This window comes from Ideonella lacteola (assembly GCF_038066555.1).
GTDB classification, from domain to species: domain Bacteria; phylum Pseudomonadota; class Gammaproteobacteria; order Burkholderiales; family Burkholderiaceae_C; genus Ideonella; species Ideonella lacteola.
The window spans coordinates 1-53,167 of the sequence record NZ_JBBUTG010000016.1 but is presented as its reverse complement, the minus strand read 5'-3'; the positions used below and the strand labels follow the sequence as shown (position 1 = coordinate 53,167).

Below are 53,167 nucleotides of genomic sequence, written 5' to 3'. Positions count from 1 at the left end.
GCCCGGCGCGGCCGCTTTGTCGCAAACCCGCCAAACCCGTCAAGGAAGCCAGGCCTCGCCCCGCGCGTCAATGCGCGGAGATGTCGCCAAGTCGTTGATTTCAAAAGAATCGCCCGCCTGGCACTGAAGCTGCAATAGCGATGGCGTACCACCGCCGACCGACCCGCCCCCGGGGCCCGAGGAGAGTTCCATGTCCGCATCGCTCAAAGCCAAGATCGCCGAGGTGTTCGAGGAGCCTGGGTGCGACAAGAACCAGGCGAAGAGCGAGAAGGAACGCAAGAAGGGCTGCACCAAGCAGCTGACGCCGGGCGCGGCCGCGGGCGGCTGTGCCTTCGATGGCGCCAAGATCGCGCTGCAACCGATCGTCGACGTCGCCCACCTCGTGCATGGGCCCATCGCGTGCGAGGGCAACTCGTGGGACAACCGACACAGCGCCTCGTCGGGCTCGACCCTCTACCGCACCGGCTTCACCACCGACATCAATGAGCTCGATGTGATCTACGGCGCGGAGAAGCGCCTGTTCAAGTCGATCCGCGAGATCATCGACAAGTACGACCCGCCGGCGGTGTTTGTCTACCAGACCTGTGTCACCGGCTTGATCGGCGACGACATCGAAGCCGTATGCAAACGGGCGGCCGAGAAATTCGGCAAGCCGGTGATCCCGGTCAACTCGCCCGGCTTCGCAGGGCCGAAGAACCTGGGCAACAAGCTCGGCGCCGAGGCGCTGCTCGACCATGTCATCGGCACGATGGAGCCGGCGACCACCACGCCCTACGACATCAACATCATCGGCGAGTACAACCTGTCGGGCGAGCTGTGGCAGGTCAAGCCCCTGCTCGATGCGCTAGGCGTGCGCGTCCTCAGCTGCATCTCGGGCGACGGCCGCTACGCCGAAGTGGCCTCCGCGCACCGGGCACGCGCCAACATGATGGTGTGCTCGAAGTCGATGATCAACATCGCCACGCGCATGCGGCAGCGCTGGGACATCCCGTACTTCGAAGGCTCGTTCTACGGCATCAGCGACATGAGCACCACGCTGCGCGAGATCGCGCGGCTGCTGATCGAACGCGGCGCCGACCCCGAGCTGCGCCAGCGCACCGAGGCGCTCATCCGGGTGGAAGAGGCCCGCGCTTGGGAACGCATCCGCGCCTACCGGCAGCGCCTGGCCGGCAAGAAGGTGCTGCTCATCACCGGTGGCGTCAAGAGCTGGTCCGTCGTGTCGGCGCTGCAAGAGGCCGGGCTCGAAGTGGTGGGCACCAGCATCAAGAAATCCACCAAGGAAGACAAAGAGAAGATCAAGGAGATCATGGGCGACGACGCCCACATGATCGACGACATGACGCCGCGGCAGATGTACGCGATGCTGCGCGACGCCAAGGCCGACATCATGCTGAGCGGCGGGCGCAGCCAATTCGTGGCGCTCAAGGCCCGCATGCCCTGGATGGACATCAACCAGGAGCGCCACCACGCGTTCGCCGGCTACGAAGGCATGGTCGAGATGGTGGCCGAGATCGACAAGGCCTTGTTCAACCCGGTGTGGCAACAGGTGCGCACACCGGCACCGTGGGAGGCTGCCGATCCACTGCTGCGGGCGCCCGACCCGGCCCAGCTGGCGCGCGAAGCCCAGCCCGCCTGACCCGCGCGAGGAGCACAGCCATGGCCCACATCGTCGAGTCTCGCAAGGCCTGCGCAGTCAACCCGCTGAAGATGAGCCAGCCACTGGGCGCCAGCTACGCCTTCATGGGCCTGGCCTCGTGCATGCCCATGATGCACGGCTCACAGGGCTGCACCTCGTTCGGGCTGGTGGTGCTGGTGCGCCACTTCAAAGAAGCCATCCCGCTGCAGACCACCGCGATGAACGAAGCCACCACCATCATGGGCGGCTACGACAACATCGAGAAGGCCATCCTCAACATCCGCAGCCGCGCGCAGCCGGAGATCATCTGCATCTGCTCGACCGGGCTGACCGAGACCAAGGGCGACGATGTCCACGGCTACCTGGCGCTGACGCGACGCAAGCACCCCGAGCTGGCGGACACGGAGATCGTCTACGTCTCCACGCCCGACTTCACCGGCGCGTTCCAGGACGGCTGGGGCAAGGCGGTGGAAGCGCTGGTCACGCAAGTGCCGCGCGAAGGTGCCACGGTGCGCGCAGAGCGCGTCAACATCCTGCCGGGCTGCCACCTGACACCAGGCGACATCGAAGAGCTGCGTGAGATGGTCGAGGCCTTTGGGCTCGAGCCGGTGTTCGTGCCCGATGTCTCCGGCTCACTCGACGGCCACATTCCCGAAGACTGGCTGGGCACCACGCTCGGCGGCACACCGCTGGCGGCGCTGAAGGATCTGGGCAGTGCAGCTCACACGCTGGCCATCGGCGAGCAGATGCGGCCCGCGGCCGAGGCGCTGCACCAGCGCTGCGGTGTGCCCTTCACCGTGTTCGACCGGCTCACCGGCCTCACCGCCACCGACGCCTTCGTCCACACCCTGAGCCAGTTGGCTGGCCGGCCGGTTCCCGCGCGGCTGCGCCGCCAGCGCAGCCAGTTAGTCGACGCGATGCTCGATGGCCACTTCCATTTTGGCAACGTCAAGGTGGCACTCGGCGCCGAGCCGGACCTGCTTTGGTCGGTGGGCAGCTTCCTGGCCGAGATGGGCGCCGAGTTGTCGGTGTGCATCACCACCACCGCCTCGCCGCTGCTGGCCCGGCTGCCGACCAACGAGGTGGTCATCGGCGACCTCGAAGACTTCGAGCAGGCCGCCGGCGCCGCAGGCTGCGACCTGCTGATGACGCACTCGCACGGGCGCCAGGCCGCCGAGCGGTTGGCCAAGCCGCTGTTTCGGCTGGGCATCCCGATGTTCGACCGCATCGGCAACGCCCACAAGCGACAGGTGGGCTACCGCGGCACACGCGATCTCGTCTACGAGGTGGGCAATGTGCTGATCGAACAGATCCCACACCACGGCCCGAACGATTGGCCGCTCACCCGAGAAGCCCGCGCTGCGGCGGTGGGAGAACCCACCCCCGGCCGCGAAACGGCGGCCGCCAGCGCCTGACCCCCGACCCGGTGACCACGACCAGGAGAAACGATGAAAGTTGCCTTTGCCACCCAGGACCAGCAGCACGTCGACGCCCACTTTGGCTGGGCCAAGCACCTGGCGGTCTACGAGATCGACGCCGGCGGCTACCGCTTCGTGCAGGACTTCGGCTTCGGAGAAGACCTGGCCGAAGACGGCAACGAGGACAAGCTGGCGCCCAAGCTCGCGGCCATCCACGACTGCGCGATCGTCTACGTGGCGGCCATTGGCGGCTCGGCCGCCGCCCGCGTGGTGGCCACCAAGATCCACCCGATCAAGGTGACCCAGCCCGAGCCCATCACCGACCTGCTCCACAAGATGCAAGACGTGCTCAAGGGCACCCCACCCCCCTGGCTGCGCAAGGCGCTCGCCAAGGGCCAAGAGAAGTCCTTCGATTTCGAAGACGAAGAGGTGAAGTCATGACGGCAGAAGCCACGGTCGAAGCGCCCAGCGAAGAAGCGCTGCTGCAAGACCCGTTCATTCGCGAGTTGATCAAGCAGATACGCGCCCAGGACACCCACGGCACCTGGGAGGGCAAGAGCGACGCCAAGCTGCTCGAACCCTACATCCTCACCGCCGAGCAGCGCCGCGCACTGCCCATCATGGGCGACCCGGACCCGGAGACCCTCTGGCGCCTGGAGTTGTTCCACAACGCGGTGGGCCTGTCGATCGAGCGTGCCACCGGGTGCATGGTCAGCCCGATGATGAAGATGAGCCACGAGGGATTCGGCCGGGCGGTGCTGACCGCCGGACGGCTGATCGTGGTCAACCGGCACCTGCGCGACGTGCACCGCTTCGGCTACCCCTCGCTGGCCAAGCTGGCCGAGGCCGGCCGCAAGCTGGTGGACGAAGGCATCGGCATGGTCCAGTCCTACAGCGAGGTGGCCACCTATGGCTGAGCACACCCCCACCGCCGGCGCGGTGCCGGCCAACGAGGGCGACGCCCTGAAGGCCGAGCTGAAAAAGCTCAACGCCAAGGCCACGCAGGCCAAGATGGACCTGCACGATCTCTCCGAAGAGCTGCCGACCCACTGGGAGCGCATTCTCGACGTGGCCCAGGTCGCCTACGACGCGCACGCCGCACTGATGACCGCCCGACGCAAGCTGGCAGCGGCCACCCCAAGCTGAGGAGACGGCCGTGAACCACTTTGTCGTCACGCTGCCCAGCGGCGAGGTCTGGACGCCGAAGTTCGTGCAGCACATCAACGAGCAGACCTGCATCGGTTGTGGCCGCTGCTACAAGGTGTGCCCGCGAGGCGTGCTCGAGATGGTGGGCCTGAACGAGGACGGAGAACGCGTCGGTGTCTCGCTCGACGACGATGACGACGAAGAGTACGAAAAGAAGGTGATGACGATCGCACACCAAGAGTTGTGCATCGGCTGCACCGCGTGCTCGAAGATCTGCCCGAAGAGGTGCTACACCCACGCCGCGGTGGACGCGTGAACACCCTGGGCACCGTGCCAACTATTCGTGCCGTGCTGATCGCGCTGATGGCCCATGCGAGCACCCCCAACTCGCCGGCCCTGCAGGCCATGGCGGGGGTGATCGCCGCGGCCGTCGGGCGCCACGGCCCCGACGCACTGCCGCTGGCAGGCCTCGATGCCCACGACATCGCCGCGATGATGGAGCGCTGGTTCCCCGGCGCCGCGCAGGCCTTCGGCTGGCAATGGAGCGGTCTGTCGCCACGCACTGAGCCACGCCAGGACGAGATCGACGACGTGGTGGCGCTGTTGATGGACGACGGCATCGGCCCGCTCGACGAGCGGCGCTGGCTGGCGCATGCCATTGCCCAGGCCACCCTCGGTGCCAACCACCTCTGGCAAGACCTCTGGCTGCCCTCGCGACACGAGCTGTCGATGCTGATGGCCCAGCGCTTTCCCGCGCTGGCCGCCCGCAACGACCGGGACATGAAATGGAAGAAGTTCCTCTACAAACAGCTCTGCGACCGCGCCGAGTTGCACATCTGCCGCGCCCCGAGCTGCAGCGCCTGCAGCGACCAGGTGCAGTGCTTCGGCCCGGAAGAGGCCGCCGCATGAGATGGCTTGGCGCCCGCACCCGCCGTGGCGCAATGCTGCTGTGGGCGACCTGGTCGGTCGTGAGCGCCAGCGTGGCGACGGCCGCCGAGGTGCGTGTCGCGGTCGCCGCGAACTTCGCCGGGCCCGCGGCCCAATTGGCTGAAGCCTTCCATGCGGCCAGCGGCCACACCGTGCAGATATCCGCCGGCTCGACGGGGAAGTTCTACGCGCAGATCCGCGCCGGTGCGCCGTTCGAGGTGCTGCTCTCGGCCGACGAAGAAACCCCGCAGAAGCTCATCGACGAGCAACTCGCCGTCCCCGGCTCGGCCTTCACCTACGCGGTGGGGCAGCTCGTGCTGTGGAGTGCCAGAGCCGGTGTCGTCGATGGCGATGGGCGCGTGCTCGCCAGCGGCGGATTCACCCACCTCGCGCTGGCCAACCCCAAGCTGGCGCCTTATGGCGCGGCGGCCATCGAGGTGCTGAAAGCCCGGGGCGTTCTGGAGGCCCTCACCCCCAAGCTGGTGCAGGCCGAAAGCATCGCCCAGGCCTACCAGTTCGTCTACACCGGCAACGCCGAGCTGGGCTTCGTCGCGCTGTCACAGGTGGCCGCGCCAGGGCAGGCAGCGTCGGGTTCGTACTGGCGGGTGCCCGCCTCGTTGTACCGGCCCATCCGGCAAGACGCCGTGCTACTGCAAGCCGGGGCCGCCTCCAGCGCCGCACGAGACTGGCTGGCCTACCTGCGCTCGGCGCCGGCACGGGCGATCATCGCCGCCTACGGCTACGGGCAGTGAGCGGGCCATGTTCTTCAGCGAAGCAGACTGGCTCGCGATCCGCCTCACGGCGGAGCTGGCCACGCTCACCACGCTGTGCCTGATGGCCGTGGGCACGCCCATCGCATGGTGGCTGGCCCACACCCGCAGCCGTTGGAAGCCCGTCTGGTCGGCGCTGATCGCGCTGCCCCTGGTGTTGCCGCCCACGGTGCTGGGCTTCTATCTGCTGCTGCTGATGGGGCCCCAGGGGCCTCTGGGCTGGGCCACGCGGGCCCTGGGTACCGCCCCCCTGCCGTTCAGTTTCCAGGGCCTGCTGCTGGCATCGGTGCTGTATTCGCTGCCCTTTGTCGTTCAGCCGATGCAGCGTTCGTTCGAGGCGGTGCCCACACGGCTGATGGAGGCGGCGGCCACCTTGCGTGCCCATGCATGGGACCGCTTCTTCACCGTGGCCGTCCCCCTGGCCCAGCCCGGCATCATCACTGCGGCGGTGCTGGGCTTCGCCCACACCGTGGGCGAGTTCGGCGTGGTGTTGATGATCGGCGGCAACCTGCCGGGACAGACGCGCGTGCTCAGCGTGGCGCTGTACGACCATGTCGAGAGCACCGAGTTCGACGATGCCCACCGTCTCGCGGCGGCGATGGTGGTGTTCGCCTGGGCCGTGCTCGCACTGCTCTACCGGGTGGAACGCTCGCAGCGCGACGGAGGCCGCCGTGGCATTCCCGTTTGAGCTGGCCACGCGCCTGGCGCTCGGCGGGCGCGGGTTGGCCGCGGGCGCGACAGGTGAGCGCAGCGCGCCGCGTGCCGTCGCGCGGCCCGGCCCGCTCGACATGGCGCTTTCACTGTCTCGACCCGGTTTCGAGTTGCAGGTCGATGCGCGACTGCCCGGCCGCGGCATCAGCGTGCTGTTCGGGCCCTCGGGCTGCGGCAAAACCACGGTGCTGCGGGCGCTCGCCGGGCTGGAGCGGGCCTCGGGCCGCGTCGCCTTGGGCGATCAACTGTGGCAAGACGACGCGCAGCGCCTCTTCGTGCCCACCCACCGGCGCCCGATCGGCTATGTCATCCAGGAAGCGGCACTCTTCCCTCACCTCAGCGTCGAGCGCAACCTTGACTACGGCTGGCGCCGTATCGCCCCGGGCCGCCGCTTGACCGCCCGCGACCAGGCGATCGAGCTGCTGGGCATCGAGCCCCTGCTGCCCCGACGTCCCGAGACGCTCTCCGGCGGTGAGCGGCAGCGGGTTGCCATCGCCCGCGCGCTGCTCACCAGCCCGCAGCTGCTGTTGATGGACGAACCACTCGCCGCCCTCGATGCGCCCCGCAAGGCCGACATCCTGCCCTACCTCGAGCGCCTGCACCTCGAGCTGGACATGCCCATCGTCTACGTCACCCACGCGGCCGACGAAGTGGCGCGCCTGGCCGACCACCTGGTCGTGATGGAGCAGGGCCGGGTTCGGGCTGCCGGCCCGTTGGACGATCTGCTCAGCCGCCACGACCTGCCTTTGGCCACCGACGAGGCCGGCGGCGCGGTGCTGTCCGGCCGCATCGTCGAGCATGACGAGCGGTTCGAACTGACGCGGGTGGCACTGCGCGGCGGTGCACTGTGGGTCGGCCGCATCGCGCAGCCGGTGGGTGCCGAGGTGCGCGTGAGGGTGCCCTCGCGCGATGTGAGCGTGGCCCGCAGCGCGCCACGCGACACCAGCATCTTGAATGTGCTGCCGGTCACGCTGTGCGGCTGGCGCGGCGAGGGGTCGATGGCGCTGTTGCAGCTGTCCCTGGGACACGACGCGCCTTCCGCCACAGCGACCTCACGCCCTGCGGCCCAACTGATCGCCCGCATCACCCGGCGCTCTCTGGAAGCGCTGCAACTGCAACCTGGTGAAGCGCTGTTCGCACAGGTCAAGAGTGCCTCGTTCATGCGGCCCTGCGCGCCGACCTGAACAGAGCGCCGCCCCATTGGAGACAACAAGGAACGATCGGCATGGAACGCAATGACGAATCCTGGCAGGCCCGACTGCCGGCCGAGCTGCACGCCGCCGTGTGCTGGCCCGTGCGCATGGAATCGCACCACGACGACAGCGTGCCCGCCTCGAAATGGCGCGGCTACGACGTCCACGGGCGGCTGTGCTACTACCGTCACCACTACGCGCAGTGGGACTACCAGTTCGACGACGAAGACCAGCCCTTCATGCGCATGCTGCGCAGCGAAAGCTTCGAGGCCTGGCGCCAGCAAGACGGCCAGTGGCTGCGCCGGGTGCAATCCCTGGCGGGCGAGCCGCATTGCAACCGCGGCGCGTGCGACAGCGGCTTCGAGGTGGTGCCCCCGCAGCAGATCCCCAGGCTGTGATGGCCGAGCGCAGCGCACCCGCCGCCAGCCTGGAGCGTGCGCATGCCGTCGCTTTTGCCGAATCATGTGCCGATGCCGGTGCCGCAGCCTCTGCCAACGCTCCGCTCAACAAATCGCCCAGTCACGGCCCGCGCCGGGCACCCGGTGGCGGGCAGGGCTGGGCTCAGCGGCCGTGGCAGCGCTGCACTTCGGGCACCGCGTATTCGCTGCCCACCAGTGCACGCGCCCGGTGGTAGGCCGACCGTGCCCGCTCGCTCAAGCCCTCCAGCAGCACCTGCCCGTCCGCATCGCAGGGGAAGGTGACGCCCCGGCCGGCATGGAACAGCGACCGGAAACGCACCTCGTAGCAGGTCGACATCGGGGCGGACAAGGCCGCCGCCGGGGCCGAATGGCTGGTAAGGCCGGTGTGGGCGAAAAGGGTCAGGCTGTCACTGCGCATCGGGTACTGCTCCTGGTCCAGTGAAATGGACTGGCCATCGATGCGAGATACCCAGCAATTCGCGGGCCAACTTTGGGATGATCGACCCATGCAACTCACCGCACCCCTGCTGAGCGTGATCCAGTGCGCAGCCGAAGCGGTGCTGACGCTCACCGACACGCTCGACGAAGCGGATTTACTCCGCTCGCGGCTGACCCGCGCCGAGGTCCAGCGGCAGCTGGCGCTGATGGCCGATACGCTGGCCGCCGTGCAGCCGCAGGCCCAGGGGCCCATGCCCGAGATCGACTGGGCGGGCTGGCGCACGGTGGCAGCGGCCCTGGCCCGACCGGGGCGCGCGCAGGATGAGGCGCTGTGGTTCGCCGCCCGCTCGCTGGCGCCGGCCACGCTCAGCTGGCTGCGCTTCTACCGTCCGTCGCTGCCGCAGTTGTTCGACGTTTGGGGTTGAACCCAGCCGCCCGCACGCTCCTCACTCATCTCTCGACGGCACCGGTCGCTCCTCACAAGTCGGGGCCCATGGAGCGCAATAGCGACGCGATCACGTCGTCGCCGATGCGCGCCTCCGGGTCAAGCCGCTGGATGTGCGCCAGCAACTCCCGCGCTTCGCTCAGTCGCTGCTGGCGAAGCGCGAGGAAGGCCAGGGCCTTCAGCGTGAAGAGCCAGAACCGCGCCGGGCCGTTGTCACGGAAGGTCGCCGCCGGGTGGCCCGGCTGCACCTGCCATTCATCGGCCGGCAAACCGGCTTGCCGCGCCGCTTCGACCAACCCTCGGCGCGCGGCCCGCTCGGCCCAGGTCCACTCACGCTGCGACGCGTGATGCTTGTACAGCGCGTAGTACACCGGCAGTCCATCGGGCGCGACGAGCTGCGCCGTCCACAGCAGTGAGCCCACCTCCGTGCGAGGCGCCTGGGCCGCGCGATGCAGGATCTGGCGCACCGTCGCCGGCACGTCACCACCAAAGAACTCATCGGCCGACTCGCCGGTGAACAGGTTCATGTCGAGGCTCCTGAATGCCTGGCATCGGCAAGCAGGCTTGATGCCATGCGCGTCGGCGCTGTCGTGCGCGGCGGAGTGCCCGGTGCGACATCCGAGGGCCCTCGTCGGTGATGCGACAAAACCGACAGCACTGCGACATCGCGTCGGGCTTCTTCCACACCCCACAAAACGCCTCGCCAATGCGCCAAGCCAATGATCCACAACGGCTTTTTTCTCCTGGGCGCGGCTGGCACGGTCCTTGAGATGCAGGGGTACAAGCCCTGAGCCGGAGTCACATGATGGATCTGAAGCTGGATGCCCGACCGATCTACCTGGACTACGCGGCCACCACACCGGTGGATCCGCGGGTGGTGCACGCGATGGTGCCGTACCTGTACGAACAGTTCGGCAACCCGGCCTCACGCAGCCATGCCTATGGCTGGGCCGCTGAAGAGGCGGTAGAGATTGCCCGCGAGCATGTGGCCGCGTTGATCGGTGCCGATGCACGCGAGATCGTGTGGACCTCGGGGGCCACCGAGTCGAACAACCTCGCCATCAAAGGCGCCGCGCGCTTTCGGGCCGGCAAGGGCAAGCACCTGATCACGGTGAAGACCGAGCACAAGGCCGTGCTCGACACCATGCGCGAGTTGGAGCGCGAAGGCTTCAAGGTGAGCTACCTCGACGTGCAGCCCAACGGCCTGCTCGATCTCGACTTGCTGGCCGCCGAGATCCGGCCCGACACGATCCTGGTGTCGGTGATGTACGTGAACAACGAGATCGGCGTGATCCAGGACATCCCGGCGATCGCCGCACTGTGTCGCAGCCGCGGGGTGCTGTGCCATGTCGACGGCGCGCAGGCCACCGGCAAGGTGGCCATCGACCTGGACACACTGCCGGTCGACCTGATGAGCCTGTCCGCCCACAAGACCTACGGGCCCAAGGGCATCGGGGCGCTGTACGTGCGGCGCAAGCCGCGCGTGCGCATCGAAGCGCAGATGCATGGCGGCGGCCACGAACGTGGCATGCGCTCGGGCACCCTGCCCACCCACCAGATCGTCGGCATGGGCGAAGCCTACCGCCTGGCCCGTGAGTTGATCGGCATCGAGAGCGAGCGCATGCGTGCCCTGCGCGACCGCCTGCTGGCCGGCCTGCAGTCGATCCCGGAGATCCAGGTCAACGGCGACCTCGAACGCCGCGTGCCGCACAACCTCAACGTCAGTTTCACGTTCGTCGAAGGCGAATCCCTGCTGATGGGCATGAAGGGCATCGCGGTGTCTTCGGGCTCGGCGTGCACTTCCGCCAGCCTGGAGCCGAGCTACGTGCTGCGCGCGCTGGGCCTGCCCGACGAGGTGGCGCACAGCTCGATCCGCTTCTCGGTGGGCCGGTTCACCACCGAGGCCGAGATCGACGTGGCCATCGAGCGCGTCCGCGACACGGTGCATCGGCTGCGTGAGCTGAGCCCTCTGTGGGACATGCACTGCGCCGGCATCGACCTGAGCCGCGTGCAATGGGCTGAACACTGATTCCCAAGGAGCGAACACCATGGCCTACAGCGACAAAGTCATCGACCACTACGAGAACCCCCGCAATGCCGGCGCCTTTGCGAACGAGGACGACGACATCGGCACCGGCATGGTCGGTGCGCCCGCCTGCGGCGATGTGATGCGCCTGCAGATCAAGGTGAATCCCAGCACCGGCCTGATCGAAGACGCCAAGTTCAAGACCTACGGCTGCGGCTCGGCCATCGCCTCCAGTTCGCTCGTCACCGAATGGGTCAAGGGCAAGACGCTGGAGCAGGCGCTGGACATCAAGAACACCGCCATCGCCGAAGAACTGGCCCTGCCGCCGGTGAAGATCCACTGCTCGATCCTCGCCGAAGACGCGATCAAGGCCGCGGTTGCCGACTACCGACTGCGCCACACCGACCGCCTCGAACACGCCGCCTGCCAGCCCGCCCAGGCCGCGGCCTGACCCACCACCCCAGAGCGCCACTCCACGGCCCAACCCTCGTCTGCAAGGAGCCCCGCCCATGTCCGCCTGCCAATCGCAACCGCAAGCCGGTTCTTCCTGCTCATCGGCGAGCATCACGCCTGCCACGCCCTTCGTGCTGCCCGAAGGCGCCACGCCCCTCGTCGTGCGCGATGCCGTGGTGCGCAAGGTGGGCGAGATGCTGGCTGAAGAGGGTGACCCGAACCTGAAGCTGCGCATCTTCGTCAGCGGCGGCGGCTGCTCAGGGTTTCAGTACGGCTTCGCCTTCGACGACGAGATCAAGGCCGACGACACCTGTGTGGAAGCCGGCGCGATCAAGGTGCTCGTCGATGCGTCGAGCCTGCAGTACATGGCCGGCGCCGAGATCGACTACGAGGAGGGGCTGGAAGGCTCGCGCTTCGTGATCCGCAACCCGCACGCGGCCAGCACCTGTGGCTGCGGCAGCTCGTTCTCTGTCTGAAGGAGGCCATCATGTCCCTGAGTGTCACCCCCAAGGCCGCCCACCAGATCCGCAAGGCGCTGGTGCAGCGCGGCAACGGCTTCGGCCTGCGCGTGGCCGTGAAGACCAGCGGCTGCTCTGGCTACGCCTATGCGCTGGAGTTCGCCGATGCGCCCGCCCCCGACGACCTGAGCTTTGAAAGCGAAGGCGTGCGCCTGCTCGTCGATCCGAAAAGCCTCCCAATGGTCGACGGCACCGAGCTGGACTGGGTACGCGAGGGGTTGAACGAAGGTTTCAAGTTCAACAACCCGAACGCATCGGCCACCTGCGGGTGCGGCGAGAGTTTCGCGGTCTGACACCCACCCCAAGACGGCAGCGCGCCATGGCCCTCCTGCAAATCGCCGAACCCGGGCGCTCGGCCGCGCCCCACCAGCACCGCCTGGCGGTGGGCATCGACCTGGGCACCACGCACTCACTCGTCGCCACGCTGCGCAGCGGCGTTCCCACCGTGCTGGCCGACTCGAACGGCCGCGCGCTGCTGCCGTCGGTCGTCCACTACGGGACCAGCGGCGAGGTGCTGGTGGGCGACGCAGCCCGAGAGCGCGCCCCTGCCGATCCGCACAACACGATCGCCTCGGTCAAGCGCCTCATCGGCCGCAGCGCTGCCGACATCGCCCCGGGCACTGTGCCCTATCCGCTGCGCGCACTCAGCGCCCAGGCGGTGGGCGTGGCCACCCGAGCAGGCCTGAAGAGCCCGGTGGACGTGAGCTGCGAGGTGTTGCGCGCCCTGCGCGAGCGCGCCGAAGCGTCGCTGGGCGGCCAGTTGGCCGGCGCGGTGATCACGGTGCCGGCCTACTTCGACGACGCGCAACGCCAGGCCACCAAGGACGCCGCCCAACGCGCCGGCCTCAGCGTCCTGCGGCTGCTCAATGAGCCCACCGCCGCGGCGATCGCCTACGGGTTGGACACGGCCAGCGAAGGCCTGTATGCGGTGTACGACCTCGGTGGAGGCACCTTCGATGTGTCGATCCTGCGGCTGTCCCGCGGAGTGTTCGAGGTGCTGGCCACCAACGGCGATGCGATGCTAGGCGGTGACGACTTCGATGCCTGCGTGGTGCGCTGGTTCTGTGAGCAGGACCCGGCTTTCACCTGGAGCGAACGCGACGGCGCGGCACTGCTGGCTGCCGCCCGCCGCGTGAAGGAGGCCCTGAGCAGCGAGACCGAATCCGCCATGGCCTGCACGCGCCACGATGGCGCCACCCAGACCGCCGTGCTGACGCGCGCCACCCTCGAAGCGCAGACGGTGCGGCTGGTCGAGCGCACCCTCGGCCCGGTCCGGCGCGCGCTGCGCGATGCCGGCCTTCGGCCCGCTGACGTGAAGGGCGTGGTGCTGGTCGGCGGCGCCACCCGCATGCCGCTGGTTCGCCGCACCGTGGCCCAGTTTTTTGGCCGGGAGCCCTACACCGACATCGACCCGGATCAGGCCGTGGCGCTGGGTGCGGCCATCCAGGCCGACCAGTTGGTGGGCAACCGGGTTCTCGGTGGCGATGCCGCGGACGCCGGTCTGCTGCTGCTGGACGTGTGCCCACTGTCGCTGGGCATCGAGACGATGGGCGGCCTGGTCGAGAAGATCATCCCGCGCAACACCACGGTGCCCACCGCACGGGCACAAGATTTCACCACCTTCAAGGACGGCCAGACCGCCATGTCCATCCACGTGGTGCAAGGCGAGCGCGAGCTGGTGGGTGAATGCCGTTCACTGGCGCGTTTCACGCTGCGGGGCATCCCACCGATGGTGGCCGGCGCCGCCCGCATCCGTGTGACGTTCCAGATCGACGCCGACGGGCTGCTCTCGGTCAGCGCCAGCGAGCAGGCCACCGGCGTACAGGCGCACGTCGAGGTCAAGCCCAGCTACGGCCTGGAGCACGACGCGGTGGCCGCGATGCTGCGCAGCGCACTCGACAGCGCCGATGCCGACGCCGCCGCGCGGATGCTGCGCGAAGCCGAGGTCGAGGCCCGCCGCCTGCTCGACGCGGTGGACGCGGCGCTGCGCGAAGACGGCACGCTGCTGGTGCCGCGAGAGCAGTTCCAGATCCTCAAGGCCATGCAGGGCGTGGCTGACCTGCTGGAGCAGTGCGCCGTGAGTGAAGGCGGAACGCTCGTCGAGCAAAAGGCACTGCGCGACGCCCTGCGCCGCGAGACCGACGGGCTGAACGACGCCACCACCGCCTTCGCCGCCCGGCGCATGAACCAGCGTGTGCGCGACGCGCTGGCCGGCCGACACCTCGAACAACTGGGGGTGTGAGATGAGCCGCCCCCCCCCCCGCCCCACCACCAACGTCACCACCCAGGTGCGCGTGCTGCCCCACCCGGGGTTGTGCCCGCAAGGCCTGGCCTTCGAAACCCTGGGCAGCCGCAAGCTGGTCGACGCGCTGCTCGATCACGGCATCGCGATCGAGCACGCCTGCGAGAAGGTGGGGGCCTGCGCCACCTGCCATGTGCACATCCGCGCCGGCGGCGAATTGCTCGCGCCGGCCGACGACGAGGAAGAAGACCAGTTGGACGAGGCCTGGGGCCTGGACGCCCAATCTCGCCTGGCCTGCTGCGTGAAGCTGCGCGGCGGTGAATTGGTGGTCGAGCTGCCCCGCTACACCAAGAACCACGCACGGGAGCAATGACATGCATGACCCGGTGGCCTGGCCCGTGACGGTGAACGACACCACGCTGCGCGACGGCGAGCAGACCGCCGGTGTGGCGTTCACCGATGAAGAGAAGCTCCAGATCGCACGCGCACTCGACGACGCCGGCGTGCCGGAGATGGAGGTGGGCATCGCCGCGATGGGCGATGCCGAGGTGGCGGTGATCCGTGCCATCACCCGCAGCGGCCTGCGCGCACGCACGATGGTCTGGGCCCGCATGTCGGAGATCGACCTGCGCCTGGCCGCCCGCTGTGATGCCGACCTGGTGCATCTGGCGGTTCCCGTGTCCGACATCCAGATCACCCACAAGCTGCGGCAGGGTCGAGAGGCGGTGCTCGCGATGGTGAAGCGCTGCGTGGCCGCCGCACGTGACGCCGGCCTCACCCCCAGCGTGGGCCTGGAGGACGCGTCGCGCGCTTGCCCGGACTTCCTGCTGCGCGTGGTGGAAACCGCCCAACGGGCCGGCGCCGTGCGGGTGCGCTACGCCGATACCCTTGGCCTGCTGGACCCTTTCACCACCCGCGACCGCATCGCATCGCTGCGCAGCGAATGCGATCTCGAGATCGAGATCCATGCCCACAACGACCTGGGCCTGGCCACCGCCAACACGCTCGCGGCGCTTCACGCCGGCGCCACCCATGCCAGCGTCACCGTCAACGGTCTGGGCGAACGGGCCGGCAATGCGCCGCTGGAAGAGGTGGTGATGGCGCTGCGGCACCTGTATGGCGTCGAGACCGGTGTGGACACGCGCACCCTGCCCGCCCTGTCGCAGCGGGTGGCCGGCGCGGCCTGCCGGCCGGTGGCCGCCAACAAGTGCATCGTCGGCGAGGCCGTGTTCTCACACGAGTCCGGCATCCACGTCGACGGGCTGTTGAAAGACCGCCGCAACTACGAGACCTTCGACCCGGCCGAGGTCGGGCGCGAGCACCGCCTGGTCTTGGGCAAGCACTCGGGCGCCGCCGGGGTGCGGGCGGCATGCCAACGGCTCGGCCTGCCGCTGCCGGACGAGGCCGTACCGCTGTTGCTCGAACGCATCCGCGCGCATGCCACGGCGATCAAGCGCGCGCCGAGCGACGACCAACTGGAGCGCCTGTACATCGGCGTATTGCCGCTGGCCGGGCTGGTGAACTGACGGAGGCCCCGATGGACGGATTGACCCAACGGCTCAAGGCGCTGTCCAGCGCCAACGAGTTCCTCGAATTCTTCGGTATCCCCTATGACGAGCGGGTGGTGCACGTGAACCGCTTGCACATCCTCAAGCGCTTCTATCAGTACCTGCACCGGGCCGAGGGCCTGGCAGGCCTGGAAGACGTGGAGATGTTCCGGCGCTACCGCGAACTGCTGCAGCAGGCCTACCAGGACTTCACCACCTCGACCGCCGCACAAGAGAAGGTCTTCAAGGTCTTCCAGGACACCGGCGGAACCCAGCACGTGTCGCTCACGACGCTGCGCCAGAGCCTCGCCGACAAGCGGGCCGCCTGAAGGAATCCGCCATGCACATCGTCGTCTGCATCAAGCAAGTGCCCGATTCGGCCCAGATCCGGGTGCACCCGGTCACCAACACCATCATGCGACAGGGGGTGCCGGCCATCGTGAACCCCTACGACCTGTTCGCGCTGGAAGAGGCCCTTCGCTTGAAGGACCGCTTTGGCGGTCGCGTCACCATGCTGTGCATGGGCCCGCCACAAGCCGAGGAGGCGCTGCGCAAGTGCATCAGCTTCGGTGCAAGCGACGCGGTGCTGGTGACCGACCGCGCCTTCGCCGGCGCCGACACCTTGGCCACCTCCTACGCGCTGGCCGCCGCCATCCGCAAGATCGGCGAAGAGCAGGCGGTGGATCTGGTCTTCACGGGCAAACAGACGATCGACGGCGACACCGCCCAGGTCGGCCCCGGCGTGGCCAAGCGGCTGGGGCTGAACCTGCTGACCTACGTCAGCCGGATCGTCGATGTCGATCTGGACGCGCGGCGGCTGCGGGTGGAGCGCCGTGCTGAAGGGGGCGTGCAGGTGCTGGACACCACCCTGCCCTCGCTGATCACGATGCTCGAAGGCACCAACGAGATGCGGTTCGCGTCTCTGGACGACATGCTGCGCGCCGCGCGCTTCGCGGTGCGCAAGTGGAACAAGGACGATGCCGGCATCGAAGACCTCACCAAGATCGGGCTGAAGGGCTCGCCCACCATCGTCAGCAAGGTCTTCGGCCCCACCCCACGCACCGAGAAGGCAGACATCCAGGTGGTGGCCGACAGCAGCGCCCAGGACGCGGCGCTGAACCTGCTGCAGAAGATCTTCACCGCGCACCCCCAGCTCGAAGACGAACTGGTCGAGCGCCTGAGCTAACCCGAGGAGTTGGACATGAGCGAAGCACCCAAACCCGCGGCGCCCAAGGCCGCGGGCCGCGCGGGCCGCAACACCGAGCTGCCCGAACACCTCAAGGCCTACAAGGGCGTGTGGGTGTTCATCGAGCACGACCGCGGCCACGTCCACCCGGTGAGCTGGGAGCTGATGGGCGCGGCCCGCCAACTGGCTGACAAGCTGCAGGTGGACGTGTCCGGCGTGCTGCTGGGCGCCCCCGACGACCCGCTGGACAGCTACGCCCGCGAGGCTTACGCGTATGGCGCCGACCGTTGCTACGTGGTGCGAGACCCGGTGCTCAAGGGCTACCGGAACGAGCCCTTCACCAAGGGCCTGACGGACCTGGTCAACACCCACCAGCCCGAGATCATGCTGCTGGGCGCCACCACCATGGGGCGCGACCTCGCCGGCTCGGTGGCCACCACGTTGGGCACCGGCCTCACCGCCGACTGCACCGAGCTGAACATCGACGGGCGCGCGCTGGCCGCCACCCGCCCCACCTTTGGCGGCTCGTTGCTGTGCACGATCATGACGCTGGCCTACCGGCCGCAGATGGCCACGGTGCGGCCGCGCGTGATGTCGATGCCACGGCGTGACGACAGCCGCACCGGCGATGTCGTCGAGATGCCGCTGGCGATGATCGAGACCGACATCGTCACCAAGCTGCTCGATTTCATCCCCGACGCCAACCGCAACACGGTGAACCTGGCCTACGCCGATGTCATCGTCACCGGTGGGAAGGGCCTGAAGCAGCCAGACAACTTCCGCCTCATCTGGGACCTGGCCCGCGTGCTCGGCGCCGAGGTGGGCGCGACCCGCCCGGTGGTGCAGGCCGGCTGGGTCGAAGCCGAACGGCAGGTGGGCCAGACCGGCAAGACCGTGCGCCCAAAGCTCTACATCGCCGCCGGCGTGTCAGGCGCCATCCAGCACCGGGTGGGCATGGAGGGGGCCGACGTGATCGTCGCGATCAACACCGACCCGAACGCCCCCATCTTCGACTTCGCGCACTACGGCATCGTGGGCAATGCGATGCAGGTGCTGCCCGTGCTGACGCAAACCTTCCGCAACCACCTGGATAAGCGCATCCGCAAGGTTGCGTGATCGGAGCTGAGACCATGCCTGAAAAATTCGATGCGATCGTCGTCGGCGCCGGTCCCTCGGGCAACGCCGCCGCCTACACCATGGCGAAGGCGGGCCTCAAGGTGCTGCAGATCGAGCGGGGCGAGTACCCCGGCTCGAAAAACGTGCAGGGGGCCATCCTTTACAGCGATGCGCTCGAGCGCATCATCCCCGACTTCCGCGACGATGCGCCGCTGGAGCGCCACATCATCGAACAGCGCATGTGGATGCTCGACGACAACAGCTTTGTCGGCACGCACTTTCGCAGCGAAGACTACAACCGCCCGCCCTACAACCGCTACACCATCATCCGCGCGCAGTTCGACAAGTGGTTCTCGTCGAAGGTGCGTGAGGCCGGGGCGCTGCTGATTTGCGAGACCACCGTCGAGCAGTTGCTGCTGGACGGCGACCGGGTGGTGGGCGTGCGCTGCGACCGCCTGGGCGGCGACGTGTTCGCCGACGTGGTGGTGCTGGCCGACGGCGTGAACTCCACCCTGGCCCGCAAGGCGGGCTTCCACGGCGAGCTGCAGCCTCGCAGCGTGGCCCTGGCGGTGAAGGAGATCCTCTTCATGCCGGAAGAGACCATCCAGGCCCGCTTCAACGTCGGCGAAGAAGAAGGGGTGGTGATCGAGATGATGGGCTCGGTCACCGAAGGCATGGTGGGCACCGGCTTTCTCTACACCAACAAGGATTCGCTCACCATCGGCGTCGGCTGCCTGCTGAGCGACTTCCAGGCGAATCCGCGCCGCACCGCCCCCTATGCGCTGCTGGAGAAGCTCAAGCGTCACCCCTCGATCGCACCGCTGATCGAGGGCGGCGAGATGAAGGAATACTGCGCCCACCTGATCCCCGAGGGCGGCTTCCATGCGGTGCCCCGGATCTATGGCGAAGGCTGGATGATCGTGGGCGATTCAGGCGGGTTCGTCAACGCTGCCCACCGCGAGGGCTCGAACCTGGCGATGACCACCGGCCGGCTGGCTGCCGAAACGGTGATCGCAACCAAGGCCGCCGGCAAACCGCTGGATGCGCGCAGCTTGCGGGCCTACAAGGAAGCACTCGACGAGAGCTTCGTGATGAAGGATCTGAAGAAGTACCGCCGCCTGCCTGAAGTGCTGGAGACCAGCCGGCAGTTCTTCACCACCTACCCCGAACTGGTCAATCGCGCCGCCAAGACCTTGTTCACCGTCGACGGTGTCGACAAGATGACCAAGCAGCGCGAAGTCACCGGCAGCTTCAAGGCTGCCCGCAAGCTCACCGGCCTGGCGAGCGATGCACTCAAGCTCTGGAGGGCCACGCGATGAGCAGCGCCGTGAATGTCGAGGACAAACTCTTCCAGAACCGCTACAAGGTCGACCACGGCCGCCCCCACATCCAGATCAAGGATGCAGGCGTTTGTGCGAATGAGTGTGAGTCTCAACAATGCACCTTCGTCTGCCCCGCCGCCTGCTACAAGGCCGAGGGCAACGGCGGCGTCACCCTCATCACCGATGGCTGCCTCGAATGCGGCAGCTGCCGAGTGATCTGCACCGAGCATGCGAACGTGGCCTGGGAGTACCCACGCGGTGGCCACGGCATCCTCTTCAAGTTCGGTTGATGCGCTGTCGGCGTCTGCCAGCCCGCAGCGGAGCCACCCCGCCATGCGGCTGACCACACGAGGCCGCCACGCCGTGGCCGCCATGACCCATCTGGCGCTGCACGACGGCGAGCGCCCGGTGGTGCTGGCGCAGCTGGGCGGCATGGACGGCATCTCCTTGTCGTACCTGGCGGTTCTGTTCAGTCGCCTGCGCCGCGAAGGTCTGGTGCGGGTGGTGCGCGGCAAGGGCGGCGGCTACCTGCTCGGTCGGCCTGCCGCCGAAATCGACATGGCCGACATCGTGGCGGCCGTCGACAGCGGCAGCATCACCTCGGGTTGCGGCGGCCGCGGCCACTGCCGTGGCGCCGGAACCGGCCGCTGCGCTGCGCACGAACTGTGGATGAGCCTGGACGCCGCCCTGATCGAGCGCTTGCGCGCCGTCACGCTGCAAGACCTGGCCGACGAGCGCCGCGCCCGTACCCGCCCGACGGCGGGATGAGCGCCGGCATCGGCGGCGGCACGCCACCCGGCCCCCGCATGCCCCTGTTCGGTTCATTGCCACAGGCGAGCTTTTTGCATCAGTGGAGCCGTTGCACGATGCAGGCGTCCCCCATGCTCCGGCGCGACGCGCAACCTGCACCGGGATGCAACCGCATGCACGCAGTGCGTGCGCAACCGTGACGGAAGGGCCGATGCCATGATCCGCGCCAGCCAGCAGGAACGATCCCACGTCGAGCTGATCACGGTCTACGAGATCTGCCGCATCCTCAGTGCGTCGCTCGATCTGCAACGAAGTTTCCGCGAGGCGCTGAACGTGCTGTCCGCCCACATCGGGCTGCCTCGCGCGATGATCGTGCTGGCCGATGGCGACGACGAGCAATTGCGCATCCACAGCGCGGTGGGCATGAACCGCGAGCAGTTGCAGCGCGGCGTGTGGCAAAGCGGCGATGGCGTCGTCGGCCGGGTCTACCAGTCGGGCCTGCCGGCCACGGTGCCCGATGTCACCCAATCGGCCGAGTTCACCGACCGCACCGGTGCCTTCAGTGCCCAGGCCGGGCGCATGATGGCCTTCATCGTCGTGCCCCTGAAGGCCGAGCACCATGTGCTGGGGGTGCTGGCCGCCCAACGCAGCGTCGAAGGCAATGCCCGGCTGTCCGACGACCAGCGCGTGATGACAATGGCCGCCACGCTGATGGCGCAGACGGTGGTGCTGTCGCGCGCCGTCACCGAAGAACACCAGCGACTGCAGTTGCAGGCCACCCGGCTGCAGAAAGCCCTCGCTCCCGAGCCGAGCGGCCGCTACAGCCTGGACAACGTGGTCGGCAGCTCGCGTCCGATGCAGCAGGTGTTCTCCGAGGTGCACCGCGCTGCGCCGTCGCGCGCCACCGTTCTGCTGCGCGGCGAGTCCGGCACCGGCAAAGAGGCCATCGCCCGAGCCATCCACCACCTCTCGCCACGCAAGGACGCGCCCTTCATCAAGGTGAACTGCGCCGCGCTGACCGAGTCGCTGCTGGAAAGCGAGTTGTTCGGCCACGAGCGCGGCGCCTTCACCGGTGCTGCCGGCGATCGCAAGGGCCGCTTCGAGCAGGCCCACACCGGCACCTTGTTCCTCGACGAGGTGGGAGACATCTCACCCTCGTTCCAGGCCAAGCTGCTGCGGGTGCTGCAAGAGCGCGAATTCGAACGGGTGGGGGGAAACCGATCCATCAAGGTGGATGTGCGCCTCATCTGCGCCACCAACCGCGATCTGGAGAAGATGGTGAAGCGTGGCGAGTACCGAGCCGATCTGTACTACCGCATCAACGTGGTCTCGATCACGCTGCCCCCGCTGCGTGAGCGGCGCGAAGACATTCCGCCGCTGGTGGCGCACTTCGTCGATCGCTTCAACAAGGAGAACCGCCGCCGCCTCAAGGTCTCGCCCGACGCGATGGAGGTGCTCACCCACTGCTACTGGCCGGGCAACGTGCGCGAGCTCGAAAACTGCATCGAGCGCACCGCAACGATGGTGCAAGGCGATGTGATCCGCGGCATCTCGTTCCCGTGCCGCCACAACCGCTGCCTCACCCAGACGCTGCACCACCTCGACAAGGAAGACGCCGTCTCGCCCATCCGCATGCCCACGCCGCTGCATGTGTCTCCTCGCCCGGCACCGGCCGAGCCCCGAGACACGGTGCCGGACGATTCCGCCCACGAGGTGCTGCGCATCGGCCCCACCGAGCACATCGGCTCGGCGCCGCGGCCGCCCAGCGACGACCCGCCCGACAGCGAGCGCGAGCGCCTGATCTGGGCGATGGAGCGCTGCGCCTGGGTGCAGGCCAAGGCCGCCCGGCTGCTGCGCGTCACGCCGCGTCAGCTGGGCTACGCGCTGCGCAAGCACAACATCGAAGTCCACAAGTTCTGAGCCACCGCATGCCCGCCCCCCTTCACCCGCCCGATCCCCTCAGCGACGCCGACTACCGCCGGCTGTGCGACGCCGTGCTGGCCCAGATCGAGACCACGCTCGACCGATGGCTTGAAGAGGATGTGATCGACATCGACGCCCACCGCAGCGGCGGCTTGCTGGAGCTGGCGTTCCCGGCCGGCACCAAAATCGTCGTCAACGCCCAGCCACCCCTGCAGGAGCTGTGGCTCGCTGCGCGTGCGGGCGGCTACCACTTCCGCTACGACGGCCTGGCGTGGCACGAACGCGAAGGGCGCGAATTCTTCGAGCTGCTGTCGCGCCTGGCCAGCGAGCAGGCCGGACGGCCGCTGCGCTTTTCGCCGCCGGGAGAGGTCGGCGCCAGCACCGCGACACTCACCCCCTGACGACCGGGATCGTCAGCACGGCGCGGCGCCCGATCTGTGCGTTGACCTTCTGCCGCACCGTCTCGAGCTTGAAGGGCCGCGCGATGCTCGACCGCGCCCCCAGCGCCAAGGCCTGCGCCACCCGCTCGTCGCCTGCGGGCCCGTAGGCGATCACGGGCACCCCCTCGAATGCCCCGAACAGCGCGCGCAGACCGGCCTCGCCAGCGGCGCCCGCAGCCTCGGCGCCCAGCAAGATCACATCGACGGCCTGACTGGCGCGCGACAGCGCGTCGGCGCAGGCGGCCATCTGATGCACCTCCAGTTCATCCGCCAGCATGAACTGCAAACCGGTGGCACCGACATCGTCGCTGTCGATGATGTAGGCGCGTTTGGTCTCCACCGCACGTTGGCTGTCGACTCCGATCTGCATGGCTAACTCCTGAGATGGCACGCATCCGCTTGCAAGCGCTGTGCCGCGTCGCCATCCCGGTATGACGTGCGTCGCAGGCACGCCAACGATGTTGGGTTTGTCGGCATCCCAACAGCCCCTGTTGTTCGCAAGTGCCTGATTTATCGAGAATTTCTGCTGGCACGCGTCTCGCAATACAGGCTTCGTCCACCACCCCACTGACGAGGTCCGACGATGTCGCCCAACACTGCGTACGTCAACGCCAACGACCTTGGCAAATCACGCCAAGCGATCAGCCAGATCCTCGAGACCGCCGCATCCGGCGGCTGCGGCACCACCGGTGGCTCGGGCAAGGCGAGCTGCGGCTCGTCGGGCGGCCCCGACGACATGCCTGAAGAGATCTGGAACAAGGTCAAGAACCACCCCTGCTACTCGGAAGAGGCACACCACCACTACGCGCGCATGCATGTGGCCGTGGCGCCAGCGTGCAACATCCAGTGCAACTACTGCAATCGCAAGTACGACTGCAGCAACGAGTCGCGGCCGGGCGTGGTGAGCCAGAAGCTCACGCCCGAGCAGGCGGTGAAGAAGGTGGTGGCGGTCGCCAGCGAGATACCGCAGATGACGGTGCTGGGCATCGCCGGGCCCGGCGACTCGCTGGCCAACCCGAAAAAGACCTTCGACACCTTCCGCATGCTGCAAGAGCAGGCGCCTGACATCAAGCTGTGCCTGTCCACCAACGGGCTGGCCCTACCGGATCTCGTCGACGACATCTGCCGGTACAACATCGACCACGTCACCATCACCATCAACATGGTGGACCCGGCGGTGGGTGAAAAGATCTACCCATGGATCTTCTGGGATCACCGCCGCGTGACCGGCTACGAGGCCGCGAAGATCCTGCACGAGCGGCAGATGCTGGGCCTGGAGATGCTCACCGCCCGCGGCGTGCTCACCAAGATCAACTCGGTGCTGATCCCGGGGATCAACGACGAGCACCTGATCGAGGTGAACCGCGAGGTCAAGAAGCGCGGCGCCTTCCTGCACAACATCATGCCGCTCATCTCCGAGCCCGAGCACGGCACCCACTTCGGCCTCACCGGCCAGCGTGGCCCGACCGCCCAGGAGCTGAAAGCCGTGCAGGACGCCTGCATGGGCGGCGCCAACCTGATGCGGCATTGCCGGCAGTGCCGTGCCGATGCGGTAGGCCTGCTGGGCGAAGACCGCAGCGAAGAGTTCACCCTCGACAAGATCGACCAGATGGAGGTGGTGTACGACCTCGACAAGCGCAAGACCTACCAGGACCAGGTCGAGGCCGAACGCCAGGCACAACACGCGGCGAAGCAGGCTGCACTGGCCGCCGTGCAGGGCGAAGACGGCGTCGATCCGGACATGAAGGTGCTCGTCGCCGTGGCCACCGAAGGGCACGGCAAGGTGAACCAACACTTTGGCCATGCCACCGAGTTCCAGATCTTCGAGGTGGGCCAGGGCGAAGCGTTGTTCGTCGGCCATCGCCGGGTCGATCTGTACTGCCAGGGCGGCTATGGCGAAGACGAGCAGCTGCCGTCCATCGTCCAGGCAATCAACGACTGCCACGCGGTGCTCGTCTCCAAAATCGGTGCCTGCCCGCGTGATGAGCTGAAAGCCGCCGGCATCGAGCCGGTGGACGAGTACGCCCACGAGTTCATCGAGAAGGCCGCCTTGTCGTGGTTTGCCGGCTACCGCGCCCGCATCGCCAGCGGCGAGCTGGTGCACCAGCCGCGCGGCGACGCCCGCATTCGCCAAGGCGCCTTCACCGCGGGCCTCGAAGCCGCCGCCTGACCACCACCCCGTTCACCAACGCCCCTCGCCGCCGCCGGGACGCCCCCGCCGCGCGGCCCTCGACGGGGCCCACGCCGTGTCAGGCGTTTCGGGGGCATCACCTGGAGACCATCATGGCCCTGAAGATCATTGCCTCGATGTGCACCGGCTGCTCCGCCTGCGAGCCGGAGTGCCCGAACGTCGCGATTCGCGAAAAGGGCGGCACGTTCGTCATCGACCCGAAAAAGTGCACCGAGTGCGAAGGCCATTTCGACTCGCCGCAATGCATCGCGGTGTGCCCGGTGGACGGCTGCATCAAGCCGGCCTGACGCGACGCTGGCCTGACGCGACCCGCCCCTTCCCCATCACTCGAACGAGCGAGACACCATGATTCAACCCAACGTCACCATCACCGCCGCGGCGGAGAAGTTCATCCGCCGCATGGTGCGGTTCTCAGCCCACCCGGAAGGCGGCATGCGCCTGATGGTGTCGCCGGGCGGCTGCTCGGGCTACAGCGCCGAGTTCACGATCGAGGCGGCGGCACAAGCCGGCGACAGCGTGCTGCCCGTGGGCGGGGTGCAGCTCTTCCTGCCGGCCGAAAGCCGGCTGCTGCTGGACGGGGGTGTCATGGACTTTGCCGACACCCCCACCAAGAGTGGCTTCGTCATCACCCAGCCCGGCGCTGCCTCGTGCGGCTGCGCGAGCTCGGGCGATAGCGCGGCGCCGCCGGCCGAAGCCACGGTGTCGCCGGGGTCGATCAAGCGCATGTCGGCCAGCACAGCGCACTGAAGAGCACTGCTTAGCCGTGAACGAACCGCCCCCGGTTCTGAAGCCATGAACCCCTCGCACGCCAGCACGCTCGACCGCTTCGCCCACGCGGGCTTCGACGATGCCGTCCTCGGCCAAGGCCTGCCAGCCGATGCCGAAGACGCGCTGCGCGAGGCCGGCCGGCTGCGGGCCGATCCGTCGGCGGCCATGGCGGCGTTGATGCGCGCGCGCGCACTGGCGCCGGAGCACCCGGCCGTGCTCATCGCCTTCTACCGTCACCACTTCTACGGCCACCGTCTGCGGGCCGCACGCGATGTCGCGCGGCAGGCGCTGCGCATCGGTGCCCAGCGCCTGGGGCTGCCGGCGCTCTGGCGCGAGGTGCCCGAACATCCGCTGCCAGGCGCGCGAGACGATGCCGCCACACGCTTTTATCTCTTCGTGCTCAAGGGCTACGCCTACCTCAGCCTGCGGCTGGGTGACAGCGCTGAAGCGCGGCAAGCCCTGGCGAAGCTGCGCACCCTCGATCCGCAGGATTGCGTGGGCGGCGCGTTGCTGGAAGCGGTGCGTCAGCGGCACGAACGGCAGCTGTACGCACCCGATGCGGACGACGACGGCCCCGCCCTGCCGGTGTTCGGTGCCGCCGCCTGGGCGCGTGTGGCCGAGGCCGGAGCCTGAGACCATGACCGCCGCCGCGCACTGGAACGACATTCCCGCGCATGACTGGCAAGGCGGGGCGATCGATTGCGGGCGCTGCGCCCACCGCGCGTTGCAGGCCGATGGCGGCTGCAGCATCGGCAGCGCCTGCGTGGAAGACGCGTATGCGCGGCGCATCGACCGCTTCTTCCATCGGCACCCTCAGCTAGCCAACGATCACCTGCAGCATCCGTACTTCGAAGTGCGGGCCATCGCCGCGCGGCATGCCGACCCGTTTCGCCTCAAGGCGCTGATGCACGACCCGGACGAAACCGTGCGCCTGCAGGTGGCCCTGCGCCTGCCGCAACGCCTGCTGCGCGAGATGCGGTCCGACGAACACCGCGAAGTGCGGATCCGGGTGGCGCAGTGCCTGGCGGTCGAGCTGCTGGCGTCGATGCTCGACGATGACGACTACCAGGTGCGGGCCATGGTGGCCCGACGGCTGCCGCAGGCGCTGCTGCCCGCGCTGATCGGCGACGCCGACGCGATCGTGCGGCGCGAAGTGGCGCGCCGCGTGGCGATGCCGGCGCTGCGGCGCCTGGTGCACGACGCCGAAGCCGACGTGCGCCGTCTCGTTGCCGAGCGGCTGCCGCCGCACCTGCTGGGGGTCTTCGTCGATGACGTCGACCTGCTGGTGCGTTGGGAGGCCGCCCACCGCGCCCTGGGCCCCGCACTGATCCGCTTCACCCACGACCCGGAGCCGGAAATTCGCCAGCGTGCCCGCCAGCGCCTGGACGAGCAGGCCGGCCAGCACGCGCCGGCCGACGATGCGGCCGGCCCGCTCAGCCCCCTCACCACCGAGCCGGAACATGGCTGACATCAACCGCGACGACGATCAACTGGAGGTGGCCTTCCCGCCCCGCTTCACGATGGGCGAGCGCGTGATCAGCCGCACCGTGATTCGCAACGACGGCACCTACAACGGCAAGGACATTGGCGAGGTGCTCGTCCACAAGGGCGAGGTCGGCTTCGTCACCTCGATCGGCACCTTCTTGCAGCAGTTCTACATCTACGCGGTCGAGTTCATCGATTCGGGCCACCGCGTGGGCATGCGCGCCAAGGAACTGTGCACGCTCGACCACCTGCCCGATGAGGTCCTGCAAAGCCTCGGCGATCGGGCACGACAGCTTCAGGACTTGAGATGACCACGAGGACGCCCACCATGATCGAGCCACGCCTGCCGAAGTTCGAATGGGGCCAGCAGGTGGTGGCGGCCATCGACCTCTACAACGATGGCAGCCATCCCGAGGTACCCGAAGATCACCTGCTCGTGCCGGCCGGCGGCATGGGCGAGATCGTCCAGGTGGGCCACCATGCCGAGGCCAACCTGCCGGTCTACATGGTCGATTTCGGCCTGGCAGTGGTCGGCTGCCTGGAAGAAGAAATCGCGCCGGAGGCAGCGAGGTGACCGTGCTCACGCTCGACGCGGCGCGCATCGCCAAGGCGCTGCATGCCCGTGCCCGCTACAAGTACGTGCACCCTCGCGTGCTGCGCGAAGGCCAAGGCTGGAAGGTGGTGAGCCCGAACTGCTCGCGCAACATCGATCCGCAGGGCGGCGAGATCGACATCGCCTGGTTGGTGCCCCGCGACGAAGGCGGCTGGCAACTCTATGCACGCGACCACCGGCAAGGCTGCTGGCGGCACAAGCACGACGCCCCCTCGCTGACAGCCCTGCTGGCCCATCTGTGCGCCGACCCTCACCGGGAGTACTGGCAATGATCTACCTCGACCACAACGCCACCACCCGACCCGCCGCCGAAGTGCTGGAGGAAATGACCGAGTGCCTTCAACAGGCCTGGGCCAACCCCTCGTCGATGCATGAGCCCGGCCAGGCGGCGCGGCGGGTCTTGAGCGACGCGCGGGCACGGGTGGCCCAGCTGGTGGGCTGCCGCGGCGCCGAGCTGGTGTTCACCAGCGGCGCCACCGAGGCCAACCACATGGCGGTGCTGGGCGCGCTGGCGGTGGGGGCCACCACCGGCCGCCGGCGTCTGGTGCTCAGCGCGGTGGAGCACCCCGGCCTGCTGGCTTTGGCGCAACGGCTGCAAGCCGAAGGCACACCGGTCGACCTGATCCCTGTGGATGGGGACGGTCGCGTGAGCATCGCCGCGGCCAGCCGACTGATCGGGCCGGATGTGGCGCTGGTCAGCATGATGGGGGCCAACAACGAAACCGGCGTGCTGATGCCGGTGGGCGAACTGGCCGAACTGGCTCACCGCGCCGGGGCGCTGCTGCATGTCGACGCCACCCAGCTGCTGGGCAAGACCGCCCACCGCTTCGACGACAGCGGGGCCGATCTCTGGTCGGTCTCGGCGCACAAGCTGCACGGGCCCAAGGGCACCGGGGCGCTGGTGGTGCGCAAAGGCCTCGAATGCCCCGCTCTGCTCAGCGGGCGCCAAGAGCGCCACCGCCGCGGCGGCACCGAGAACCTGCCCGGCATCGTGGGCTTCGCCGCGGCCGCCGAACGCGCCGCGCGCACGCTGGCGGCCGATGTGGCCGGCCTGCAGGCGCGGCAGGCGCGCCTTGAAGCGGGCCTGCGGGCCGCCTTGCCCGGTGTGCACATCTACGGCGAGGGCGTTGCCCGCCTGCCCAACACCAGTTGCCTGCGCTTCGGCACGCTCGACGCCGAGCCCGTGTTGAGCCGCCTCGAGCGCGCCGGTGTGGTGGCGTCGTCTGGCGCGGCCTGCACGGCCGGCGGCACCCAGCCTTCGCACGTGCTGCTGGCGATGGGCGAAGGCGCCGCGCAAGCCAAGGCCGCCATCCGGTTCTCGCTCGGACGCGACACCACCGACGACGAGATCGAACAGACCATCGCCGCGGCGCGTCGCGTGATCGCCCCATTGCTGCAGCCCACGCCGGCCTCTGCCGAGACGGTGGCCGCCTGACCCTTGTTCCCACTCGAAGGCCGACGATGAACGTGATGATTCGCAAAAGCGCCGCAGGCGTGCTCTCGGCGTACGTGCCGAAGAAAGACCTGGAAGAGCCGATCGTGGCGCAGGAAAAGCCGGGCCTTTGGGGCGGCACCGTCACGTTGGCCAATGGGTGGCTGCTGGCACTGCCTGAGCTGGCCGATGGCACCGGGCTGCCCATCACCGTGGAAGCGCGCCGCCTGGCCGGCGACGCGGCCTGAGAGGCGCCCGGTGAACGCCCCCCCTGCCTCCCCCCTGGCCGTGGATCGCAAGACGGCCCCGGCCTCGGCGCCCCCGCCGCTCGGCAGCAAGTCGATCGATGGTTCGACCGACAGCCTCGCAGACACCCTCGTAGAGAGCCACGCAGACAGCCTGGCAGAGGCGCTCGCCATCGCCGACGCGCAGCCCGATGTGCGCGCGGCGGCACAGGCCCTGCGCCTTCGGTTCGCACCCCGGCGCGTGGTGGTCGTCGACGCGTTCGACATGCGACACGAGCCACCGGCCACCACCGGGCAGCGGGTGCGCCTGTATTACGCCGCCTGCGATGGCCACTGCTGGCGGGTGACCGACGACGCCCGGCAGGCCGCCGGATTCTTCGTCGCCGCGATCTGAGCCGCAAGGAACCTGGGAGGCCGCACAGCATGGACGATCTCACCGTTCTCGAATCGCCCGCCGTCGCCGATGACGACGACCTCGCCCTGCCCGACGACTGGCTGCTGCTGTCCGAGCCGGATGTCGGAGAGGTCGAGCAGACGTTGGTGCAAGCGGCACTCGGCCAGCCCCGGCTCAGCGCGGGGCCGATGATCGAGCACTTCGAGCGCCAGTTCGCGCAGTGGCTGGGCCGGCGGCATGCGGTGGCCGTGTCTTCGGGCACGTTGGGCGCCTGGCTCGCCTTGCGGGCCCTGGGCATCGGCCCCGGCGACGAGGTGATCGCGTCGCCCTATGGATGGCACCAGGTGGCCCATGCCGTCACGCTGGCGGGTGCCCGGGTGGTGTTCGCCGACATCAACTACTGGTCGGGTTGTCTCGACCCCGCACGTGCCGAGCCGCAGATCACCCCACGCACCCGCGCCATCCTGGCCGGCAATGTGAACGGCCATCCGGCCGCGTGGCCCGCCTGGCGCGAGCTGGCGGTGCGCCACGGGCTCGCGCTGATCGAAGACTCGACCGAAGCGCTCGGCTCGCGGCTGGGTGGCCAACTGGTGGGCAGCTTCGGTGACATCGCTGTGTTCGATTTCTCTCAGCCTTCGGCCCTGTGCTGTGGCGAGGGCGGCATGCTGGTGACCGACGACGACAACCTGGCCACCGAGCTGCGCTATCTGCGCGCCCGCTCGGTGCGCGACCGACGCTCGGTGTCGGTGGGCTCCCGCGTGCCGCTGCAGGCCGGCATGAGTGAGCTGAGCGCAGCACTCGGCGCGGGGCAATTGGCGCGCATCGACCACATCCTCGCCGCCCGGCGGGCCGTCGAGCAGCACTACCATCGGCAGATGCAGAGCTTCGAGGGCATCAAGCCGCCCTACATCGCACCGGATGTCGACGAGGTGCACTGGATGGTCTACCTGGTGCACCTGGGCAAGCGGTTCACCGCCAGCGCCTGCGAACAGATCATCGAGGACATGGCGGCCGAGTTCATCGAAGCCGCGCTCTACTGCCAACCACTGCACCAGCAGTTCCACTATCTGCAGCAAGGCTGGCACCGCGGCCAGTTCCCGCTCGTCGAACGCATCGCCGACCGCGCCATCGCACTGCCGCTGCACACCCGCCTCGCCCCTGACCATGTGAAGTTCATCGTCAAGACGATGAAGGACAGCTCGGTCAACGTGGGTGCAGGCGCCGCCATCTACTGAAGGAGCCCGTTGATGGACCACCTCACCGTGTCAGAGCTGCCCGCCGCCGTGGCCGATGGACTGGCCGCCGGCACACTCGCCCCGTACCTGGGCCCGGCCATGCTCGGGCTGTGCAGCGGGCCTTCGGTCCCAGCGACGCCCGCTGACCTGGCCGCGGTGCTGACCGCCCGGGTGTCGGTGCCCGGCAAGATCCGCAACCGGCTGACGGCCGCGGCCCAGTTCATCGAGAACTTCAAGCACCGCAAGACGCTGGTGGCGGCGATGGACGAGGCCTACGCGGCCACGCCCGAGCCCTCGGCATTGCACCGCTGGCTGGCCGCCTTGCCCGCACCGCTGATCGTCGACAGTTGGTACGACGGCACGATGCGCCTGGCCCTGGCCGCCCGTAGCGACTGGGCCGAGGTGCAGGGTCTGTCGCAATCCGAGCACTTCGGCACCTGGGTGGGCTGGTATGCCGCCGGTGGCGAGGCCCGGCCCGATCCGATCGGCGCCCCCACCGTGCTCTACAAGCCCTGGGGCGCCCGGCTGCCCGCGCACAACTACCTCGTCTCCGACAGCGACTTCGTCGAGGTGCTCACCGAGATCGACATCCAGACGCCCATCCCGGCGCTGGTGCAGCAACGCCGCTCGGCGCTGGGCTTCGTGTTCCTTGGCTGCCGTTTCAACGATCAACTCCCCCGCGCCTTCGCGCGCCAGATCCTCAAGCGCTCGAAAGGGCCGCATTTCGCGGTGCTGCCCGAAGAGCCCACCCGCATGGAAGCGCGCTTCCTCGCCGAGCAAGGGATCACCCGCATCGCGCTGCCGTTGATCGACGTGGCGAGGCAACTCACCCAGGGCGCCGCGCTCACCACCTGACCACCACCCCCACTCCACGGAGAAGCCCCATGGCCACCCTCACCATCCTGCCCAGTGGCACCACCATCGAGGCCGAGAACGGCACGTCGCTGATGCAGGCGATCATCAACGCTGGCGAGAAGCTGTTGTCCAAATGCGGAGGCCAGGCCAGCTGCGGCGCGTGCCACGTGTTCATCACCGCTGGTCGCAAGGGTGTCTCGAAGATGACGCCCGCAGAGAACGCCAAGCTCGACACCATCGTCGGCGTGGGCAGCAAATCGCGCCTGGCCTGCCAGGCCACACTGCTGGGCACCGAGCCCGTCACGGTCGAACTGCTCGGCGCCTTGTCAGGCTGAAAGGCACCAGCGCCACACCATGTACCACCGCTCGCTCTACGACATCGTGATGGACACCGGCCGCTCCATCGGCTTGCTCACCGAGGCGATGCAGGACGAGGACGAGCTCTTCGCGAGCACGCTGACCTTGCGCGCCGTCGAAGCCGAGCTGCTGATCATGGCGCACACCTTGGGCAACGTGACGCCCGCGCTGCAGCAGCGCCTGCTTCAGGTGGACTGGAACGGCTGGGCGGTGCTGCACGAGAAACTGCGCCACGGCATCCAGCCGCGGCGCGAAGAGATCTGGTACGCGATCAACGGGCTGGTACCGCAGACGATGAGCCTGCTGGCCGATCTGCGGCGGCGCCAGCCCGTCTGGTTCGAAACCGGCTACTGACGGGCCACCACCCCATCGCTGGAGTTCAGCGCGGCACTTTGGCGCGTTCGCTCGCGCTGTAGTGGCTGAAGTGGCCTTCTCGCGCCGCTTGCCGCCGGCCCGAGGCCACCAGAGCCGCCGTCTTGCCAGCCGGTGCGATGCGCGAGATGGCGCGCTCCAGATCGGTCGAGCCGCAAGCCGGGCACTGCGGCGCCGCACCGCCGCGCACCAGCAGCTCGAAACCAGCCTGGCAGGCGCGGCAATGAAAGTCATACAGCGGCATGGGGCACCTCACACCGGCCGGTTGGCATACAGGTCGCGCACCGGGCCCATCCGCTTCAGGCCTTCTTCGTAGCTGATCTTCGGGAAGCTCTGCGCGAAGCCCATCGCCTTGTCGACGATGGCATCCACCTTGCCTGCCGTGTCCAGGCGCTTCAGCTCATTCTTCTCCAGGTAGAGCAGCTCCAGGATCTCGTTGTAGACCGTGGCTTCGTCGATCGGCAACACGTGGAAGGTCGCGCCGCCGTAGTCGACGTGGTAACGGGTCGACAGATCGATGTTGTCGCAATAGACGAAGTAGCGCCCCTGAGGAGACAGGCCATCGCCCAGCACGTCAGCCAGCAGGGCCAGGTACTCGAAGCTGAGGAGAAAGCCCGCGAAGAAGGCGATGTGACCGTCACCGGCGTGTGCGGCGGCGATCACTTGGTCGCTGCTGATCTCCGGCGGCCGGGCTTCATCGGCCATCTTCGCGGCGAACTTCAACGCGATGTCGCCACGAAAGCCGACGCGGCCTGGCTTCTTGGTCGCGCCTTTGAGAACGCTGTTGAGCAGGCGCCCTTCGGCTTCGAGGCGGCCGAGCGCCGTGTCATGGATCGAGGTGGTCATCGTTCAGCTTTCGTGGGTGGAGAAGGTGGGGAGGGCTGGTTGCGCAGGAAGTCGGCCACCTTGAAGAAGGCTGCTTCCAGTTCACGTTTCAGATCGGCATCGGGGCACACCTGGGCCAGGGCCGAGCGCATGCAAGCCATCCACGCATCGCGGGCAGCGTCGTCGATGGCGAAGGGCTGGTGCCGCATGCGCAGACGCGGTGGCCCGCGCTCGGCCGTGTAGCCTTTGGCGCCGCCCATCCACTCGCACAAATACGTGACCAGCACGGCCTTCGTGTGGGTGAGGTCGCGCTCATGCATCGCGCGGATGGCGGCAGCGGCGGGCTCGGTCTCCATCGCGAGATAGAAGGCCTCGACCAGCCGCACGATGGCCTCACGCCCACCGATGCGTTCGTAGTGAGTGTGGCGCGATGCGTGGGCCTGAAGGCGCACGGTGCTGGCGGTGTGGATGGGGAGCATGAGCCCTCTACTGCAATGGCTGTACCAGCCGATCGCCCGTCGATTCCACGCCCGGTGGAAGGCCAATTGATGGCATGACGCACAAGGCCCTCGGCACCGTGGTTTGTCGCATTCCGAACAATCGACACGACGCGTCTGCGCAGACCGCTCACGACGATTTCCCTAGTGAAAACAAGCACTTGCGGCTTCGAAGGCACATGGCACGCAGGTTGCGATAGACAGGCTGCGCGGACCCATGTCTGCCCGGACGGCTTGAGAAGAAGACCGACAGAGGCGCCAAGGCTGCATCGAGATCGCGACGACCGTTCAACGTCATCTCAACCTCGCATCGAACCCTTCAAGATCGGAGTTACGAATGTCTGCACTTCGGCAAATCGCCTTCTACGGCAAAGGTGGCATCGGCAAGTCCACCACCTCTCAGAACACCCTCGCCGCGCTGGCGGAGATGGGTCAGAGGATCCTCATCGTGGGGTGCGACCCCAAGGCCGACTCGACCCGGCTGATCCTGCACGCCAAGGCGCAGGACACCATCCTCTCGCTCGCCGCCGAAGCCGGCTCGGTGGAGGATCTCGAAATCGAAGACGTGATGAAGATCGGCTACCGCGACATCCGCTGCGTGGAATCCGGTGGCCCCGAGCCGGGCGTGGGCTGCGCAGGCCGCGGCGTGATCACCTCGATCAATTTCCTGGAAGAGAACGGCGCCTACGAGGGCGTGGACTACGTCTCTTACGACGTGCTGGGCGACGTGGTCTGCGGCGGCTTCGCGATGCCGATTCGCGAGAACAAGGCGCAGGAGATCTACATCGTGATGTCCGGCGAGATGATGGCCATGTACGCGGCCAACAACATCTCCAAAGGCATCTTGAAGTACGCCAACTCCGGCGGCGTGCGCCTGGGTGGCCTGGTGTGCAACGAGCGCCAGACCGACAAGGAGCTTGAGCTGGCCGATTCCCTGGCCAAGAAGCTGGGCACCAAGCTCATCCATTTCGTGCCGCGCGACAACATCGTTCAGCACGCCGAGCTGCGCCGCATGACGGTGATCGAGTACGCGCCCGAGTCGGCACAGGCCGCCGAGTACCGCACGCTGGCCAAGAAAGTGCACGGCAACGCCGGCCAAGGCGTGATCCCCACGCCCATCACGATGGATGAGCTGGAAGACCTGCTGATGGAGCACGGGATCATGAAGGCCATCGACGAGACCCAGGTCGGCAAGACAGCTGCCGAGCTGGCGGCCTGAGTCGCGCGCTCACCAACGCCCCCAAGGTGGCGCGCCCTGCGGGGCCGCCACCCTTCTCGACCGCATTTCGGAGCAACCACGATGAGCATCACCGTTGAAGAGCGCAAGGCCGCGAACAAGGCCTTGATCGACGAAGTCCTGAAGGCCTACCCGGAGAAGATGGCCAAGCGCCGGGCCAAGCACCTGGGTACCTTCGACGAAGGCAAGCCCGATTGCGGCGTGAAGTCCAACATCAAGTCGCTGCCGGGCGTGATGACGATCCGCGGCTGCGCCTATGCCGGATCGAAGGGCGTGGTGTGGGGCCCGATCAAGGACATGATCCACATCTCGCACGGCCCGGTCGGCTGCGGCCAGTACTCGTGGGCCGCGCGTCGCAACTACTACATCGGCACGACCGGGATCGACACCTTCGTGACGATGCAGTTCACCAGCGATTTCCAGGAAAAGGACATCGTCTTCGGTGGTGACAAGAAGCTCGACAAGATCATCGACGAGATCCAGGAACTGTTCCCGCTGAACAAAGGCATCTCGATCCAGAGCGAGTGCCCGATCGGCCTGATCGGCGACGACATCGAAGCGGTGTCGAAGAAGAAGGCCAAGGAGTACAGCGGCCACACCATCGTGCCGGTGCGCTGCGAGGGCTTCCGCGGGGTGAGCCAATCGTTGGGCCACCACATCGCCAACGATTCGATCCGCGACTGGGTCTTTGAGAAGGTCGACCCGAACAAGCGGCCGGACTTCGTCTCGACGCCGTACGACGTGGCGATCATCGGCGACTACAACATCGGCGGCGATGCGTGGTCGAGCCGCATCCTGCTCGAAGAGATGGGCCTGCGGGTGATCGCGCAATGGTCGGGCGACGGCACCATCGCCGAGCTGGAGAACACGCCCAAGGCCAAGCTCAATGTGCTGCACTGCTACCGCTCGATGAACTACATCAGCCGGCACATGGAAGAGAAGTACGGCATCCCGTGGGTGGAGTACAACTTCTTCGGCCCGACGATGATCGAGAAGAGCCTGCGCGAGATCGCCAGCCATTTCGACGACACGATCAAGGCCAAAGCCGAGGCGGTGATTGCCAAGTACAAGCCGCTGATGCAGGCGGTGATCGACAAGTACAAGCCCCGGCTGCAGGGCAAGAAGGTGATGCTGTTCGTGGGCGGCCTGCGGCCGCGGCACGTGATCGGCGCCTATGAAGACCTGGGCATGGAAGTGGTGGGCACCGGCTACGAATTCGGCCACAACGACGACTACCAGCGGACCACTCACCACATCAAGGACGGCACGCTGATCTACGACGACGTGACCGGCTACGAATTCGAGAAGTTCGTGGAGAAGGTGCAGCCCGACCTCGTGGGCTCGGGCATCAAGGAAAAGTACGTGTTCCAGAAGATGGGCGTGCCATTCCGGCAGATGCACAGCTGGGACTACTCCGGCCCGTACCACGGCTACGACGGTTTCGCGATCTTCGCGCGCGACATGGACATGGCGATCTCCAGCCCCGTGTGGGGCCTGGCCAAGGCGCCCTGGAAGCGCTGACGCGCCTCGCCCTTCATGCCTGACGGCGGCCGGCGTCGACCGGCCGCACTCTGCCCCCCATCCTGCAGGAGAACGACATGCCTCAGAACGCCGACAAGGTCATCGACCACGAGCTGCTCTTCCGCGAGCCCGAATACCAGCAGCTGTTCGCGAACAAGAAGAGAGAATTCGAGTTCAACCACCCGGACGCCCAAGTCGCCGAGATCCGCGACTGGACGAAGTCGAAGGAATACAAGGAGAAGAACTTCGCCCGCGAAGCGCTCACCGTGAACCCGGCCAAGGCCTGCCAGCCGCTGGGTGCGGTGTTCGTGGCCAACGGCTTCGCCAAGACGATGAGCTTCGTGCACGGCAGCCAGGGCTGCGTGGCCTATTACCGGTCGCACTTTTCGCGCCACTTCAAAGAGCCGACCTCGTGCGTGAGCTCGTCGATGACCGAAGACGCCGCGGTGTTCGGTGGGCTGAACAACATGATCGACGGCCTGGCCAACACCTACAACCTCTACAAGCCCGAGATGATCGCGGTGTCCACCACCTGCATGGCCGAGGTGATCGGTGACGACCTGAACGCGTTCATCAAGTCCGCCAAGGAAAAGGGCAGCGTGCCGACGGAGTTCGACGTGCCGTTCGCCCACACTCCGGCCTTCGTCGGCAGCCATGTCACCGGCTACGACAACGCGCTGCTGGGGGTGCTGCAGCACTTCTGGGACGGCAAGGCCGGCACGGTGCCGGCGCTGGAGCGCCGCCCCAACGACAGCATCAACTTCATCGGCGGCTTCGACGGCTTCGTCGTCGGCAACATGAAGGAGATCCGCCGCATCTTCGATCTCTTCTGCATCGACTACACCGTACTGTGCGATCCGTCGGAGGTGTGGAACACGCCGACTGATGGTGAATTCCGCATGTACGAAGGCGGCACGACGAAGGAGGAGGTGGAGCGGGCGCTGCACGCCAAGGCCACCATCGTGTTCCAGGAGTACTGCTGCGAGAAGACCATCAAGTACCTGCGCGACAAGGGCCAGGAGGTGGTGGTGCTCAACAGCCCGATCGGGGTGTCGGGTACCGATGCCTTCGTGATGGCGCTGTCGCGCCTGTCGGGCAAGCCGGTGCCCGCGCAATTGGAGAAAGAACGCGGCCAACTGGTGGATGCCATGGCCGACAGCCAGGCCCACCTGCATGGCAAGCGCTACGCGATGTACGGTGACCCGGACATGATGCTGGGTCTGACCCAGTTCCTGCTCGAGCTGGGTGCCGAGCCCGCCCACGTGCTGGCCACGAACGGCGGGGAAGACTGGGCCACCAAGGTGCGTGCGCTGTTCGATGCCTCGCCGTACGGCCAGGGCTGCCAGGTGCACCCCAAGCGCGACCTGTGGCACATGCGCTCGCTGCTGCACACCGAGCCGGTCGACTTCCTGATCGGCAACACCTACGGCAAATACCTCGAGCGGGACACCGGCACACCGCTGATCCGCATGGTGTTCCCGATCTTCGACCGGCACCACTACCACCGCTACCCCATCTGGGGCTACGAGGGCGCGATGCGCACGCTGGTGATGCTGCTGGACGAGTTCTTCGAGACCCTGGACGCGAACACCATCGTGCCCGCCAAGACCGACTACTCGTACGACATCATCCGCTAGGCCCCTGCCCCGCGCCCACCGAGCAGACGCCAAGCGAGATCGCAACCACGGGAGCCCTGCGATGAGTGAACACCCACCGGTCTTCGTGAAGCAACTGGCCGACGGCCGGTTGGTCGAGGTGATCGGCCGGTTCGTCTGCATCGGGGGGCAGCCGGAGTCCGACGAATTGGTGGTGATCGACGAGCACCCGAACCGCCAGGCCATCCTGCGGGCGGTGCCCGGAGCCACCCACGTGGCGGGGCGGGTGCCATTGACCATGCCGCAGGCCTCGGTCGCGCAGGCGGCGCTGCGGCGCCTTCACGATGCCTTCGACGGCAGCCCGCACGCCGTGCGCGAGCGGCTGCGGCGAACCGTCTGGCAGAAGGCGTTGGCCGAAGGCGCCGAGTGATGCGGCCCGCGATGGAAGGGCACACGCAACGCCACGGGGCACCCCCATGATCTACATCGTCGAAGTGCCACCGCGGGGCGAGCCGCGTGCCTGGTTCGCCTACGGCGAAGACGACCTGCTGCGCAAGGTGGCCGCCACCGACAGCCGGGCCGCCCACGAGATCTGGGACCGTGCGAGCGCTCGCGAGCTGCTGGACCTGTTCGACGAGCAGCCGGACAGCCCTGGGGTGGCTGAGCGCTGGCCGGCCATCGCCGAACTGGGCGTCTCGCTCGGCTGGGACACACCGCTGTTCCGGGCCGACTACCTGGCCGAGCCCGGCCTCTACGCGGCCACCCCCATTCACTTGATCGACGCCTGCCGCGCCGCGTTGAAGGCCCGCGGGGGAGACTGGCGCTTCTACGAGAACGAACCCCACGCGCTGGCCGCCGCCGATGCGCCGGATGCGCTGTACGACCGGCCCGGTGGCTGGCGCGCCCGCTGGGCGCTGCGCGAGCAGCTGATCGCCGTCGAAGCCCTCGCCGACGACCACTGAGGGACCTCTCGATGCGCCTTGACGCGAACGACTTCGAGCTGCTGGGCCTGCCCGTGCGCCATGCCCAGGACGCGGCCACGCTGGACAGCCGCTGGAAGGCCCTTCAGGCCCAGGTGCACCCCGATCGTTTCGCCGCCGAAGGCGCAAGCACGCAGCGGGTGGCGATGCAGTGGGCCCTGCGCGTGAACGAGGCTTACCAACGCCTGAAAGACCCGCTGAGCCGCGCCGCTTACCTGTGCGAGTTGCACGGCCAGCCCGTTCAAGCCGACACCCACACCGCGATGCCGGCAGCCTTCCTGATGCAGCAACTGAGCTGGCGCGAGGCGCTGGAGAGCGCGGAAACCGCCGAGGCCGTCGAGGCGCTGGCTGACGAGATGGCGCTGCAGCGCATCAGCCTGTTCGCCCGACTGGCGGCACAAATCGACAACGAACACGATTGGCCCGGCGCCGCCGCCCAGGTGCGGGCACTGATGTTCATCACCCGCTTCGCTGAAGACATTGACCGGCGGCTGGATGCGCTGGTGAATTGAGCCGCCCACCGGCGCTTCGGCGGCCCGCACCGATTGCCATACCGGCCCAGTTGGGCTTCTTGCCAGCTATGGACACGCGCTTGGCAGCGGCCTGGCCCTTGCCCAGAATCAGCCACTGGACGGGATACAGGCCCATCAGAGGCCGAACGACACCATGGGCTTCAACCCCTACACGGGCGAGGCGCACCCATGCTGGCACTGCACCTGGTACGACGGCATGGCCGGCCAGGGCACGTGCGCGCAGTGCGCCAAGCCCCGCGCCGCGCGCCTGTGCGCCACGCCGGAGTACGGCTGCGCCTTTTGGGAACGCGACCCCGGCAGCGACGACGAAACCCTGAGCCCACAGCAGATGGCCACCGCGTGGCGCCACCTGCGCTGGCCCGAACCGGTGTTGAGGCGAGCCCCTCGCGGCGGTCGAGAGGCGCCGCACCTTCGCTCCAGCCCTAGCCCCAGCCCCAGCCCCCTGCCTCGAAGCCGATGAACGACGAACGACGAACGACGAACGACGAACGACGAACGAAAATTGCACCAGGAGGCCGCGCTCATCGGCGGCAATGGCATGAGTTCTCGATTCTTCTTCCTTTGCCTCTTCGCGCTGCTCGTCGGCGAGGCCAGCGCTCAATCATTCCGCATGGATTGCAAAGACCCCCGCGGCGACAACGTCGAGAAGGGGTTGATCGCCGGGCTGGCGCCGGGCGTGGTCACGCGGGTGTCGGAGCATCGCCTGCGCGTGCGGTCCGCGAGCGGCACGCAGGACTTCGTGGATGAACCACCGCACGACGAGCCGTTCGGCGGCGTGCACTACTACTTCTGCGATCGGAAGGAGGGATGGATCCTGCTGATGAAGCTCGATCAGACCCTGTCCACCGGAACGCTGGTGAACGAAGCCACGGGCAAGATCACCCCGGGCGGCGAGACGGTGCTGTTTTCGCAGGACAAGCGGGCTTACCTCGTCTCTGAACAACCCAATGGGATGGACGGCAACACGTGGGCGATCTATGCGACAGATGGTCGCCAATCCTGGTCGGGCTACAACTTCATCGTTGGCCAAGGGCCCAACCTCACCGCCCATGCCTACCTGAGCGAACCCACCTGGACAGCCACCGGCGAACTCATCGCCCAGGCGACTTGCACCATGAACCTTGAAATCACCTGGCGAGCCAAGCTGGTCAAGAAAGACGGCGAATGGAACTGGCAGCCCAAGAAGCCTTGCCCGGCACCACGCCGCAAGTAGGCTTCACCAGGCCAGAAGAAGAAGAAGAAGAACGCGAGCCGCTGCCACCAAAGAAAGAGGCCATTGCCCAGGGCAACGGCCTCGGCCGCACTCATCTCGCCGACAGACTGAACCGCCGGCGCGTCTTCAGCATCACACGCAGATGCCAGCCTTGGTGGTGGCCGAGACGGGGATGCTCAGCGTGGGCTGCGACGACGAGGTGATGACCAGGTTGTAGTTGACCCAGCCGGCATACGGGCAGCCCGAGTCGAACACCAGACGCACGCTGCAGGTACCGCCCACCGCCAGCGTGGCGCCGGTGCAGGTGTCGAAACCAATGTTCACTTCACCCACCGAGCCACCCGTCAGGTTCAGGCTGGCGCTCAGGTTGGAGGCGAAGCCCGGCCCCTGGTTGGTGATCGTGATCGTCTTGAGGTACACCCGGCCGCCTTGGCCGGAAAAACTGACCGGATTGGGAGAACCCACGATACCGGCATGTACAGCAGTGGCCGCGATCAGTGATGTGATCGCGAGAGCAGCAGAACGGAATCTCACGGAAAGCCTCCTGGTTGACGTCGTGTCGTACCGCTTTTGGCGTCGACCACCGAGTATGTCAGCCACGGCGCGTGGCAACCAAATGCCGAGTTATGAGCATGGATTAACATCTCCGGAGAAACCCGGGAATTTGCCGACGATCCGCCTCGTCACATCGATTCCAGAGCACACTTGCAAGCCCCTGTGGGAGAAAACCCCTCAGATGATCAGGGCCCGCGTTTCGTTGCTGCTGCGCGTACTATCTTATGCAGCGCTCTTGCCCGCCATTGTCTGGATCATCCAGGAAAACTCGCGCCCCGCCAGGCCGGCGTGCTCCACCATGAGCTGCATGGGCACCGGCATCGGCGACGCCGTGCTCATGCTGGCCATCGTCGGCGGCGCTCTCACCATCGGAACCCTGCTGAACGTCGCTGGATTCCTGTGTCAGGCACGGCCCCGATCGATGGCGCGCAAGCTGGAGATGTCGCTGCTGTTCGTGGCGCCGTTCAGCTTGATCCTCGCATTGGGGGTGGCGTTCGTGAGCTGAAGGTCTGGCCTGTCTTCACCAGCACTAGGCCGGGTCTCGTCGACACGGCAGCACAGGTCGCCGAACAGCGGAAAGACGGGTGGACCGGCAACGAAAAACAAAAACGGGCCCGAAGGCCCGTTTTTGCTACTGCTTTGGCGGAAAGGGGGGGATTCGAACCCCCGATACGGGAGGACCCGTATGCCGGATTTCGAATCCGGTGCATTCGACCACTCTGCCACCTTTCCTGATCTCGGCACCCGTGGTCATTGGGTGAAGCCGCGCATTCTAGCTGAAGTTTTGGCCTCTCTATTCGTACAGGCCAGCGGTCTCATCGTCAGCTCGCATCAGGGCCATCAGTTCGGCTGCGGGGGGCATGCGGGCTGATCCGTCGGTGCCTTCGAGCAGCAGGTCGGCCAGCTCGCGCTTGTCGCGGTGCAGGGTGAGGATCTTCTCTTCCAGCGTGCCCTGGTTGACGAGGCGGTAGACGGTGACGGGCCGCTGCTGTCCGATGCGGTGGGCGCGGCCGCTGGCCTGGTCTTCGGCGGCCGGGTTCCACCACGGGTCGGCGATGACGACGTAGTCGGCCACCGTGAGGTTCAGCCCGAAGCCGCCGGCCTTGAGGCTGATGAGGAATAGGTCGCCCTCGCCGGCCTGGAAGGCATCCACCCGCTTCATGCGCTCGGCGGCTGGCGTGGAGCCATCGAGGTATTGATAGACGATGCCGGCTTCGTCCAGCGGCTCGCGCAGCAGCGACAGGAAGTCGACAAACTGGCTGAAGACCAGGGCCTTGTGCCCGTTGGCCACCAGCTCGGCCGCCAGCTCGGCAAAGGCCTGCACCTTGGCGCCTTTGGCGCTGAGGTGCGGGCTGACGAGGCGAGGGTCGCACGCGGCGCGGCGCAGGCGGGTGAGGCCGGCCAGCACGTTGAGGTGGGCCTGGCCAGGGGCATCGCCTTCGAGGCTGCGCTCGGCGGCGATGAGGGCATCGCGGCGCAGCGCTTCGTAGTGGGCGGCTTCGGCATCGTCGGCCTGCACGCGCAACACCAGCTCGGTGCGCGGCGGCAGGTCGTCCAGCACCTGGGCCTTGGTGCGCCGCAAGACGAATGGGGCGATCAGGCGGCGCAACTGCTTTTGCGCATGCTTGTCGCGCTGACGCTCGATGGGGCCGGCGAAGCGTTCGGCAAAGCGGGTCGCGCTGCCGAGCAGGCCGGGGTTGCACGCTCGCATGATCGACCAGAGCTCGCCAAGGCGGTTTTCCACCGGTGTCCCCGAGAGCGCCAGCCGAAAGCCCGCCTTCAGCGCAAAGACTGCCTGGCTGCGCTTGGCGGCAGCGTTCTTGATGGCCTGGGCTTCGTCCATCACCAACGTGCCCCATTCGACACGGGCGAAGGCCTCGTCATCGATTTGCAGCAGCGGGTAAGACACCAGCAGCACACTGCCTGGCTTGGCGGCGGCGATCAGCTTCTCGCGCTCGCCGGGCGGGCCGCCCTCGGCGTAGACCTGCACCTGCAGCGAAGGGGCGAAGCGCCGCGCTTCGGCGCGCCAGTTGCCCACCAAGGACGTGGGCGCCACCACCAGGGCAGGCCCCTGCCCCGCGCGGGCCAACAGCACGGCCAGCGCCTGAAGCGTCTTGCCCAGACCCATGTCGTCGGCCAGGCAAGCCCCCAGGCCCGCATGCGACAGGCGCATCGCCCACTCGAAGCCTTCTTCCTGGTACGGGCGCAGGCTGGCCTGCAGGTTGGATGGCAACTGGGGCAACAGGCGGCGGGCCTCATCCAACCGCTGCAGACGCAAGGCAAACTCGGCATCGAATTCGACACGCGCACCTTCCAGCGCCTGTTGCAACCACGGCGCCGCCACGGTGGGGATGCGCAGCGCCGCCAGGTTGGCGCCGGCGCGAGCCTCTGACACGGCGTTGAGATCTTGCAGGCGCTCGCGCAACTCTTGAGTGAGCGCCAGATAGCGCCCCTCGCCCAGCGGAATGAAGCGGCTCTTGGCCGCGGTGGCGCCGATCAGCTGTTGAAGCCCCAGCACCAGCTCTTCGTCGATCTTCAGCTCGCCTTGCACCGCCAGCCATTCCTGCCGGGTGTGCACCTGCAGGGAGAGTTGCCCCAGCCCGGCGTTGTCGACGCGCAAGGCCTTGCCTTGCGGCCAATCCAGCGAGACCGCCCCCGCGAGCCGGTGCAAGGCCTCGACCATCGCCAACGCGAGATCGGTCTCGTCCACCTGCCACTCGCAGGGGGCACCGGGCTCAGGCGGCGGCAGCATGGGGCAGGCGTCGAGCACCGCCTCCAGATGGGCGCGTTCGCGGGCCAGGTCGCGCTGCACGCCCAGGGCCTCGCCGCGCAGCGTGGCCACCACCCGCGAGCGCCCACTGCCCGGCACCAGGCGCGGGCCGTCGGCGCGGTAGTCGTCGCCGAAGGGAGCGGCCACCAGGCGAAGTTGCAGGCCGTCGCCCACGGGCATCAGCTCGGCGCGCAGCCGATGCACGGCGGGCAGCTCGCGCGCGGCCTGCGCCGTGGCACTGTCGTCGGCATGGATGCGGAAATGGCTACCCAAACCGGTGAGCACCTGCTGCAACTGTTCGGCCCCTTCGCGGGGAATCTCCAGCCCTTTGGGGCCCAGCAGCTGCGCCACGCGCTTTTGCGCGGGCGACAGGCGAACCAGGCGCGCTCGCTGCGGCGATTCACGCAGCACGCACACCTGCCGCAGGGCATCCAGCTCTTTCTGCTCAGCGGCGCTGCCCGCCCAGCGCGGCGCTGCCGCGTCGTGGCCCACGTTCATCGGCGGCAGCATGCGCACGCGCAGCATGTCGCCTTCTTGCACCACATCCAGCTCGGGGCCCGATTCGGTCAACTCGACCAACTGTTCCGGCGCATCGGCAAAGGCCACGGCGGGGTGCCCCACCAGGGCACCAATGGCAGCGCTCAGGTCGAGCCGGCAGCCACGCCCATAGCTTTCTTGCCGGATGGCCGCCGCCATGGCCGCGTCATACGGCGCCAGCGCATTGGCGCTGCGCTGAAGGCGGGACAGCGGGATCTCCTTCGGCTTGCCCCAGCCGCGCGCGCCCTGCTTTTGCTCGTGGGGCACGATGTCGAGCAGCTGCCCCTTGTCGTTCACCTCCACCAGCCACACCGTTCGGCTGGGCGAAGCGTCTCGGGGCTTGCCGTCCGACGCGGCTTCTTCGCCACTGGCGATCGCGCCAAGCGCGCTCAGCGCCGCCTGCCAGGCCGATTCCGGGCCGGGCACAAAGAACCAGCTCGGCGCCCGCTCGCCGGCCAGCACCTGCATGGCCGCATCCAGCTCGGCGGCCAGGCGGTCGAGCTTGGCCTCCAGCAACTGGGCCTTCAGCATCGCCGCCGCCTGGGCCTCTTCGGCCGACAAGGGTTCGGGTTGGGCTCCCTGCTTGAGCCAGGCTCGCATCAGCCAGCGCCACAGATCCAGCGGAGAAGCGTGCCCATGGAGCACCGCCCGCGCGGGCCGGAACGGGGCCAGAGAGCGGGGCTCGTCGCCCAGGTGCATCCGCAAAGCCAGCGCCACGAAGCCGTACGGCGTGTCCAGCACGGGCTCGCGCTTGCCACCTTCGGCCAAGCAGAACTTGAGGGCCTTGGCATTGGCCGCCGCCGTGCGCTGGCCCAACAGGCTCACCACATAGCAAAGGCCGGCCGCCAACGACAGCAGGTTGTTGCGGCGTTGGCTGGTCTTGCGCAGCACGCCAATCGATGCATCGAACATCGCCTCGGCATCGGCCCACTGCCCGGCTTGCGCCAGCATGGCCGCTTGGAAGCAGGCCCGGCCCGCGGCGAGGCTGGGCATCGCATCGTCGGGCGGCGTCGGCATCAACGCGGCCAGGGTGTCGGTCTCGCCGCTGAAGATCAGGTAGTCGCCAAATGTCCAGCGCAGCCACTCGACAGACGCCGTCATCTCGGCATCGAGGCCCTCGGCGGCGAGCCAACGCAGGGTGTGCTCGCGCACGGACAAGCGCTGCTCATCGACCCAGTTGTTGGTCCAGGCGCGCCAGATGCCCAGCAGGCACTGAATCTGCCAACTGGCATGCAGGCGGACGAAAATCGAATCGTCGTTCAACTCACTCAACGCGACGGAGCTGAGCGAAGCGGCCTCGACACCCCACGGCATGCGGTCGTCGAGCGCCGTCAACTTCTCGACCGACGCCCCCGACAGCATTTCCAACCGCACCAGCGCCAGCGCCGCTTCAAGCGTGGGAACGCGGGCCGGCCTCAGGCGCCCGGCAAACGAGAGTTCGCCGTAACGGTCGGCCCCGGCCAGAGCGCGGCGCAAGGTTTCGACCGGCAGGCGCGTCAAGACATCGTTCAGCACGCCGGGAAGGTGGTCGGCATTCACCACCCAGAAGCCTGGCTTGCGGCCGTGCTCGACGATCAGGCCGCGGCGGTGAAGGCCGGCGATGGCAGCGCGGACCTCATCGATCGATGCGCGTGTCTTGGCCTGCTCGCGCACACCGGGCTGAGAGAGGAACTCCACCACCCAGGTGCGTGGCCTGGGTGCAGCGCCGATGGCCAGCGCCACCAGCACATCACGCTCGGTAGGCTGAGGGGCCGAAGCCCCCAGTTCGCCGAAGAGGCCCTGCTCGTCGCTCACGCGGCCGGCGCCAGCATCGTCAGGCCGCCCAAGTAAGGCCGCAGCGCCTCGGGCACGGTGATCGAGCCATCGGCGTTCTGGTAGTTCTCCAGCACGGCCACCAGCGTGCGCCCCACCGCCAGGCCCGAGCCGTTCAAGGTGTGGACGAGCTCAGGCTTGCCCTGCTGCGTCTTGAAACGGGCGCCCATGCGGCGGGCCTGGAAGGCGCCCATGTTCGAGCACGAGCTGATCTCGCGGTAGGTGTTCTGCGCGGGCAGCCACACCTCCAGGTCGTAGGTCTTGATCGAGCCGAAGCCCATGTCACCGGTGCACAGCAGCATCGTGCGGTAGGGCAAGCCCAGCTTCTGCAGGATGGCTTCGGCATGGCCTGTCATCTCTTCGAGCGCAGCCATGCTGTTCTCGGGGTGCTCGATGCGCACCATCTCGACTTTGTCGAACTGATGCTGGCGGATCATGCCGCGCGTGTCGCGCCCGGCCGAGCCGGCTTCCGAGCGGAAGCAGGGGCTGTGCGCAGTGAGCTTGATGGGCAGTTGCTCGGCCTGCATCAGCTCGCCCCGCACGACGTTCGTCAGCGAGATTTCCGAGGTCGAAATCAGGTACTGCTCGGCCTGGCCTTCGTCGCCGCCACGCAGCACCCAGAACATGTCTTCTTTGAACTTGGGCAACTGGCCAGTGCCTTCAAGGATCTCGCGGTTGACGATGTACGGCGTGTAGCACTCGGTGTAGCCATGCTCCTGGGTCTGCACATCCAGCATGAACTGGGCGAGCGCGCGGTGCAGCCGGGCCACGGGGCCCCGCATGAAGGTGAAGCGCGAGCCGCTCAGCTTGGCACCGGTCTCGAAATCGAGGCCGAGCGGTGCGCCGAGATCGACATGGTCTTTCACCGGAAAGTCGAATGCGCGGGGCTCGCCCCAGCGTCGGATTTCGGCATTGCCGGTTTCATCGGCGCCCACCGGAACGCTCTCGTGCGGCAGGTTGGGAATGCTCATCAGCAAATGCGCCATCTCGGTCTGCAGCGCATCCAGCCGCTCAGCGCCCGTCTTCAGCTCATCGGCGATGCCGGCCACCTGGGCCATCAACGCCGAGGCGTCTTCGCCCTTGCCTTTGGCGATGCCGATCTGCTTCGAAACGCTGTTGCGCTGGGCTTGCAGCTCTTCGGTGCGCACTTGCAGGCGCTTGCGCTCGGCTTCGAGCGCGGTGAAGGCGGCCACATCGAGGAAGGGCTGCGGAGTCTTGCGGGTTTCCAGGCGCTTGACGACGGCGTCGAGGTCTTTGCGCAGCAAGGTGATGTCGAGCATGGTGGTCTCTTTGTCGAAACTGGGGCGGATTGTAGGAAGGCCTACCGCCACAAAAAAAGAAAAGGCGCCTCATGGGTGCATGGGCGCCTGTCGCAGGAGTTGCGAGCGCCGTCAGGATCGAGACGAAGAGAACTCGGCCATCGACTTGTCGCCCAGCCCCATCGGCAGCGGGAACTGGATGGTCTCTTCGACGCCGGGCAGCGTACGAACCGACAACGCGCCGAGCGACTTCAAGCGGGCGATCACCGCGTTGACCAGCACCTCGGGCGCCGATGCGCCGGCCGTCAAACCCACGCGTGGGCGCTCGTCGAGCCAGGTCTCTTGCAGGTCTTCGGCCGCGTCGACCATGTAGGCCGGCGTGCCCAGGCGCTCGGCCAGCTCGCGCAGGCGGTTGCTGTTCGAGCTGGTGGGGCTGCCGACGACGATCACCACATCGACCTGCGGCGCCATAAACTTCACCGCGTCCTGCCGGTTCTGGGTGGCGTAGCAGATGTCTTGCTTCTTCGGCTCGCGCACCAGGGGGAACCGGGCCTTCACCGCGGTCAGGATCTCGGCTGCGTCGTCGACGCTGAGCGTCGTCTGGGTGACCACCGCGAGCTTGTCGGGTCGGGTGACCGGCGCGGTGGCCACGTCAGCCACGTCTTCGACGAGGTAGATGCCCTCGTGCAACTGGCCCATCGTGCCTTCGACCTCGGGGTGCCCCTTGTGGCCGATCATGATGAACTCGTAGCCTTCTTTTGCGAGCTTGGCCACCTCGACATGCACCTTGGTGACCAGCGGGCAGGTGGCGTCGAAGACCTGGAAACCGCGCTTGGCCGCTTCGGCGCGCACGGCCTTGGGCACGCCATGCGCCGAGAACACCAGCGTGGCGCCGGCCGGCACATCGGCCAGGTCTTCGATGAAGATGGCGCCCTTGGCCTTCAGGTCGTTGACCACATAGGTGTTGTGAACGATCTCGTGGCGCACATAGATGGGCGCACCGAACTTCGTCAGCGCACGCTCGACGATCTCGATCGCTCGATCGACGCCGGCGCAGAAGCCGCGCGGCTCAGCCAGGATGACTTCGTGGGGTTGGATGGCCATGGTCAGAAGACTTTCGCGCTCAGAGTACACCGATCAGGCGCACCTGGAAGGTCACGGCCTGGCCAGCGAGCGGATGGTTGAAATCAAACAACAGCCAATCGTCGCCGCATTCGCGCACGACGCCGGCGAACTTGCCCTGGCCGTCTGGCGTGGGGAACTCGACCACATCACCCACGTGGTACTCGGCTTCGGGATCGCCGTGCTGTGCCAGCAGGCTGCGCTTGACCCGTTGCAGCATCTCGGCGTTGCGGGGCCCAAAGGCCTCGCCGGGCGCGAGCACGAAAGTGGCTTCGGTGCCCTCTTCCAGGCCCATCAGCTTTTGCTCGATGGCGGGCGCCAACTGGCCCGCGCCCACGGACAAGGTGGCCGGTTGCCCCCCGTAGGTGCTGACGACATCGGCCCCATCAGGGCCCGCCAGTCGGTAGTGAAGGGTCAGGAACGACCCGGATTGGACGGTTTTCACGCGGGGAGTATCCCGTTAGGCCCGCGCCGCATCCCGCCGAAGGGGGATCGATACCGCGGCCCTGGGTTGATAGGCTTTGACCCTCGATTTTAGAAGGCCGCACCCCAAGCCGGTGCCGGCCAGGCCGCGGAGGGAGCGGTATTCCATGACGATCAAGGACCTGCCGGCCGCCCTGCGGCCGCGCGAAAAGCTGCTGGCGCATGGCCCGGCAGCCCTGGCCGATGCCGAGCTGGTGGCTTTGCTGCTGCGCACCGGCATGAAGGGCAAAGGGGTGTTGACCCTGGCCCAAGAGCTGCTCGATGGTTTTCAGGGCGTGGCAGGCCTGCTGCACGCCACGGCCGACGGATTCACCCGGGTCAAGGGCCTGGGCCCCGCCAAGCGGGCCGAACTCACGGCTGTGATGGAGCTGGCACGGCGCGCGCTGGCCCAGCAGCTGCGTCACGCACCCGTGTTCGATTCACCGGCCAAGGTGAAAGACTTCGCCGCGCTGCGTCTGGGGGGCCTGGGCCACGAGGTGTTCGCGGTGCTGTTTTTGGACAGCCAGCACCGCTTGATCGAGTGGCGTGAGCTGTTCCGCGGCACGCTGACGCAGACCAGCGTCTACCCGCGCGAGGTGGTGCGCCACGCGCTCGATTTGAACGCCGGTGCGGTGATCCTCGCCCACAACCACCCTTCTGGCCTGGCCGAGCCTTCGCGCGCGGACGAGTTCCTCACCCAGTCCCTCAAGAGCGCGCTGCAGCTGGTGGACGTCAAAGTGCTCGACCACCTCGTCGTGGGCACCGGCCAAGTGGTCAGCTTTGCGGAGAGAGGGCTGCTGTAGCAGCGCGGTCACTTCGCAGCATCACCAGATCGATCGGCCGATATGCGCAGACTTGGAGGATCCCTATTGGCTGGTTTCGATCTTCAGCATCTCGAATTCAATCCGGCCGCCGACCGGCTTGATGCTGACAATCCGCTGCAACTGCGGGGTGCCCACCTTGTACAGCCGGCCGCCCGACTCGGCCTTGTCGTCCTTGTTGCAGGTAAGTACCTTCTTGTCGGACGACGCTGTGCTGGTCGCGTGGGGGCCTGAGCAATCGAGCACGGTGCCGTAACGGCCCATTGCATCGCGGTAGAAGCCGGCGATCTTGTCGACGGGATCGGGGCTGGTGTACTTCACCAGCATCAGCTTGAAGCCCAGCGAGCCGCCCCACAGGGAGAGGTTGAGCGCCCCTTTGTCGCCATCCTTGTCGACATGGAGGCTGGCGCCAGGATATGCCGGCAATCCCACGTCGGTTGCCGTGGACTTGTCGTTCAGCTCAATGCCGGCGCCGGCAGCACGGCAGATGGCCGGCAAGGCGGCCACGGCGACGGCGAGGACGGCGAAAGCCAGCGTCGAGGTCAACGGGTGCAGCTTTGAAGCAGGCGTCATCGGAATGGCTCACGGTGGATCGGATGGCTCAAGCGTAGGAACAGCACAACGGCCTGGCGAGCGCAAAGCGACACACTGCAGCGCCGCGCGACAGCCTGCAGCGGCACGGGCACGGCTTGCCATGCCGCGACAATCGGCCCCATCGTGAAGTCGAACAGCCTGAAAGACCTGGGTGCCCTGCGCGATGCGATGCGCGCCGCCCAGGCTGAAGCCGCCGCAGCCCGCGCCCGCGAAGCGGCCGAAGCCGCACGGCGCGAGCGCGAGCGCCATGCTTTTGCCCACGCCGTGGGGCCGGTGACGCCCATGAAGGCCCCCAGGAGGGCCGAGCGGACGGCTCCCTTGCCGACGCCGGAGCCACGCCAACGCGAGCTGGACGAACAAGCGGCCCTGCGGGAGGCGCTCTCGGATGAAGTGGACGTCGAGACCCTGCTGCTGACCGACGACGGGCTGAGCTTTCGCCGGCCGGACGTGGGGCCGGACGTGCTGAACAAGCTGCGCCGAGGCCAGTGGGCGATCCAGGGTCAGCTCGATCTGCATGGCAAGCGTCGCGACGAAGCGCGCGAGGCCCTGTCCAGTTTCATCCGCCAAGCCCACCAGCAGGGGCGCCGGTGCGTGCGGGTGGTACACGGCAAGGGGCACGGCTCGCCCGGCAAGACGCCGGTGCTCAAGTCGAAGGTGCAGCGCTGGCTGGCACAGCGGCGCGAAGTGATGGCGTTTGCCCAAGCCCCGGGGCCACAAGGCGGTGCGGGGGCCTTGGTGGTGTTGCTGGCCTCGAAGTAGCCACAGCCGGCTCGGCCCGCAGAAACGGCTGCCCGAGCCCTGGGCTCAGGGGGCCTTTTCCGCCACCGCCTTCATGTTGGCCAAACCTCGTTCGAAGTCGGGGCCGACCATGCTGTCCATGCTGGTGAACACCGTCATGAGCTTGGTGGTGAAGCTGGCCGGGCCGTGCATCACCCAAGTCACTTCGGTCGCGGGCCCCTGCGGGGTGAATGCGAAATCAGTCAGGTTGTGCGATTCGAAGGGATCGAAGAAGTCGAGCTGGATGTGGATCTTCGACGGCGACTCGGACGCTTTGATCTCCATCCGGCCCGAGCCCACGTCCTTGTTGCCCTGCCAGGCGTACGTGGCGCCCACACCCGAGGTGGGACCACCCAGGGTGCGCTTCATCGCCGGATCGAGCTTTTCCCACGGTGACCACAGCGGCCATTGGTGGAAATCGTTCACCAAGCCGTAAACCCGCTCGGGCGGCGCCTGGATCAACATCCTGCGCTCGACGCGGAACGTGTCGGGCCGCGTGGCGGCAAAGACGAGCAGAGCCGCCAACGCGAACAACAGAGCCAGACCCACCTTCTTCAGCATCGCATCCCCCAAAGCTACCCCGCGCGCCAGGATTGAGCGCCCTCGGATGATGCCGCCAGAGGCCCGGGCAGACATCTGGAACCATCCCTCATGACACCAGTCACCTGGGGCTGGCCTCTAAGTGGTATCTATCCAGTAGCCATGGCCGATCCACCGCAGAAAGTGGAACGCCATGCCACCTTTTCACCTGGGTCAATGGTGAAAAGTTGAGATCCGATCAGGGCTGTGAAACGCCTCTTTACACTTCAGCGTGCGCTCAACTGGTTCTATACTGGTTTTAACTGAGTGGCACCAAGAAGCCCCTGACGCAGACTGCACTTCGCGTTGATCGAAGCGCCCTAGTGATCTGGGCCCACCTTCAAGGAGCATTCGCCATGAACTTCCCCGAGAGCGCCGGACGGCGCCTCAGTCGCCTGGACTGGCTCGCCGCGTTGTCGGCAGCCGTTGCGGCCACCGCCGTGATGGTGCCGGCCACCAGCAGCGCCTCCTCTTTGAGCGGCGACATCATCGCCCTGGCACCAGCCTGCCAGCCGTGGGACGCGGCCGTCGCCTACGTGAAGGGCGAGACTGCCACCCGCAACGGCGTCAGCTACATGGCCAATTGGTGGACGCAAGGCGATGACCCTGCCACCCACAATGGCCCGGATGGCAGCGGCCAGCCCTGGACGCAGATCAGCTCCTGCGGCACACCGCCTCCGCCGCCCCCTCCCCCCCCGCCGCCGCCGCCCCCGGGCCAATGCGACCCGTGGAACTCTGCGGTCAAGTACGCCAAGGGCAACCTGGTCACCGAAGCGGGCCAGGGCTACAAGGCCATGGCCAAGTCGATCAACAAGGATCCGGCCACGAACAACGGGCCGAAGGGCAGCGGTGAGCCGTGGACGAAGACCGGCAAGTGCAACAACCCGCCGCCGCCTCCCCCCCCC

67 protein-coding genes and 1 tRNA gene are annotated in these 53,167 nt (G+C 67.5%); 54 read left to right on the top strand and 14 right to left on the bottom strand.

Features of this window, described 5'->3' with window-relative positions; all coding sequences use genetic code 11:
- Positions 1-190: 190 nt before the first annotated feature.
- From nifE to AACH06_RS21505, 11 genes are all read left to right on the top strand, one after another.
- Entirely contained in the window at positions 191-1,636 is a 1,446-nt protein-coding gene (nifE, locus tag AACH06_RS21555; protein ID WP_341427836.1) for a nitrogenase iron-molybdenum cofactor biosynthesis protein NifE, read from the top strand.
- A 20-nt stretch (positions 1,637-1,656) separates the two neighbouring features.
- Positions 1,657-3,051, top strand: a complete 1,395-nt coding sequence (gene nifN / locus AACH06_RS21550; RefSeq protein ID WP_341427835.1) for a nitrogenase iron-molybdenum cofactor biosynthesis protein NifN — start codon at positions 1,657-1,659, stop codon at positions 3,049-3,051.
- Positions 3,052-3,084: 33 nt separating this feature from the next.
- On the top strand, positions 3,085-3,495 hold the full coding sequence (gene nifX, locus AACH06_RS21545; RefSeq protein ID WP_341427834.1) for a nitrogen fixation protein NifX: 411 nt from the start codon (positions 3,085-3,087) through the stop codon (positions 3,493-3,495).
- Positions 3,492-3,971 (top strand): NifX-associated nitrogen fixation protein, encoded by a 480-nt coding sequence (locus AACH06_RS21540; protein ID WP_341427833.1) that lies wholly within the window; start codon positions 3,492-3,494, stop codon positions 3,969-3,971. The genes nifX and AACH06_RS21540 overlap by 4 nt, the downstream gene beginning before the upstream one ends.
- Entirely contained in the window at positions 3,964-4,200 is a 237-nt protein-coding gene (locus AACH06_RS21535) for a CCE_0567 family metalloprotein (protein WP_341427832.1), read from the top strand. Before AACH06_RS21540 ends, AACH06_RS21535 begins: the two co-directional genes overlap by 8 nt.
- A gap of 10 nt (positions 4,201-4,210) precedes the next feature.
- Complete coding sequence (gene fdxB / locus AACH06_RS21530) at positions 4,211-4,516, top strand: ferredoxin III, nif-specific (RefSeq protein ID WP_341427831.1); 306 nt, start codon at positions 4,211-4,213, stop codon at positions 4,514-4,516.
- Positions 4,517-4,530: 14 nt separating this feature from the next.
- On the top strand, positions 4,531-5,109 hold the full coding sequence (locus AACH06_RS21525) for a nitrogen fixation protein NifQ (protein ID WP_341427830.1): 579 nt from the start codon (positions 4,531-4,533) through the stop codon (positions 5,107-5,109).
- Between the two features lie 32 nt (positions 5,110-5,141).
- A complete protein-coding gene (modA, locus tag AACH06_RS21520) occupies positions 5,142-5,879 on the top strand; it encodes a molybdate ABC transporter substrate-binding protein (protein ID WP_341427940.1) in 738 nt (245 codons plus the stop codon).
- A gap of 7 nt (positions 5,880-5,886) precedes the next feature.
- Entirely contained in the window at positions 5,887-6,585 is a 699-nt protein-coding gene (modB, locus tag AACH06_RS21515) for a molybdate ABC transporter permease subunit (RefSeq protein WP_341427829.1), read from the top strand.
- Between the two features lie 100 nt (positions 6,586-6,685).
- On the top strand, positions 6,686-7,792 hold the full coding sequence (modC, locus tag AACH06_RS21510; protein WP_341427939.1) for a molybdenum ABC transporter ATP-binding protein: 1,107 nt from the start codon (positions 6,686-6,688) through the stop codon (positions 7,790-7,792).
- Positions 7,793-7,833: 41 nt separating this feature from the next.
- The gene (locus AACH06_RS21505; RefSeq protein ID WP_341427828.1) at positions 7,834-8,199 is read left to right on the top strand and encodes a hypothetical protein; all 366 of its coding nucleotides are present in this window, start codon (positions 7,834-7,836) and stop codon (positions 8,197-8,199) included.
- Positions 8,200-8,362: 163 nt separating this feature from the next.
- On the opposite strand, the gene AACH06_RS21500 is transcribed toward AACH06_RS21505, so the two are convergent.
- Complete coding sequence (locus AACH06_RS21500; RefSeq protein ID WP_341427827.1) at positions 8,363-8,728, bottom strand: hypothetical protein; 366 nt, start codon at positions 8,726-8,728, stop codon at positions 8,363-8,365.
- Here AACH06_RS21500 and AACH06_RS21495 point away from each other — a divergent pair.
- On the top strand, positions 8,727-9,083 hold the full coding sequence (locus AACH06_RS21495; RefSeq protein WP_341427826.1) for a hypothetical protein: 357 nt from the start codon (positions 8,727-8,729) through the stop codon (positions 9,081-9,083). The genes AACH06_RS21500 and AACH06_RS21495 overlap by 2 nt on opposite strands.
- Before the next feature lie 52 nt (positions 9,084-9,135).
- Here AACH06_RS21495 and AACH06_RS21490 read toward each other — a convergent pair whose 3' ends face one another.
- Positions 9,136-9,630 (bottom strand): hypothetical protein, encoded by a 495-nt coding sequence (locus tag AACH06_RS21490; RefSeq protein WP_341427825.1) that lies wholly within the window; start codon positions 9,628-9,630, stop codon positions 9,136-9,138.
- 278 nt (positions 9,631-9,908) lie between these two features.
- Here AACH06_RS21490 and AACH06_RS21485 point away from each other — a divergent pair, with 278 nt between their 5' ends.
- The 15 genes from AACH06_RS21485 (at position 9,909) to cyaY (ending at position 22,587) form a co-directional block, all read left to right on the top strand.
- On the top strand, positions 9,909-11,132 hold the full coding sequence (locus AACH06_RS21485) for an IscS subfamily cysteine desulfurase (RefSeq protein ID WP_341427824.1): 1,224 nt from the start codon (positions 9,909-9,911) through the stop codon (positions 11,130-11,132).
- 19 nt (positions 11,133-11,151) lie between these two features.
- Positions 11,152-11,580 (top strand): Fe-S cluster assembly scaffold IscU, encoded by a 429-nt coding sequence (iscU, locus tag AACH06_RS21480; RefSeq protein WP_341427823.1) that lies wholly within the window; start codon positions 11,152-11,154, stop codon positions 11,578-11,580.
- Positions 11,581-11,638: 58 nt separating this feature from the next.
- Positions 11,639-12,058, top strand: coding sequence for an iron-sulfur cluster insertion protein ErpA (erpA, locus tag AACH06_RS21475; RefSeq protein WP_341427822.1), 420 nt, complete (start codon positions 11,639-11,641; stop codon positions 12,056-12,058).
- An 11-nt stretch (positions 12,059-12,069) separates the two neighbouring features.
- Positions 12,070-12,393 (top strand): HesB/IscA family protein, encoded by a 324-nt coding sequence (locus AACH06_RS21470; protein WP_341427821.1) that lies wholly within the window; start codon positions 12,070-12,072, stop codon positions 12,391-12,393.
- Positions 12,394-12,419: 26 nt separating this feature from the next.
- Entirely contained in the window at positions 12,420-14,342 is a 1,923-nt protein-coding gene (gene hscA / locus AACH06_RS21465) for a Fe-S protein assembly chaperone HscA (RefSeq protein ID WP_341427820.1), read from the top strand.
- 1 nt (position 14,343) lies between these two features.
- Positions 14,344-14,715, top strand: a complete 372-nt coding sequence (locus AACH06_RS21460; RefSeq protein ID WP_341427819.1) for a 2Fe-2S iron-sulfur cluster-binding protein — start codon at positions 14,344-14,346, stop codon at positions 14,713-14,715.
- Position 14,716: 1 nt separating this feature from the next.
- Positions 14,717-15,868: a homocitrate synthase gene (gene nifV, locus AACH06_RS21455; protein ID WP_341427818.1), complete on the top strand. Its 1,152-nt coding sequence runs from the start codon at positions 14,717-14,719 to the stop codon at positions 15,866-15,868.
- Between the two features lie 11 nt (positions 15,869-15,879).
- Positions 15,880-16,218, top strand: a complete 339-nt coding sequence (gene nifW, locus AACH06_RS21450) for a nitrogenase stabilizing/protective protein NifW (protein ID WP_341427817.1) — start codon at positions 15,880-15,882, stop codon at positions 16,216-16,218.
- Positions 16,219-16,229: 11 nt separating this feature from the next.
- Positions 16,230-17,075, top strand: coding sequence for an electron transfer flavoprotein subunit beta/FixA family protein (locus tag AACH06_RS21445; protein WP_341427816.1), 846 nt, complete (start codon positions 16,230-16,232; stop codon positions 17,073-17,075).
- A gap of 15 nt (positions 17,076-17,090) precedes the next feature.
- Entirely contained in the window at positions 17,091-18,191 is a 1,101-nt protein-coding gene (locus tag AACH06_RS21440; protein ID WP_341427815.1) for an electron transfer flavoprotein subunit alpha/FixB family protein, read from the top strand.
- Positions 18,192-18,205: 14 nt separating this feature from the next.
- The gene (locus tag AACH06_RS21435; protein WP_341427814.1) at positions 18,206-19,510 is read left to right on the top strand and encodes an FAD-dependent monooxygenase; all 1,305 of its coding nucleotides are present in this window, start codon (positions 18,206-18,208) and stop codon (positions 19,508-19,510) included.
- A complete protein-coding gene (locus AACH06_RS21430) occupies positions 19,507-19,803 on the top strand; it encodes a ferredoxin family protein (RefSeq protein ID WP_341427813.1) in 297 nt (98 codons plus the stop codon). Before AACH06_RS21435 ends, AACH06_RS21430 begins: the two co-directional genes overlap by 4 nt.
- Positions 19,804-19,846: 43 nt before the next feature.
- Entirely contained in the window at positions 19,847-20,281 is a 435-nt protein-coding gene (locus AACH06_RS21425; RefSeq protein WP_341427812.1) for an RrF2 family transcriptional regulator, read from the top strand.
- A gap of 198 nt (positions 20,282-20,479) precedes the next feature.
- Positions 20,480-22,183: a nif-specific transcriptional activator NifA gene (gene nifA / locus AACH06_RS21420; RefSeq protein ID WP_341427811.1), complete on the top strand. Its 1,704-nt coding sequence runs from the start codon at positions 20,480-20,482 to the stop codon at positions 22,181-22,183.
- Positions 22,184-22,191: 8 nt separating this feature from the next.
- Positions 22,192-22,587 (top strand): iron donor protein CyaY, encoded by a 396-nt coding sequence (cyaY, locus tag AACH06_RS21415; protein ID WP_341427810.1) that lies wholly within the window; start codon positions 22,192-22,194, stop codon positions 22,585-22,587.
- Here cyaY and AACH06_RS21410 read toward each other — a convergent pair.
- Positions 22,577-22,996 carry a hypothetical protein gene (locus AACH06_RS21410; protein WP_341427809.1) on the bottom strand — a complete coding sequence of 140 codons (420 nt, stop codon included), beginning with the start codon at positions 22,994-22,996 and terminating at the stop codon, positions 22,577-22,579. The two genes, cyaY and AACH06_RS21410, sit on opposite strands and share 11 nt — an antisense overlap.
- A 213-nt stretch (positions 22,997-23,209) precedes the next feature.
- On the opposite strand from AACH06_RS21410, the gene nifB reads away from it, so the two are divergent.
- From nifB to AACH06_RS21335, 15 genes are all read left to right on the top strand, one after another.
- A complete protein-coding gene (gene nifB, locus AACH06_RS21405; RefSeq protein WP_341427808.1) occupies positions 23,210-24,796 on the top strand; it encodes a nitrogenase cofactor biosynthesis protein NifB in 1,587 nt (528 codons plus the stop codon).
- Positions 24,797-24,909: 113 nt separating this feature from the next.
- Positions 24,910-25,104 (top strand): 4Fe-4S binding protein, encoded by a 195-nt coding sequence (locus tag AACH06_RS21400; RefSeq protein ID WP_341427807.1) that lies wholly within the window; start codon positions 24,910-24,912, stop codon positions 25,102-25,104.
- Between the two features lie 58 nt (positions 25,105-25,162).
- Positions 25,163-25,564: a HesB/IscA family protein gene (locus AACH06_RS21395; protein ID WP_341427806.1), complete on the top strand. Its 402-nt coding sequence runs from the start codon at positions 25,163-25,165 to the stop codon at positions 25,562-25,564.
- Between the two features lie 45 nt (positions 25,565-25,609).
- Entirely contained in the window at positions 25,610-26,218 is a 609-nt protein-coding gene (locus AACH06_RS21390) for a hypothetical protein (protein ID WP_341427805.1), read from the top strand.
- Between the two features lie 4 nt (positions 26,219-26,222).
- Positions 26,223-27,053: a 4Fe4S-binding leucine-rich repeat protein gene (locus tag AACH06_RS21385; RefSeq protein WP_341427804.1), complete on the top strand. Its 831-nt coding sequence runs from the start codon at positions 26,223-26,225 to the stop codon at positions 27,051-27,053.
- Positions 27,046-27,381 (top strand): nitrogen fixation protein NifZ, encoded by a 336-nt coding sequence (locus tag AACH06_RS21380; RefSeq protein WP_341427803.1) that lies wholly within the window; start codon positions 27,046-27,048, stop codon positions 27,379-27,381. The genes AACH06_RS21385 and AACH06_RS21380 overlap by 8 nt, the downstream gene beginning before the upstream one ends.
- Positions 27,382-27,398: 17 nt before the next feature.
- Positions 27,399-27,644 carry a nitrogen fixation protein NifZ gene (locus AACH06_RS21375; protein ID WP_341427802.1) on the top strand — a complete coding sequence of 82 codons (246 nt, stop codon included), beginning with the start codon at positions 27,399-27,401 and terminating at the stop codon, positions 27,642-27,644.
- Positions 27,641-27,955: a DUF3024 domain-containing protein gene (locus tag AACH06_RS21370; protein ID WP_341427801.1), complete on the top strand. Its 315-nt coding sequence runs from the start codon at positions 27,641-27,643 to the stop codon at positions 27,953-27,955. The genes AACH06_RS21375 and AACH06_RS21370 overlap by 4 nt, the downstream gene beginning before the upstream one ends.
- Positions 27,952-29,118, top strand: a complete 1,167-nt coding sequence (locus AACH06_RS21365) for a cysteine desulfurase family protein (protein WP_341427800.1) — start codon at positions 27,952-27,954, stop codon at positions 29,116-29,118. The genes AACH06_RS21370 and AACH06_RS21365 overlap by 4 nt, the downstream gene beginning before the upstream one ends.
- Before the next feature lie 26 nt (positions 29,119-29,144).
- Complete coding sequence (gene nifT / locus AACH06_RS21360) at positions 29,145-29,363, top strand: putative nitrogen fixation protein NifT (RefSeq protein WP_341427799.1); 219 nt, start codon at positions 29,145-29,147, stop codon at positions 29,361-29,363.
- 10 nt (positions 29,364-29,373) lie between these two features.
- Complete coding sequence (locus AACH06_RS21355) at positions 29,374-29,754, top strand: hypothetical protein (protein ID WP_341427798.1); 381 nt, start codon at positions 29,374-29,376, stop codon at positions 29,752-29,754.
- 86 nt (positions 29,755-29,840) lie between these two features.
- Positions 29,841-30,989, top strand: coding sequence for a DegT/DnrJ/EryC1/StrS family aminotransferase (locus AACH06_RS21350; protein WP_423222068.1), 1,149 nt, complete (start codon positions 29,841-29,843; stop codon positions 30,987-30,989).
- A 12-nt stretch (positions 30,990-31,001) separates the two neighbouring features.
- Positions 31,002-31,844, top strand: coding sequence for an SIR2 family protein (locus AACH06_RS21345; protein WP_341427796.1), 843 nt, complete (start codon positions 31,002-31,004; stop codon positions 31,842-31,844).
- A gap of 29 nt (positions 31,845-31,873) precedes the next feature.
- Positions 31,874-32,179 (top strand): 2Fe-2S iron-sulfur cluster-binding protein, encoded by a 306-nt coding sequence (locus AACH06_RS21340; RefSeq protein WP_341427795.1) that lies wholly within the window; start codon positions 31,874-31,876, stop codon positions 32,177-32,179.
- A 19-nt stretch (positions 32,180-32,198) separates the two neighbouring features.
- Positions 32,199-32,555, top strand: a complete 357-nt coding sequence (locus AACH06_RS21335) for a ribonuclease HepT family protein (RefSeq protein WP_341427794.1) — start codon at positions 32,199-32,201, stop codon at positions 32,553-32,555.
- A gap of 25 nt (positions 32,556-32,580) precedes the next feature.
- On the opposite strand, the gene AACH06_RS21330 is transcribed toward AACH06_RS21335, so the two are convergent.
- Genes AACH06_RS21330 through AACH06_RS21320 form a run of 3 tightly spaced genes read right to left on the bottom strand, consistent with a single transcriptional unit; the run spans position 32,581 to position 33,877 of the window.
- Positions 32,581-32,817: an FmdB family zinc ribbon protein gene (locus AACH06_RS21330; RefSeq protein ID WP_341427793.1), complete on the bottom strand. Its 237-nt coding sequence runs from the start codon at positions 32,815-32,817 to the stop codon at positions 32,581-32,583.
- An 8-nt stretch (positions 32,818-32,825) separates the two neighbouring features.
- The gene (locus tag AACH06_RS21325) at positions 32,826-33,419 is read right to left on the bottom strand and encodes a hypothetical protein (protein WP_341427792.1); all 594 of its coding nucleotides are present in this window, start codon (positions 33,417-33,419) and stop codon (positions 32,826-32,828) included.
- Positions 33,416-33,877 (bottom strand): group II truncated hemoglobin, encoded by a 462-nt coding sequence (locus AACH06_RS21320; protein ID WP_341427791.1) that lies wholly within the window; start codon positions 33,875-33,877, stop codon positions 33,416-33,418. The genes AACH06_RS21325 and AACH06_RS21320 overlap by 4 nt, the downstream gene beginning before the upstream one ends.
- 355 nt (positions 33,878-34,232) lie before the next feature.
- Here AACH06_RS21320 and nifH point away from each other — a divergent pair, with 355 nt between their 5' ends.
- From nifH to AACH06_RS21280, 8 genes are all read left to right on the top strand, one after another.
- The gene (nifH, locus tag AACH06_RS21315) at positions 34,233-35,114 is read left to right on the top strand and encodes a nitrogenase iron protein (RefSeq protein WP_341427790.1); all 882 of its coding nucleotides are present in this window, start codon (positions 34,233-34,235) and stop codon (positions 35,112-35,114) included.
- An 81-nt stretch (positions 35,115-35,195) separates the two neighbouring features.
- Entirely contained in the window at positions 35,196-36,653 is a 1,458-nt protein-coding gene (nifD, locus tag AACH06_RS21310; protein ID WP_341427789.1) for a nitrogenase molybdenum-iron protein alpha chain, read from the top strand.
- A gap of 77 nt (positions 36,654-36,730) precedes the next feature.
- Positions 36,731-38,290: a nitrogenase molybdenum-iron protein subunit beta gene (gene nifK, locus AACH06_RS21305; RefSeq protein WP_341427788.1), complete on the top strand. Its 1,560-nt coding sequence runs from the start codon at positions 36,731-36,733 to the stop codon at positions 38,288-38,290.
- 61 nt (positions 38,291-38,351) lie between these two features.
- Complete coding sequence (locus tag AACH06_RS21300; protein ID WP_341427787.1) at positions 38,352-38,678, top strand: hypothetical protein; 327 nt, start codon at positions 38,352-38,354, stop codon at positions 38,676-38,678.
- Positions 38,679-38,724: 46 nt separating this feature from the next.
- The gene (locus tag AACH06_RS21295) at positions 38,725-39,210 is read left to right on the top strand and encodes a hypothetical protein (protein ID WP_341427786.1); all 486 of its coding nucleotides are present in this window, start codon (positions 38,725-38,727) and stop codon (positions 39,208-39,210) included.
- Positions 39,211-39,221: 11 nt separating this feature from the next.
- Positions 39,222-39,740, top strand: coding sequence for a Fe-S protein assembly co-chaperone HscB (hscB, locus tag AACH06_RS21290; RefSeq protein ID WP_341427785.1), 519 nt, complete (start codon positions 39,222-39,224; stop codon positions 39,738-39,740).
- A 154-nt stretch (positions 39,741-39,894) separates the two neighbouring features.
- Positions 39,895-40,221 carry a hypothetical protein gene (locus AACH06_RS21285; RefSeq protein ID WP_341427784.1) on the top strand — a complete coding sequence of 109 codons (327 nt, stop codon included), beginning with the start codon at positions 39,895-39,897 and terminating at the stop codon, positions 40,219-40,221.
- A gap of 78 nt (positions 40,222-40,299) precedes the next feature.
- Complete coding sequence (locus AACH06_RS21280) at positions 40,300-40,974, top strand: hypothetical protein (RefSeq protein ID WP_341427783.1); 675 nt, start codon at positions 40,300-40,302, stop codon at positions 40,972-40,974.
- A 132-nt stretch (positions 40,975-41,106) separates the two neighbouring features.
- Here AACH06_RS21280 and AACH06_RS21275 read toward each other — a convergent pair whose 3' ends face one another.
- Complete coding sequence (locus AACH06_RS21275; protein WP_341427782.1) at positions 41,107-41,508, bottom strand: hypothetical protein; 402 nt, start codon at positions 41,506-41,508, stop codon at positions 41,107-41,109.
- A gap of 256 nt (positions 41,509-41,764) precedes the next feature.
- On the opposite strand from AACH06_RS21275, the gene AACH06_RS21270 reads away from it, so the two are divergent.
- The gene (locus AACH06_RS21270) at positions 41,765-42,034 is read left to right on the top strand and encodes a hypothetical protein (RefSeq protein WP_341427781.1); all 270 of its coding nucleotides are present in this window, start codon (positions 41,765-41,767) and stop codon (positions 42,032-42,034) included.
- Positions 42,035-42,169: 135 nt separating this feature from the next.
- On the opposite strand, the gene AACH06_RS21265 is transcribed toward AACH06_RS21270, so the two are convergent.
- From AACH06_RS21265 to AACH06_RS21245, 5 genes are all read right to left on the bottom strand, one after another.
- Positions 42,170-42,261: transfer RNA gene (locus AACH06_RS21265), tRNA-Ser, on the bottom strand.
- 61 nt (positions 42,262-42,322) lie between these two features.
- On the bottom strand, positions 42,323-46,630 hold the full coding sequence (locus AACH06_RS21260) for a DEAD/DEAH box helicase (RefSeq protein ID WP_341427780.1): 4,308 nt from the start codon (positions 46,628-46,630) through the stop codon (positions 42,323-42,325).
- Positions 46,627-47,928: a serine--tRNA ligase gene (gene serS, locus AACH06_RS21255; RefSeq protein WP_341427779.1), complete on the bottom strand. Its 1,302-nt coding sequence runs from the start codon at positions 47,926-47,928 to the stop codon at positions 46,627-46,629. The genes AACH06_RS21260 and serS overlap by 4 nt, the downstream gene beginning before the upstream one ends.
- 111 nt (positions 47,929-48,039) lie before the next feature.
- A complete protein-coding gene (ispH, locus tag AACH06_RS21250; protein ID WP_341427778.1) occupies positions 48,040-49,011 on the bottom strand; it encodes a 4-hydroxy-3-methylbut-2-enyl diphosphate reductase in 972 nt (323 codons plus the stop codon).
- 19 nt (positions 49,012-49,030) lie between these two features.
- Positions 49,031-49,474, bottom strand: coding sequence for an FKBP-type peptidyl-prolyl cis-trans isomerase (locus tag AACH06_RS21245; protein ID WP_341427777.1), 444 nt, complete (start codon positions 49,472-49,474; stop codon positions 49,031-49,033).
- Between the two features lie 145 nt (positions 49,475-49,619).
- Between AACH06_RS21245 and radC the strand changes: the two genes are divergently transcribed.
- Complete coding sequence (gene radC, locus AACH06_RS21240; protein WP_341427776.1) at positions 49,620-50,294, top strand: RadC family protein; 675 nt, start codon at positions 49,620-49,622, stop codon at positions 50,292-50,294.
- Between the two features lie 63 nt (positions 50,295-50,357).
- On the opposite strand, the gene AACH06_RS21235 is transcribed toward radC, so the two are convergent.
- Positions 50,358-50,885, bottom strand: a complete 528-nt coding sequence (locus AACH06_RS21235) for a hypothetical protein (RefSeq protein WP_341427775.1) — start codon at positions 50,883-50,885, stop codon at positions 50,358-50,360.
- Between the two features lie 144 nt (positions 50,886-51,029).
- On the opposite strand from AACH06_RS21235, the gene AACH06_RS21230 reads away from it, so the two are divergent.
- Positions 51,030-51,665, top strand: coding sequence for a Smr/MutS family protein (locus AACH06_RS21230; protein WP_341427774.1), 636 nt, complete (start codon positions 51,030-51,032; stop codon positions 51,663-51,665).
- A 45-nt stretch (positions 51,666-51,710) separates the two neighbouring features.
- Here the strand turns inward: AACH06_RS21230 and AACH06_RS21225 are convergent, their stop codons facing one another.
- Positions 51,711-52,244 carry an SRPBCC family protein gene (locus AACH06_RS21225; RefSeq protein ID WP_341427772.1) on the bottom strand — a complete coding sequence of 178 codons (534 nt, stop codon included), beginning with the start codon at positions 52,242-52,244 and terminating at the stop codon, positions 51,711-51,713.
- 374 nt (positions 52,245-52,618) lie between these two features.
- Between AACH06_RS21225 and AACH06_RS21220 the strand changes: the two genes are divergently transcribed.
- Positions 52,619-53,167, top strand: a 549-nt coding sequence (locus AACH06_RS21220) for a carbohydrate-binding protein (RefSeq protein ID WP_341427771.1), incomplete at its 3' end; no start/stop codon positions are given.

Excerpts from the sequence above, each read along its gene's own strand:
- nifE (WP_341427836.1), top strand. The coding sequence starts at position 191 with ATGTCCGCATCGCTCAAAGCCAAGATCGCCGAGGTGTTCGAGGAGCCT.
- nifN (WP_341427835.1), top strand. The coding sequence starts at position 1,657 with ATGGCCCACATCGTCGAGTCTCGCAAGGCCTGCGCAGTCAACCCGCTG.
- nifX (WP_341427834.1), top strand. The coding sequence starts at position 3,085 with ATGAAAGTTGCCTTTGCCACCCAGGACCAGCAGCACGTCGACGCCCAC.
- AACH06_RS21540 (WP_341427833.1), top strand. The coding sequence starts at position 3,492 with ATGACGGCAGAAGCCACGGTCGAAGCGCCCAGCGAAGAAGCGCTGCTG.
- AACH06_RS21535 (WP_341427832.1), top strand. The coding sequence starts at position 3,964 with ATGGCTGAGCACACCCCCACCGCCGGCGCGGTGCCGGCCAACGAGGGC.
- modA (WP_341427940.1), top strand. The coding sequence starts at position 5,142 with ATGCTGCTGTGGGCGACCTGGTCGGTCGTGAGCGCCAGCGTGGCGACG.
- modB (WP_341427829.1), top strand. The coding sequence starts at position 5,887 with ATGTTCTTCAGCGAAGCAGACTGGCTCGCGATCCGCCTCACGGCGGAG.
- modC (WP_341427939.1), top strand. The coding sequence starts at position 6,686 with ATGGCGCTTTCACTGTCTCGACCCGGTTTCGAGTTGCAGGTCGATGCG.
- AACH06_RS21505 (WP_341427828.1), top strand. The coding sequence starts at position 7,834 with ATGGAACGCAATGACGAATCCTGGCAGGCCCGACTGCCGGCCGAGCTG.
- AACH06_RS21495 (WP_341427826.1), top strand. The coding sequence starts at position 8,727 with ATGCAACTCACCGCACCCCTGCTGAGCGTGATCCAGTGCGCAGCCGAA.
- AACH06_RS21500 (WP_341427827.1), bottom strand. The coding sequence starts at position 8,728 with ATGGGTCGATCATCCCAAAGTTGGCCCGCGAATTGCTGGGTATCTCGC.
- AACH06_RS21490 (WP_341427825.1), bottom strand. The coding sequence starts at position 9,630 with ATGAACCTGTTCACCGGCGAGTCGGCCGATGAGTTCTTTGGTGGTGAC.
- AACH06_RS21485 (WP_341427824.1), top strand. The coding sequence starts at position 9,909 with ATGGATCTGAAGCTGGATGCCCGACCGATCTACCTGGACTACGCGGCC.
- iscU (WP_341427823.1), top strand. The coding sequence starts at position 11,152 with ATGGCCTACAGCGACAAAGTCATCGACCACTACGAGAACCCCCGCAAT.
- erpA (WP_341427822.1), top strand. The coding sequence starts at position 11,639 with ATGTCCGCCTGCCAATCGCAACCGCAAGCCGGTTCTTCCTGCTCATCG.
- AACH06_RS21470 (WP_341427821.1), top strand. The coding sequence starts at position 12,070 with ATGTCCCTGAGTGTCACCCCCAAGGCCGCCCACCAGATCCGCAAGGCG.
- hscA (WP_341427820.1), top strand. The coding sequence starts at position 12,420 with ATGGCCCTCCTGCAAATCGCCGAACCCGGGCGCTCGGCCGCGCCCCAC.
- AACH06_RS21460 (WP_341427819.1), top strand. The coding sequence starts at position 14,344 with ATGAGCCGCCCCCCCCCCCGCCCCACCACCAACGTCACCACCCAGGTG.
- nifV (WP_341427818.1), top strand. The coding sequence starts at position 14,717 with ATGCATGACCCGGTGGCCTGGCCCGTGACGGTGAACGACACCACGCTG.
- nifW (WP_341427817.1), top strand. The coding sequence starts at position 15,880 with ATGGACGGATTGACCCAACGGCTCAAGGCGCTGTCCAGCGCCAACGAG.
- AACH06_RS21445 (WP_341427816.1), top strand. The coding sequence starts at position 16,230 with ATGCACATCGTCGTCTGCATCAAGCAAGTGCCCGATTCGGCCCAGATC.
- AACH06_RS21440 (WP_341427815.1), top strand. The coding sequence starts at position 17,091 with ATGAGCGAAGCACCCAAACCCGCGGCGCCCAAGGCCGCGGGCCGCGCG.
- AACH06_RS21435 (WP_341427814.1), top strand. The coding sequence starts at position 18,206 with ATGCCTGAAAAATTCGATGCGATCGTCGTCGGCGCCGGTCCCTCGGGC.
- AACH06_RS21430 (WP_341427813.1), top strand. The coding sequence starts at position 19,507 with ATGAGCAGCGCCGTGAATGTCGAGGACAAACTCTTCCAGAACCGCTAC.
- AACH06_RS21425 (WP_341427812.1), top strand. The coding sequence starts at position 19,847 with ATGCGGCTGACCACACGAGGCCGCCACGCCGTGGCCGCCATGACCCAT.
- nifA (WP_341427811.1), top strand. The coding sequence starts at position 20,480 with ATGATCCGCGCCAGCCAGCAGGAACGATCCCACGTCGAGCTGATCACG.
- cyaY (WP_341427810.1), top strand. The coding sequence starts at position 22,192 with ATGCCCGCCCCCCTTCACCCGCCCGATCCCCTCAGCGACGCCGACTAC.
- AACH06_RS21410 (WP_341427809.1), bottom strand. The coding sequence starts at position 22,996 with ATGCAGATCGGAGTCGACAGCCAACGTGCGGTGGAGACCAAACGCGCC.
- nifB (WP_341427808.1), top strand. The coding sequence starts at position 23,210 with ATGTCGCCCAACACTGCGTACGTCAACGCCAACGACCTTGGCAAATCA.
- AACH06_RS21400 (WP_341427807.1), top strand. The coding sequence starts at position 24,910 with ATGGCCCTGAAGATCATTGCCTCGATGTGCACCGGCTGCTCCGCCTGC.
- AACH06_RS21395 (WP_341427806.1), top strand. The coding sequence starts at position 25,163 with ATGATTCAACCCAACGTCACCATCACCGCCGCGGCGGAGAAGTTCATC.
- AACH06_RS21390 (WP_341427805.1), top strand. The coding sequence starts at position 25,610 with ATGAACCCCTCGCACGCCAGCACGCTCGACCGCTTCGCCCACGCGGGC.
- AACH06_RS21385 (WP_341427804.1), top strand. The coding sequence starts at position 26,223 with ATGACCGCCGCCGCGCACTGGAACGACATTCCCGCGCATGACTGGCAA.
- AACH06_RS21380 (WP_341427803.1), top strand. The coding sequence starts at position 27,046 with ATGGCTGACATCAACCGCGACGACGATCAACTGGAGGTGGCCTTCCCG.
- AACH06_RS21375 (WP_341427802.1), top strand. The coding sequence starts at position 27,399 with ATGATCGAGCCACGCCTGCCGAAGTTCGAATGGGGCCAGCAGGTGGTG.
- AACH06_RS21365 (WP_341427800.1), top strand. The coding sequence starts at position 27,952 with ATGATCTACCTCGACCACAACGCCACCACCCGACCCGCCGCCGAAGTG.
- nifT (WP_341427799.1), top strand. The coding sequence starts at position 29,145 with ATGAACGTGATGATTCGCAAAAGCGCCGCAGGCGTGCTCTCGGCGTAC.
- AACH06_RS21345 (WP_341427796.1), top strand. The coding sequence starts at position 31,002 with ATGGACCACCTCACCGTGTCAGAGCTGCCCGCCGCCGTGGCCGATGGA.
- AACH06_RS21340 (WP_341427795.1), top strand. The coding sequence starts at position 31,874 with ATGGCCACCCTCACCATCCTGCCCAGTGGCACCACCATCGAGGCCGAG.
- AACH06_RS21335 (WP_341427794.1), top strand. The coding sequence starts at position 32,199 with ATGTACCACCGCTCGCTCTACGACATCGTGATGGACACCGGCCGCTCC.
- AACH06_RS21330 (WP_341427793.1), bottom strand. The coding sequence starts at position 32,817 with ATGCCGCTGTATGACTTTCATTGCCGCGCCTGCCAGGCTGGTTTCGAG.
- AACH06_RS21325 (WP_341427792.1), bottom strand. The coding sequence starts at position 33,419 with ATGACCACCTCGATCCATGACACGGCGCTCGGCCGCCTCGAAGCCGAA.
- AACH06_RS21320 (WP_341427791.1), bottom strand. The coding sequence starts at position 33,877 with ATGCTCCCCATCCACACCGCCAGCACCGTGCGCCTTCAGGCCCACGCA.
- nifH (WP_341427790.1), top strand. The coding sequence starts at position 34,233 with ATGTCTGCACTTCGGCAAATCGCCTTCTACGGCAAAGGTGGCATCGGC.
- nifD (WP_341427789.1), top strand. The coding sequence starts at position 35,196 with ATGAGCATCACCGTTGAAGAGCGCAAGGCCGCGAACAAGGCCTTGATC.
- nifK (WP_341427788.1), top strand. The coding sequence starts at position 36,731 with ATGCCTCAGAACGCCGACAAGGTCATCGACCACGAGCTGCTCTTCCGC.
- AACH06_RS21300 (WP_341427787.1), top strand. The coding sequence starts at position 38,352 with ATGAGTGAACACCCACCGGTCTTCGTGAAGCAACTGGCCGACGGCCGG.
- AACH06_RS21295 (WP_341427786.1), top strand. The coding sequence starts at position 38,725 with ATGATCTACATCGTCGAAGTGCCACCGCGGGGCGAGCCGCGTGCCTGG.
- hscB (WP_341427785.1), top strand. The coding sequence starts at position 39,222 with ATGCGCCTTGACGCGAACGACTTCGAGCTGCTGGGCCTGCCCGTGCGC.
- AACH06_RS21285 (WP_341427784.1), top strand. The coding sequence starts at position 39,895 with ATGGGCTTCAACCCCTACACGGGCGAGGCGCACCCATGCTGGCACTGC.
- AACH06_RS21280 (WP_341427783.1), top strand. The coding sequence starts at position 40,300 with ATGAGTTCTCGATTCTTCTTCCTTTGCCTCTTCGCGCTGCTCGTCGGC.
- serS (WP_341427779.1), bottom strand. The coding sequence starts at position 47,928 with ATGCTCGACATCACCTTGCTGCGCAAAGACCTCGACGCCGTCGTCAAG.
- ispH (WP_341427778.1), bottom strand. The coding sequence starts at position 49,011 with ATGGCCATCCAACCCCACGAAGTCATCCTGGCTGAGCCGCGCGGCTTC.
- radC (WP_341427776.1), top strand. The coding sequence starts at position 49,620 with ATGACGATCAAGGACCTGCCGGCCGCCCTGCGGCCGCGCGAAAAGCTG.
- AACH06_RS21235 (WP_341427775.1), bottom strand. The coding sequence starts at position 50,885 with ATGACGCCTGCTTCAAAGCTGCACCCGTTGACCTCGACGCTGGCTTTC.
- AACH06_RS21225 (WP_341427772.1), bottom strand. The coding sequence starts at position 52,244 with ATGCTGAAGAAGGTGGGTCTGGCTCTGTTGTTCGCGTTGGCGGCTCTG.